General features: G+C 63.7%; 45 protein-coding genes, 3 tRNA genes and 1 pseudogene. 26 read left to right on the top strand and 23 right to left on the bottom strand.

The window, feature by feature from the left end; translation table 11 throughout:
* Positions 1 to 196 precede the first annotated feature (196 nt).
* From QQF40_RS16305 to ffh, 10 genes are all read right to left on the bottom strand, one after another.
* A complete protein-coding gene (locus QQF40_RS16305) occupies positions 197 to 2,002 on the bottom strand; it encodes a single-stranded-DNA-specific exonuclease RecJ (protein ID WP_285461946.1) in 1,806 nt (601 codons plus the stop codon).
* Between the two features lie 159 nt (positions 2,003 to 2,161).
* The gene (thrC, locus tag QQF40_RS16310; protein ID WP_285461947.1) at positions 2,162 to 3,553 is read right to left on the bottom strand and encodes a threonine synthase; all 1,392 of its coding nucleotides are present in this window, start codon (positions 3,551 to 3,553) and stop codon (positions 2,162 to 2,164) included.
* Between the two features lie 115 nt (positions 3,554 to 3,668).
* A complete protein-coding gene (locus QQF40_RS16315) occupies positions 3,669 to 4,985 on the bottom strand; it encodes a homoserine dehydrogenase (protein ID WP_285461948.1) in 1,317 nt (438 codons plus the stop codon).
* A gap of 190 nt (positions 4,986 to 5,175) precedes the next feature.
* A complete protein-coding gene (locus QQF40_RS16320) occupies positions 5,176 to 5,946 on the bottom strand; it encodes a DsbC family protein (protein ID WP_285461949.1) in 771 nt (256 codons plus the stop codon).
* Positions 5,947 to 5,985: 39 nt separating this feature from the next.
* Positions 5,986 to 6,891: a site-specific tyrosine recombinase XerD gene (xerD, locus tag QQF40_RS16325; protein WP_175090737.1), complete on the bottom strand. Its 906-nt coding sequence runs from the start codon at positions 6,889 to 6,891 to the stop codon at positions 5,986 to 5,988.
* Positions 6,892 to 7,158: 267 nt separating this feature from the next.
* A complete protein-coding gene (gene rplS / locus QQF40_RS16330) occupies positions 7,159 to 7,515 on the bottom strand; it encodes a 50S ribosomal protein L19 (RefSeq protein ID WP_175090721.1) in 357 nt (118 codons plus the stop codon).
* Between the two features lie 196 nt (positions 7,516 to 7,711).
* The gene (gene trmD / locus QQF40_RS16335; protein ID WP_285461950.1) at positions 7,712 to 8,464 is read right to left on the bottom strand and encodes a tRNA (guanosine(37)-N1)-methyltransferase TrmD; all 753 of its coding nucleotides are present in this window, start codon (positions 8,462 to 8,464) and stop codon (positions 7,712 to 7,714) included.
* 25 nt (positions 8,465 to 8,489) lie between these two features.
* Positions 8,490 to 9,056, bottom strand: a complete 567-nt coding sequence (gene rimM, locus QQF40_RS16340; RefSeq protein ID WP_175090723.1) for a ribosome maturation factor RimM — start codon at positions 9,054 to 9,056, stop codon at positions 8,490 to 8,492.
* Between the two features lie 7 nt (positions 9,057 to 9,063).
* On the bottom strand, positions 9,064 to 9,315 hold the full coding sequence (rpsP, locus tag QQF40_RS16345) for a 30S ribosomal protein S16 (protein ID WP_175090724.1): 252 nt from the start codon (positions 9,313 to 9,315) through the stop codon (positions 9,064 to 9,066).
* Between the two features lie 223 nt (positions 9,316 to 9,538).
* Complete coding sequence (gene ffh, locus QQF40_RS16350) at positions 9,539 to 10,969, bottom strand: signal recognition particle protein (RefSeq protein WP_285461951.1); 1,431 nt, start codon at positions 10,967 to 10,969, stop codon at positions 9,539 to 9,541.
* A 384-nt stretch (positions 10,970 to 11,353) separates the two neighbouring features.
* Between ffh and QQF40_RS16355 the strand changes: the two genes are divergently transcribed.
* From QQF40_RS16355 to QQF40_RS16365, 3 genes are all read left to right on the top strand, one after another.
* A complete protein-coding gene (locus QQF40_RS16355) occupies positions 11,354 to 12,151 on the top strand; it encodes a cytochrome C assembly family protein (RefSeq protein WP_175090726.1) in 798 nt (265 codons plus the stop codon).
* 99 nt (positions 12,152 to 12,250) lie between these two features.
* The gene (locus QQF40_RS16360) at positions 12,251 to 13,528 is read left to right on the top strand and encodes an HlyC/CorC family transporter (RefSeq protein ID WP_175090727.1); all 1,278 of its coding nucleotides are present in this window, start codon (positions 12,251 to 12,253) and stop codon (positions 13,526 to 13,528) included.
* Between the two features lie 248 nt (positions 13,529 to 13,776).
* Positions 13,777 to 15,033: a multidrug effflux MFS transporter gene (locus QQF40_RS16365; RefSeq protein ID WP_175090728.1), complete on the top strand. Its 1,257-nt coding sequence runs from the start codon at positions 13,777 to 13,779 to the stop codon at positions 15,031 to 15,033.
* A gap of 143 nt (positions 15,034 to 15,176) precedes the next feature.
* Here QQF40_RS16365 and QQF40_RS16370 read toward each other — a convergent pair whose 3' ends face one another.
* Together QQF40_RS16370 and QQF40_RS16375 are read right to left on the bottom strand one after the other, a co-directional pair.
* Complete coding sequence (locus QQF40_RS16370) at positions 15,177 to 17,069, bottom strand: MFS transporter (RefSeq protein ID WP_285461952.1); 1,893 nt, start codon at positions 17,067 to 17,069, stop codon at positions 15,177 to 15,179.
* A complete protein-coding gene (locus QQF40_RS16375; protein WP_285461953.1) occupies positions 17,066 to 17,710 on the bottom strand; it encodes a TetR/AcrR family transcriptional regulator in 645 nt (214 codons plus the stop codon). Before QQF40_RS16375 ends, QQF40_RS16370 begins: the two co-directional genes overlap by 4 nt.
* 295 nt (positions 17,711 to 18,005) lie before the next feature.
* On the opposite strand from QQF40_RS16375, the gene QQF40_RS16380 reads away from it, so the two are divergent.
* Together QQF40_RS16380 and QQF40_RS16385 are read left to right on the top strand one after the other, a co-directional pair.
* A complete protein-coding gene (locus QQF40_RS16380) occupies positions 18,006 to 18,716 on the top strand; it encodes an SOS response-associated peptidase (protein ID WP_285461954.1) in 711 nt (236 codons plus the stop codon).
* A 140-nt stretch (positions 18,717 to 18,856) separates the two neighbouring features.
* Positions 18,857 to 21,841, top strand: a complete 2,985-nt coding sequence (locus QQF40_RS16385) for an insulinase family protein (protein WP_285461955.1) — start codon at positions 18,857 to 18,859, stop codon at positions 21,839 to 21,841.
* A gap of 164 nt (positions 21,842 to 22,005) precedes the next feature.
* Here QQF40_RS16385 and sbcB read toward each other — a convergent pair whose 3' ends face one another.
* From sbcB to minC, 4 genes are all read right to left on the bottom strand, one after another.
* The gene (gene sbcB, locus QQF40_RS16390) at positions 22,006 to 23,481 is read right to left on the bottom strand and encodes an exodeoxyribonuclease I (RefSeq protein WP_285461956.1); all 1,476 of its coding nucleotides are present in this window, start codon (positions 23,479 to 23,481) and stop codon (positions 22,006 to 22,008) included.
* Positions 23,482 to 23,647: 166 nt separating this feature from the next.
* Positions 23,648 to 23,908, bottom strand: coding sequence for a cell division topological specificity factor MinE (minE, locus tag QQF40_RS16395; RefSeq protein ID WP_043336475.1), 261 nt, complete (start codon positions 23,906 to 23,908; stop codon positions 23,648 to 23,650).
* The gene (minD, locus tag QQF40_RS16400) at positions 23,905 to 24,723 is read right to left on the bottom strand and encodes a septum site-determining protein MinD (RefSeq protein ID WP_054557277.1); all 819 of its coding nucleotides are present in this window, start codon (positions 24,721 to 24,723) and stop codon (positions 23,905 to 23,907) included. The genes minE and minD overlap by 4 nt, the downstream gene beginning before the upstream one ends.
* 82 nt (positions 24,724 to 24,805) lie before the next feature.
* Entirely contained in the window at positions 24,806 to 25,564 is a 759-nt protein-coding gene (gene minC, locus QQF40_RS16405; RefSeq protein WP_175090734.1) for a septum site-determining protein MinC, read from the bottom strand.
* A 525-nt stretch (positions 25,565 to 26,089) separates the two neighbouring features.
* On the opposite strand from minC, the gene QQF40_RS16410 reads away from it, so the two are divergent.
* Positions 26,090 to 28,942 (top strand): DUF349 domain-containing protein, encoded by a 2,853-nt coding sequence (locus tag QQF40_RS16410; protein ID WP_285461957.1) that lies wholly within the window; start codon positions 26,090 to 26,092, stop codon positions 28,940 to 28,942.
* Between the two features lie 166 nt (positions 28,943 to 29,108).
* Here the strand turns inward: QQF40_RS16410 and phbB are convergent, their stop codons facing one another.
* Entirely contained in the window at positions 29,109 to 29,855 is a 747-nt protein-coding gene (gene phbB, locus QQF40_RS16415) for an acetoacetyl-CoA reductase (protein ID WP_043336510.1), read from the bottom strand.
* Between the two features lie 370 nt (positions 29,856 to 30,225).
* Between phbB and QQF40_RS16420 the strand changes: the two genes are divergently transcribed.
* From QQF40_RS16420 to QQF40_RS16440, 5 genes are all read left to right on the top strand, one after another.
* Positions 30,226 to 30,302, top strand: a tRNA-Met gene (locus QQF40_RS16420).
* A gap of 53 nt (positions 30,303 to 30,355) precedes the next feature.
* Positions 30,356 to 30,432 (top strand) — tRNA-Met (locus tag QQF40_RS16425).
* A 43-nt stretch (positions 30,433 to 30,475) separates the two neighbouring features.
* A tRNA-Met gene (locus tag QQF40_RS16430) sits at positions 30,476 to 30,552 on the top strand.
* A 157-nt stretch (positions 30,553 to 30,709) separates the two neighbouring features.
* The gene (locus QQF40_RS16435; protein WP_285461959.1) at positions 30,710 to 31,189 is read left to right on the top strand and encodes an EVE domain-containing protein; all 480 of its coding nucleotides are present in this window, start codon (positions 30,710 to 30,712) and stop codon (positions 31,187 to 31,189) included.
* Between the two features lie 134 nt (positions 31,190 to 31,323).
* Positions 31,324 to 32,289, top strand: coding sequence for a tetratricopeptide repeat protein (locus tag QQF40_RS16440; RefSeq protein ID WP_175090753.1), 966 nt, complete (start codon positions 31,324 to 31,326; stop codon positions 32,287 to 32,289).
* 599 nt (positions 32,290 to 32,888) lie between these two features.
* On the opposite strand, the gene QQF40_RS16445 is transcribed toward QQF40_RS16440, so the two are convergent.
* A complete protein-coding gene (locus QQF40_RS16445; protein WP_285461960.1) occupies positions 32,889 to 34,043 on the bottom strand; it encodes a MalY/PatB family protein in 1,155 nt (384 codons plus the stop codon).
* A gap of 120 nt (positions 34,044 to 34,163) precedes the next feature.
* Here QQF40_RS16445 and QQF40_RS16450 point away from each other — a divergent pair, with 120 nt between their 5' ends.
* The 9 genes and pseudogenes from QQF40_RS16450 (at position 34,164) to QQF40_RS16490 (ending at position 41,184) form a co-directional block, all read left to right on the top strand.
* Complete coding sequence (locus QQF40_RS16450) at positions 34,164 to 34,589, top strand: hypothetical protein (protein ID WP_285461961.1); 426 nt, start codon at positions 34,164 to 34,166, stop codon at positions 34,587 to 34,589.
* 567 nt (positions 34,590 to 35,156) lie between these two features.
* Complete coding sequence (locus tag QQF40_RS16455; protein ID WP_285461962.1) at positions 35,157 to 35,594, top strand: universal stress protein; 438 nt, start codon at positions 35,157 to 35,159, stop codon at positions 35,592 to 35,594.
* Positions 35,595 to 35,674: 80 nt separating this feature from the next.
* Complete coding sequence (locus QQF40_RS16460; protein ID WP_285461963.1) at positions 35,675 to 37,216, top strand: alanine/glycine:cation symporter family protein; 1,542 nt, start codon at positions 35,675 to 35,677, stop codon at positions 37,214 to 37,216.
* A 215-nt stretch (positions 37,217 to 37,431) separates the two neighbouring features.
* A complete protein-coding gene (locus tag QQF40_RS16465; RefSeq protein ID WP_217485973.1) occupies positions 37,432 to 38,454 on the top strand; it encodes a zinc-binding dehydrogenase in 1,023 nt (340 codons plus the stop codon).
* Positions 38,451 to 39,272, top strand: a complete 822-nt coding sequence (locus tag QQF40_RS16470; RefSeq protein ID WP_285461964.1) for a hypothetical protein — start codon at positions 38,451 to 38,453, stop codon at positions 39,270 to 39,272. Before QQF40_RS16465 ends, QQF40_RS16470 begins: the two co-directional genes overlap by 4 nt.
* A 46-nt stretch (positions 39,273 to 39,318) precedes the next feature.
* Positions 39,319 to 39,708: pseudogene (locus tag QQF40_RS16475) on the top strand (acyl-CoA thioesterase); the annotation flags it as partial.
* Between the two features lie 95 nt (positions 39,709 to 39,803).
* Positions 39,804 to 40,283, top strand: coding sequence for a Cys-tRNA(Pro) deacylase (gene ybaK / locus QQF40_RS16480; protein WP_175090760.1), 480 nt, complete (start codon positions 39,804 to 39,806; stop codon positions 40,281 to 40,283).
* Between the two features lie 66 nt (positions 40,284 to 40,349).
* Positions 40,350 to 40,679 (top strand): hypothetical protein, encoded by a 330-nt coding sequence (locus tag QQF40_RS16485; protein WP_176678116.1) that lies wholly within the window; start codon positions 40,350 to 40,352, stop codon positions 40,677 to 40,679.
* On the top strand, positions 40,657 to 41,184 hold the full coding sequence (locus QQF40_RS16490) for a DUF501 domain-containing protein (protein ID WP_175090762.1): 528 nt from the start codon (positions 40,657 to 40,659) through the stop codon (positions 41,182 to 41,184). Before QQF40_RS16485 ends, QQF40_RS16490 begins: the two co-directional genes overlap by 23 nt.
* A 97-nt stretch (positions 41,185 to 41,281) precedes the next feature.
* On the opposite strand, the gene QQF40_RS16495 is transcribed toward QQF40_RS16490, so the two are convergent.
* On the bottom strand, positions 41,282 to 42,622 hold the full coding sequence (locus QQF40_RS16495) for a sodium-dependent transporter (protein ID WP_175090763.1): 1,341 nt from the start codon (positions 42,620 to 42,622) through the stop codon (positions 41,282 to 41,284).
* A gap of 318 nt (positions 42,623 to 42,940) precedes the next feature.
* Here QQF40_RS16495 and QQF40_RS16500 point away from each other — a divergent pair, with 318 nt between their 5' ends.
* Positions 42,941 to 43,483 (top strand): LOG family protein, encoded by a 543-nt coding sequence (locus QQF40_RS16500; protein WP_175090764.1) that lies wholly within the window; start codon positions 42,941 to 42,943, stop codon positions 43,481 to 43,483.
* A gap of 123 nt (positions 43,484 to 43,606) precedes the next feature.
* Here the strand turns inward: QQF40_RS16500 and olsF are convergent, their stop codons facing one another.
* On the bottom strand, positions 43,607 to 45,388 hold the full coding sequence (gene olsF / locus QQF40_RS16505) for a bifunctional ornithine lipid synthase OlsF (protein ID WP_285461965.1): 1,782 nt from the start codon (positions 45,386 to 45,388) through the stop codon (positions 43,607 to 43,609).
* Positions 45,389 to 45,600: 212 nt separating this feature from the next.
* On the opposite strand from olsF, the gene QQF40_RS16510 reads away from it, so the two are divergent.
* Positions 45,601 to 46,569, top strand: a complete 969-nt coding sequence (locus tag QQF40_RS16510) for an NAD(P)H-quinone oxidoreductase (protein WP_043336555.1) — start codon at positions 45,601 to 45,603, stop codon at positions 46,567 to 46,569.
* A gap of 207 nt (positions 46,570 to 46,776) precedes the next feature.
* On the opposite strand, the gene QQF40_RS16515 is transcribed toward QQF40_RS16510, so the two are convergent.
* Both QQF40_RS16515 and QQF40_RS16520 read right to left on the bottom strand, forming a co-directional pair.
* A complete protein-coding gene (locus QQF40_RS16515; protein ID WP_043336558.1) occupies positions 46,777 to 47,277 on the bottom strand; it encodes a 3'-5' exonuclease in 501 nt (166 codons plus the stop codon).
* Between the two features lie 266 nt (positions 47,278 to 47,543).
* Entirely contained in the window at positions 47,544 to 48,029 is a 486-nt protein-coding gene (locus QQF40_RS16520; RefSeq protein ID WP_043336560.1) for a tetratricopeptide repeat protein, read from the bottom strand.
* Between the two features lie 317 nt (positions 48,030 to 48,346).
* Here QQF40_RS16520 and QQF40_RS16525 point away from each other — a divergent pair, with 317 nt between their 5' ends.
* From QQF40_RS16525 to yaaA, 3 genes are all read left to right on the top strand, one after another.
* Positions 48,347 to 49,378, top strand: a complete 1,032-nt coding sequence (locus QQF40_RS16525) for an NADP(H)-dependent aldo-keto reductase (protein ID WP_285461966.1) — start codon at positions 48,347 to 48,349, stop codon at positions 49,376 to 49,378.
* A gap of 81 nt (positions 49,379 to 49,459) precedes the next feature.
* Positions 49,460 to 49,912 (top strand): DMT family transporter, encoded by a 453-nt coding sequence (locus tag QQF40_RS16530; RefSeq protein ID WP_175090767.1) that lies wholly within the window; start codon positions 49,460 to 49,462, stop codon positions 49,910 to 49,912.
* 107 nt (positions 49,913 to 50,019) lie between these two features.
* Positions 50,020 to 50,808, top strand: a complete 789-nt coding sequence (gene yaaA / locus QQF40_RS16535) for a peroxide stress protein YaaA (RefSeq protein ID WP_285461967.1) — start codon at positions 50,020 to 50,022, stop codon at positions 50,806 to 50,808.
* Between the two features lie 25 nt (positions 50,809 to 50,833).
* Here yaaA and QQF40_RS16540 read toward each other — a convergent pair whose 3' ends face one another.
* A complete protein-coding gene (locus QQF40_RS16540; RefSeq protein ID WP_285461968.1) occupies positions 50,834 to 51,439 on the bottom strand; it encodes an isochorismatase family protein in 606 nt (201 codons plus the stop codon).
* 74 nt (positions 51,440 to 51,513) lie between these two features.
* On the opposite strand from QQF40_RS16540, the gene QQF40_RS16545 reads away from it, so the two are divergent.
* Complete coding sequence (locus tag QQF40_RS16545) at positions 51,514 to 52,413, top strand: Tim44 domain-containing protein (protein ID WP_285461969.1); 900 nt, start codon at positions 51,514 to 51,516, stop codon at positions 52,411 to 52,413.
* Positions 52,414 to 53,198: the final 785 nt, after the last annotated feature.

The following is a 53,198-nucleotide window of genomic DNA, read 5'->3' on the forward strand; positions in this document are numbered from 1 at the left end:
TCTAGCGAATCGCCCGGGATTGTCAATCGATGATTTTCGAAGCGGGCTTCAAAAACATCAAGCAAAACAATCACCTGCAAATCTCTTTCACCGCTGGTAACGCCATGCGTCCCCGGCAGCGGATGCGTACTTTACGCAGGAATCGGTTTGATGGCAAGGGTTTTTGGGCCTGGAATTTCAATTCATCCAAACAAGCTCATGCAGGCACTGCGTGCTCCAGCATCAACTGCAGTGACTCTCTCCCCCGCCAGCGATTGCGCGACAGCTTGTAAGCACACTTCACAGAGGAACCCACGCCGAATGCCGGCGATTCCCCCGGCGACAGCGCACGGAACCAGATCGCCTTGAGGCGCGTACGCCCGAGCGAGAGTTCCAATGACAGGTGCGTGCCATCGGCGCCTACCGGCCTGAGACTCTCGACCAGGAAGCTGCCCTCGAAGAGAGGCGCCTCGAACTCACGTCCGAAGGGCGCCAGACGCTCGAGCTCATCCAGCGTTTCCAGACTCAGCTGCCCTTCCACCAGCTCACCATCGCTGAGAATCAAGGGATTGAGCGCCCTCTCCCCCAACTGCTCCGCGGCTGCCTGTTGCAGAGCACGAGTGAAGGTATCCTTTTCCGCCAGCGGCAAGCCCACCCCGGCGGCGCCGCGATGTCCACCGAAGCGCGGCAGGCAGTGCGGCGCGAGATCATGGGCGCGCTGCAGCGCATTCCGCAGGTGCAATCCTTCGATGGAGCGCCCGGAGCCCGTCAACATGCCGGGCACTGCGGCTGGTGTCAGCACGACGGTCGGGCGCCCGAACTGCTGCACCAGGCGCGAAGCGACAATGCCCTGCACCCCGGGATGACCATCCTCCAGGTGGACCACGATCACCTGATGACCTTCCCGCAAGGAGGTGAGCGCCAGGGCACGCGCCGACTCCACCATCTCGGCCTCGATCGCCTTGCGTGATTGGTTGTCCTGATCGAGCACTTCCAGTGCACGCTGGGCAGCATCATCTTCACGCGCCAACATGAAATGCAGCGCGGCGTACGGGTCATCCAGACGCGAGCGGGCATTGATACGCGGCCCCATCTGGAAGGCCAGCGTCTCGGCATTGAAGGGCACGCTATCCGCCCCGAGCCGTTCTGCCATCGCGCGCCAGCAGGGTTCCTGCATGCGGTTGATCAGCGTGAGGCCCAGATTGACGACCGCACGATTGATCGCACTCCCCCCCAATGACACACAGTCCGCCACTGTCCCCAGTGCCACATACGACAACCACGGCGACAGCTTGGGGGCGTCGCTCGCCAACCTGCCCTGTTCGATCAAGATGTTGCGCGTCAAGGACATGGTCAGCCAGGCGACCATGCAACCGGCAATGGTCGCGTCGGGGTAGGCGCAGTCATCGCGTGTCGGATTGACGGTCGCGTAGGCGGAAGCCGGCGGCCCTTCCTGAGGCAGTGCATGGTGATCCGTCACCACGACATCTATCCCCGCTTCCTTGAGCAACGCCAGACGCGCCTCATCACTGGAGCCGCAGTCCGCGGTCACGATCAATGACGGGCGCGGCGACAGCGTCATGATGCGCTCGACCAGCGGCAGACTGATCCCATAACCATCATGGATGCGATGGCCGATAAGGCTATGCACGCGGTCGTAAGGCACATCGAACAGCTCGGTCAGCGTGCGCAGCATCACCACATGCGAGGTGATGCCGTCCACGTCATAGTCCGTGAGGATGCCGATATGCTCCCCCTCGGCGACGGCGCGCGCGATGCGCTCTGCCGCGCGCCGGCCATCGGCCAGCCATTCGGGATGCTCGATATGCCGGAGCGCCGGTGTGACCAGCGCCTCCAGGGGGGCCTTGCAGCTCTCCAGCGTCAGGCGCCCTGCCAGCACACGCGCCTGCAATTCACTGAGCCCGGTCGCGATGCCCTGTTGATAGAGACGCTCGTCCCGCACGCGCGGCTGAATGACTCGCGCAATGCTGGCCGCGAGCATGCGCTCATCTGGTCGACTCATGGAATCTTGCGAGAATGGGGGCGACACGGGGGAAGTGACAGACATGAAGAGCTCCTGACAAACGACATGGCCGTCATCTCGGCAGCGGACTGCAGACATGACGGCCATGAAAAGATGACTGCCGATCACCCCGAGCGGGCAAACCGGCAGTTGTTGCAATCACCCGCGGCGATTTTCGCGCACGAAGTCCTGCACTGCCGCCAACTCCGCCGGCAGTACGCTATAGCGCTCCTCGCGCTCCAGCAGGTCATGCAGGTGCGGCGGCAGGTCGACGCCAGCAAAACCGGCACGCGCCACGGCTTCGGCAAACTTGGCCGGATGCGCCGTCGACAGCGTGATCATCGGCGTCGCGCTATCGGTGCGGCAGACCTCAGCCGCACGATAGCCGGTTGCGGTATGCGGATCGAGAATCTCACCGGTGCGATGGTGCGCCTCACGGATGACCTCGAGGATCGTCTCGTCATCGACACTGTGACTGGAGAACAGCTCACGCAGCTTCGCCAGCGGGGTATCCGCCAGTGCTGCCGGTTCACGCGAGAAGTGCTCGAGCAGCTCACGGATCGCCTGACCATCGCGACCATAGGCCTCGAACAGCAGACGCTCGAAGTTGGAGGACACCACGATATCCATCGATGGTGCCAGCGTCGCCTTCAGCTCCTGACGCGAGAAGTCATTGGAGGAGATGGTGCGATGCAGGATGTCGTTGGCGTTGGTGGCGATCACCAGCTGGCGCACCGGCAACCCCATGCGCGAGGCCAGATAACCGGCAAAGATGTTGCCGAAGTTGGCCGACGGCACCGTGAAGCTGACCTGACGCGCCGGAGCGCCCAGCGCCACACCGGCGGCCACGTAGTAGACGGTCTGGGCCATGATGCGCGCCCAGTTGATCGAGTTGACCGCGACCAGGCGCGTGCCATTCAGGAAGTCCTGATCGGCGAAGCTGGCCTTCACCATCGCCTGGGCATCGTCGAAGTTGCCTTCGATGGCGATGTTGAAGACGTTGGGCGCCAGCACGGAAGTCATCTGGCGACGCTGCACTTCGGAGACACGGTTGTGCGGATGCAGAATGAAGATATCCACATGATCGCAGGCACGGCAGCCCTCGATGGCCGCAGAACCGGTATCGCCGGAGGTCGCGCCCATGATCACCGCACGCTCGCCGCGCTTGGCGAGGAAGTGATCCAGCAGGCGACCCAGCAGCTGCAGCGCGACATCCTTGAAGGCCAGTGTCGGGCCGTGGAACAGCTCCAGCAGGTAATGGTTGCTGTCGAGCTGATTGAGCGGCACGACGGCATCATGACTGAAGGTCGCGTAGGTCTCGCGCACGATGTCACGGAAGGTCTCGTCATCGATGGCGCCATCGACGAAGGGCTTCATGACACGGAAGGCGATTTCCGCGTAGGACTCACCGGCCATCGCCGTCAGTTCTTCGGCGCTGAACTGCGGCAGGGCTTCCGGCACGTACAGGCCGCCATCGCTGGCAAGCCCCGTGAGAACCACATCTTCAAAACCGAGCGCCGGCGCCTGGCCGCGCGTGGAGATATAACGCATGTCGTGTCTTCCCGTGGCTCTTGCCACCGTTATGATTCTTGCTCTTCCGGCCTGCGCCGGCTGCCCAGCGGGGTGGTGCCATCAGCGTCGATAGCCCCACCCCGTTTGCCCGCGATCAGGCGTTGTCGTCGAGATCCTCGACACGAATGCGCACCACGGACCCGGCGACATCCACCAGCGCTTCCAGCTGACGAATCGCTTCGTTCATGTGCAGTTCGCGCGCACGGTGCGTGAGCAGAATGATCGGCACCAGCTCCCCTTCGGTGGCTTCCTTCTGGATGATCGCCTCGATGGAGATGCCCTGCTCGGAGAGTATCGACGCGACACGTGCCAACACGCCCGGGCGGTCCACTGCGTGCAGACGCAGATAGCAGGCCGTCTCGATCTCTTCCATCGGCAGGATCGGCAGAGTGTCGCCGTGCTGATTAATCTCGGAGAAGGCCAGATACGGCACGCGGTAGCGGTGGTCGGTGGCGATATCGCGCGCCACGTCGAGCAGGTCCGCGACCACGGCAGAGGCCGTCGGCTCGGCACCGGCGCCAGCGCCGTAATAAAGGGTCGGGCCGACAGCGTCGCCCATCACCTCGATGGCATTCTTGACGCCATGCACATTGGCCAGCAGACGCTCCTTGGGAATCAGCGTCGGATGCACGCGCAGCTCGAGGCCCTTGGCCGTGGCGCGAGTGATGCCCAGATGCTTGATGATGTAGCCCAGGTTATCGGCCTGCTCGATGTCCTCGGCCGTGATGCGCGAGATGCCTTCGGTGTAGGCCTTGTCGAACTGCAGCGGCACGCCGAAGGCGATCGAGGCCAGGATGGTCAGCTTGTGCGCGGCATCGATGCCTTCGACATCGAAGGTCGGATCGGCTTCGGCATAGCCCAGCGCCTGAGCCTCGGCCAGCACGTCCTCGAAGCTGCGACCTTCATCACGCATCGCGCTGAGGATGAAGTTGCCGGTGCCGTTGATGATGCCGGCCAGCCACTGGATGCGGTTGGCACCCAGACCTTCACGCAGCGACTTGATGACGGGAATGCCACCGGCCACTGCGGCTTCGAAGGCTACCATCACGCCTTTCTCGGCCGCGGCACGGAAGATCTCATTGCCGTGGACGGCGATCAGCGCCTTGTTGGCGGTCACGACATGCTTGCCGTTGGCAATGGCTTCCATCACCAGCTCATAGGCGACATCGTAGCCGCCGATCAGCTCGACCAGCACGTCGACCTCGGGATTACGCGCGACCTCGAAGATGTCATGCGTGCGGCTGACGCCGGTGATGTCGCAGTCAGGATTGTCGCGTCGTGCGCCGACCTGTTCGACGATGATCGGGCGTCCAGCACGACGCGCAATCTCATCGGCATTGCGAATCAGCACGTTATAAGTGCCGCCGCCTACGGTCCCTAGACCACAGATTCCTACTTTCACCGGTTTCAACGTCGCTTTCCTCTCTTGTTACGGTATCCAGCCTTGAGGGCCGCGCCACTGTCAGCGACGGCCTTGCCGATCTCACGTCGGTCTATTATCCAGACATCCTGCACGTACGTCTGTCGTGACCACGGTAGCAAGGCAGGACGCCCTGTCAACGCGCAGTCTTGTCGCTTGTGGTTCATGTGATTCGTGTGGCTCAGTCATCGATGCCCAGCATGGTGGCAAGACGCTCCACCGGCAGGTAGCCCGGCACCATCTGGCCATCCGGCATCACGATGGCCGGGGTGCCCTGCACTCCCATGCGCGTGCCCAGCTGATACTGGCTTTGCACCGGCGCATCGCAGCTGGCCGCCTGCTTGGGCACTTCGCCTTCATTCTTGATCTGGTTCATCGCCTCGGTGCGATTCTCGGCGCACCATACCTGCGCCAGTTCACGTGCGCCCTGCGAGCGCATGCCACCGCGCGGGAAGGCCAGATAGCGCACTTCGATGCCACGTGCATTGAGCTCCGGCACTTCCTGGTGCAGCTTGCGGCAATACGGGCAGGTGGTATCGGTGAAGACACTGATCACCGCCTTGACCTCACCCGCCGGGCGGAAGATGACCATATCATCTTCACTGACCTCGGCCAGCAGCTTGAGACGCTCGCCATTGGCCTTCTGCTCGCTGAGATTGACCAGCCCCTTGTCGCCATCATTGCGGTACATCTCACCCACGATCAGATGCTTGCCGTCGATATCGGTAAAGAAGCTCTCGCCACTGGTCAGGCGCACCTCATAGAGGCCATCGATGGGGCTTGAGGCCAGTGATTCGACCGGCAGCGGCTGGCCATTGACGACGAGCTTGTCACGCAGATCATCCAGCGCATCAGCCTGGACCAATGGCGCCACCAGCGTCAGCACGGCGCCGGCACTCAAGAGGCGAATCGCACGGGACAGGGCCTGCGGACGACGGAAAGACTTGCTCATCAAACACTCCTTGGCGTCCGCGCGCAGAGGAAAGGACACTCAGCCACGCGGATGATGTTCGGCATGCAGACGCTCCAGACGCGCCTGGGCCACATGGGTATAGATCTGGGTCGTGGAAAGATCACGATGTCCCAGCAACAGCTGCACGACACGCAGGTTGGCACCGTGATTGAGAAGGTGCGTGGCGAAGGCATGGCGCAGCGTATGCGGTGACAGAGGCTTGCTGATGGCCGCAGTCACGGCGTGACGCCGGATGCGATGCCAGAAGGTCTGTCGCGTCATGGCCTTGTCGTGTCGGCCGGGAAACAGTGCCGGACGCGTCTGGTCGGCCATCATCGCAGGTCGGCCAACGGACAGCCAGCGTGACAACCAGTCACAGGCCTCCTCGCCCAGCGGCACCAGCCGCTCACGATCGCCCTTGCCGGTGACACGCACGACGCCCTGGCGCAGATTGAGCGCATCGACACTCAGGTTGACCAGCTCGCTGATACGCAGCCCCGCCCCATAGAGCACTTCGAGCATGGTGCGGTCACGCAGCCCGATGGGCGTCTCGAGATCCGGCGCCTCCAGCAGGCGCTCGACCTCTTCCTCATCCAGCGTGCCCGGCAGGCTGGGAATCACGCGCGGCAGGCGCACCTCATGCAGCGGGTCCGCCTCGATCATGCCTTCGGCCAGCGCCCAGCGATAGAAGCGCCGCAATGCCGACAGCAGGCGCGCCGTGGAGCGCAGCGCATGCGACTCACGCCGCGAGTCACAGAAGACCTGCACCTTCTGCGGTGCCACGCTCAGCAAGGGCACCGTGTCAGCACCCGCCTCCGCCTGATCGGCCAACCAGCGCCGCCAGGCCGTGAGATCACTGCGATAGGCACCGAGCGTATTGTCACTGGCGCCCCGCTCTAGCCACAACGTATCGAGAAAGGCCTCGACCAACGCATCGTCGTCCATCATTCCCGCTCCCCCATCCTGAATGACGCGCCATCCACGCTCGCGTGGCCGTCATGTACCGCGGCACCGGGCCTGCGTGAGCCTCGATTCTACCGTGATGCCCTGACGATGAAATGAACCCGCTGCAAGTCACACCGGATTTCCCTGGCGCACACACGAAGACCCCGCCATGCGATGCATGGCGGGGTCTTCGTATGGCGGAGGAGCAAGTGGCAATTCGCTCCCCCGCAGTACTGCCGAGTTCTGCAGTCAGGGAATGCGGAGCGCTTAGCCCAGCTTTTCCTTGATGCGTGCAGACTTGCCGCTACGCTCACGGAGGTAGTACAGCTTGGCCTGACGGACGTCACCACGACGCTTGACGTCGATAGCGGCAACCTGCGGGCTGTAAGTCTGGAAGGTACGCTCGACGCCCACACCGTGGGAGATCTTGCGGACGGTGAAGGCGGAGTTCAGACCGCGGTTACGCTTGCCGATCACCACGCCTTCGAAGGCCTGCAGACGCTCACGAGTACCTTCGACAACCTTGACCTGGACGACGATGGTGTCGCCCGGTGCAAAGGCCGGGACTTCCTTGGCCATCTGCTCGTTTTCGATCGCCTGGATCAGTTTATTCTTGCTGCTCATCGCTAGCTCCAAATTCGTTAGCATCAATCCCGAGATTGATGTTCGTCATGACCCCGGCACCGCAAACGGCCTTGAACACGGGGATCGACCTTGTGTGTGACGCGCCACGGAACTCCCGCAAGATGACTCCGGGCCGTGCCGCACCTCCGCCACGGTGGCGGCCTTCTACTGACAGCGAACCTTCGATTCGCAGCGATCAGGCCTTGCCTTTCCGGGCGTGCTGCGCGATGAACTCGTCGAGCAGCTTGCGCTCCTCACGAGTCAACGTGCGACTCTCCAGCAAATCCGGACGCCTGAGCCAGGTACGTCCCAGAGACTGCTGCAACCGCCAGCGCTTGATCAGGGCATGATTGCCACTGAGCAGAACATCCGGCACCCGCTTGCCATCGATGACTTCAGGGCGGGTATAGTGCGGACAATCGAGCAGGCCATCGGTGAAGGAATCCTCCTCCGCGCTGGCTTCATGCCCGAGTACGCCCGGCACCAGGCGCGCAACCGTATCGATCAGGACCATGGCCGGCAGTTCCCCGCCAGACAGGACGTAATCGCCGATCGACCACTCCTCATCGATCTCCTCTTCCACCACGCGTTCGTCAATGCCTTCATAGCGTCCGGCCACCACGATCAGGCGCTCATTCGTCGCCAGTTCACGGGCACCGGCCTGATCCAGCTTGCGGCCTTGCGGGGAGAGATAGATCACGCGGGCGTCGTCACCACCAGCGGCACGGGCGTCACGAATGGCACCTCGCAGGGTCTCGACCTTCATCAACATGCCGGGACCACCGCCGTAGGGACGATCATCGACCGTACGGTGCCTGTCGGTGGCGTAGTCGCGAGGATTCCAGAGATCGACCTCGAGCAGGCCCTTGTCGACCGCTCGGCCGGTCACGCCACTGGCGGTAATCGCCGTGAACATTTCCGGAAACAGGCTCACTACACCAATCCACACAGGCGTCAGCTCTCTGTGCTTAACATCAGAATTCGGGATCCCAGTCGACGCTCATGCGCCCAGAGGTGAGATCCACATCGCGAACCACCTGATCGGGAAGGTACGGCACGAGCCGTTCCTTCTCATCGATGCTGTCGTCGTTCGGCTTTATCACCAGAACGTCGTTGGCACCGGTCTCCATCAGGGTGCTCACTTTCCCGAGGCGCTGGCCATCCAGCGTTACCACCTCGAGACCTTCCAGTTGATGCCAGTAGTACTCACCGACTTCCAGCTGCGGCAGGTGCTGCTTGGGCAGGAGAATCTCCGCCCCGGCCAGCTCCTGTGCTGCTTCGCGACTATCGATACCTTCGAGCTGTGCCACCAGGCCCTTGCCATGGCGACGTGCCTGAGCGAGGCGGGCGGGAATCTGCTTCCCGTCCAGCTTCAGCATCCAGCCAGCGTAATCGAAGATGCCGTCAATCGGGCTGGTGTAGGAATACACCTTGAGCCAGCCTTTGACGCCATAGGGGCTGGTAAGCTTCCCCATTACCACCACATCATCGTCATGCGATGACGCTGCGGTCGGCTGCGGATTGTTCGGTTGAGTAGGCATCCTGGAATCAAGCCTGCTGCTTGCCAGCTTCCTTGATCAGCTGAGCGACACGGTCAGAGACCTGTGCGCCCTGCTGCTGCCAGTGAGCGATGCGCTCGAGATCGACGCGCAGACGCTCTTCCTGGCCGCGAGCGACCGGGTTGAAGAAGCCGACGCGCTCGATGAAGCGGCCATCACGGGCTGTGCGGGAGTCAGCTACAGCCAGGTGGTAGAAGGGACGCTTCTTGGCGCCACCACGTGCCAGACGAATGGTAACCATTGCGTAATCTGTCCTTCGTGTTGAAGTGAAAATCGTGCCACAGAACTCGTCTTCGCATGGAGGGTCCACACGAAGAGGCGACATTCTACGGAAATTGGCAAGCCTTGGAAACCTTTTTCCAAGGCCATACACACGCTCCGCGACACGGGACGTGCCACGGAGCGCAATTCCAGGTGTCAGCGCCCATGTCTCATCAGCGCTGCATCGGGCATCGGGTCAGCAATCAGCGACGCGGGAAGCGTCCGCCACCCATGCCGCCGGGGCCACCCATACCGCCCATGCCCCCCATACCGCCGGGGCCGCCAGGACCACCGCCCATCATGCCGGACATGCCACGCATCATCTTCTGCATGCCACCTTTCTTGCCGGCCTTCTTCATCATCTTGGCCATCTGCTTGTGCTGCTTGAGCAGACGGTTGAGGTCCGGCACCTGAGTACCGGAGCCCATGCAGATGCGGCGCTTGCGCGACCCATTGATGAGGTCTGGGTTGCGGCGCTCCTTGGGCGTCATGGAGTTGATCATCGCCTCCAGCTTGCCCAGCTCCTTCTCGCTGGCCTGGCTCTGGGCGACTTCCGCCAGCTGCCCCATGCCCGGCAGCTTGGACATCAGGCTGCCCATGCCCCCCATGTTCTTGAGCTGCTGCAACTGGTCACGGAAGTCTTCGAGATCGAAGCCTTCGCCTTTCTTGACCTTGCTGGCCAGCTGCTCGGCCTTGCTCTTGTCGACGGTGCGCTCGGCTTCCTCGATCAGCGACAGCATGTCGCCCATGCCGAGGATGCGCGAGGCGATGCGGTCCGGGTGGAAGGGTTCGAGGGCGTCGACCTTCTCCCCCATGCCCATGAACTTGATCGGCTTGCCGGTGATGTGACGCACGGACAGGGCCGCACCGCCACGCGCATCACCGTCGGCCTTGGTCAGCACGACACCGGTCAGTGGCAAGGCTTCATGGAAGGCCTTGGCGGTGTTGGCGGCATCCTGACCGGTCATCGCATCGACGACGAACAGCGTCTCGTCGGGATTGACGCTGCGGTGCAGGGCGGCAATCTCGTCCATCATGTCGTCATCGACATGCAGGCGACCGGCGGTATCGACCAGCACCACGTCGTGGAACTGGATACGCGCGTGCTTCATCGCCGCTTCGGCGATGGCCACCGGCTGCTGGGAGGAGTCGGAGGGGAAGAAATCGACCCCGACTTCCTTGGCCAGCGTTTCCAGCTGGTCGATGGCGGCCGGACGATAGACGTCCGCCGAGACCACCAGCACCTTCTTCTTCTCGCGCTCACGCAGGTAGCGTGCCAGCTTGGCGACGGTGGTGGTCTTGCCCGCGCCCTGCAGGCCTGCCATCAGAATGACGGCCGGACTGCCCTTGAGCGTCAGACCTTCATTGGCTTCGCCCATGATCGCTTCCAGCTCCTGCTGGACGATCTTGACGAACTGCTGGCCCGGCGACAGGCTCTTGGACACTTCCTGACCGACGGCACGTTCGCGCACTCGCTCGATGAAGGCCTTGACCACCGGCAGCGCGACATCGGCTTCAAGCAACGCCTTGCGCACTTCGCGCAGGGTGTCCTTGATGTTGTCTTCCGTCAGCTTGGCCTGGCCGGTAATCGACTTCAGCGTATGCGACAGGCGATCACTCAAACTTTGAAACATGGGCCTCTCCGGCTAGGGACGTCTGGGGTCCGCGCTGCGGGGACGAGGGCGTAAGCCACCTCGTGACCGGCGCACGGCATGACGCCCCAGCGCGTGAATGGTTATCCTGTCGCGCATTATACGCACAGGGCGGCCGTGTCTCCATGCATGCAAGACTTGCAAGTCGCCATCCTGGCGATGCCATGCATGAAGGAAGCAGCGCCGACAATCGTCATGCAATGCGGAGTCTGTCGCCGCGCGGGCCTCATCGCCCGTCAGAGCACGCGACAGGACACCGCGAGTGGATGCAATCCCGGCGGCGCATTCGGTATAGTCTCTGCAGATAGACAGTGTCTCATGCGAGGCCTGATCTCCCGCTACCCTCCGGCACCTGGACAACAGCACATGCAGGCTCTGCCTTTTGCCTTTCTGGCCATCATCTTCTATCTCGGCGCCGGCCTCTGGCAGGGCCTTACCCTGACACGCCGCGTCCCGGCACGCACGCGTCTGGTGCGCAGCCTGGCGCTGATCGCCGTCGCCTGCCATTCCGTCATCGTCTGGGTCACGCTCAACCACGGTGGCGCGCTGCACCTCGGACTGTTCGAGAGCGCTTCGCTGGTCAGCTGGGCCATCTGCCTGCTGCTGGTCATCGCCAGCCTGTTCAAGCCGGTGATCGCCGGGGGCGCGGCGCTGTTCCCGGTCGCCGCTGCCTGCGTGCTCGGCGTGATGAACCTGCCGAGCGCCACCACCGAGAACCCACTATCCCCCGGCCTGGTCGCCCACATCTTCACCTCGGTGGCGGCGTTGGCCTTCTTCAGCATCGCGGCCATGCAGGCCGGGCTGCTGTCACTGCAACAGCATGCGCTCAAGAAGCGACATACCCGCGGTATCGTCCAGGTGCTGCCGGCACTGACCAGCATGGAGCGCGCGCTGTTCGAGCTGATCTGGGCCGGCATGATCCTGCTCAGCGTATCGATCATCAGCGGCACCATCTATCTGGACAACATGTTCGCTCAGCATCTGGCTCACAAGACCGTGCTCAGCCTTGGCGCCTGGATCATCTTCGCCGTACTGCTGTTCGGGCATCACGTGCTGGGCTGGCGCGGCCAGCGTGCCGCACGCTGGACACTGGGCGGCTGCCTGGTACTGGCACTGGCCTTCTTCGGCACCAAGTTCGTGCTGCAAGTGATATTTTCCCACTAAGTCCTGCCATCCCGACAGAGATCGCTCGCTGCGCCTGATGCATTGCAGCGAGCGTGTCAGTATCATGCGCCTAAATCCGCCACCGAGGACCCTTCACTCTTGAGCGACGACACCCCGTTGGGGCTGCTGTTCGGCCTACTGGTCATCCTGATCATCCTGTCTGCCTTCTTCTCGAGTTCCGAGACCGGCATGATGTCGATCAACCGCTACCGTCTCAGTCACCGCGCCAAGGGCGGTGAGCGCGGCGCCAAGCGTGTTACCCGCCTGCTTTCCCGCCCGGACCGCCTGATCGGCGTCATCCTGATCGGCAACAACTTCGTCAACAACCTGGCCGCCTCGCTGGCGACCATCATCGCGATCCATTACTTCGGTGATGTCTCAGGCCCGGCCGTCTCGACCGCCGTGTTGACCATCGTGGTGCTGATCTTTGCCGAAGTGACGCCCAAGACCATGGCCGCCGTGAACCCGGAGCGCATCGCCTATCCGGCCTCTCTGGTGCTGGAGCCGTTGCTCAAGCTGCTCTACCCGCTGGTATGGCTGGTCAATGGCATCTCCAATAGCCTGCTGCGTCTCTTCGGCGTGCGCGATGTCAGCGGCGGCGCCGACAGCCTGACTCGTGACGAGCTGCGCACCGTGGTCCATGAGGCTGGCAGCATGATTCCGCGTCGCCACCAGGGCATGCTGCTGTCGATCCTCGATCTCGAGAACGTCACCGTCGATGACATCATGGTGCCTCGTCAGGAGATCTTCGGCATCGACCTGGACGATGACCTCGACATCATCCTCAGCCATATCCGCGCCAGTCAGCACACGCGGGTGCCGGTCTACAAGGGGGACATCAACAACATCATCGGCATCCTGCACCTGCGCAACGCGGCGCGCTTCCTGTCACTGGACGAGGTCACCAAGGCCTCCATCATCCAGGAAGCCCGCGAGCCCTACTTCATCCCGGAGTCCACGCCGCTGCATACCCAGCTGCTCAACTTCCAGAAGCAGAAACGCCGCATCGGCATCGTGGTCGACGAGTATGGCGATGTGCAGGGGCTGGCGACATTGGAGGACATCCTCGAGGAGATCGTCGGCGAGTTCACCACCGATGTCGCCGGTACGCATCAGGAGATCCACCCGCAGGACAACGGCAGTTACGTGATCGAAGGCACCGCCAACATCCGCGAGATCAACAAGGCCATCGGCTGGCAGCTGCCGACTGACGGCCCCAAGACACTCAACGGCCTGATTCTGGAACACCTGGAATCCTTCCCGGATGCTCCGGCCAGTCTCGCCATCGGCACTACGCGCATCGAGATCCAGCAGGTGAAGGACAACCAGATCACCTCGGCACGCTGCTGGCAGGCAGCCCGCACCACACGCACCTGATGTCGCCATTGCCCCTCGGCATCACGTCGTGATGCCAAAAAGAGCCCGCCACCCGGCGGGCTCTTCACGTTCCAGCTCGTTGCAATGCCGTGTTGCATGCCGTGAAGCGGCCAATGGCGAAGACACGCGTTATCCTCTGCCTGCGCCACGACGAGCACGGTGACATCCGGCCTGTTGACTCACGATCACCGCCACCGAATCCGCCGACCGTCTTTCCGCCACGCCCACCACCTGCACAAAGGGCCGACATGACCTCAGCCTCCCCTTCGAAGATTGCACTGCAGCACCACCCCGCCCGCTTCACGCTGATGCTGGCGTTGATGGTCGCCCTCGCCCCTCTGGCCACTGACGCCTATCTGCCTGCCATGCCGTCCATGGCAGGCGACTTCGGCGTGGACGAGCATCGTATCGGCCTGACCATCACCATGTTCTTCTTCGGCTACGCGATGGGGCAGCTGGGCGGCGGTCCGCTGTCCGACAGCCTGGGGCGTCGCCCGGTGGCCCTGAGCGGCTTCGTGCTGTTTCTCGTCGCCGGTCTGGGCTGCGCACTGACCCGCGACTTTCATTGGCTGCTGTTCTGGCGAGTGCTGCAGGGCATCGCCACCGGCATGACAGGTGGTGTCTCACGCACCGTGGTAAGGGATGTCGCGACCGGCAAGGACGCCGCTCGCCTGATGACCAACGTCACCATGGTGCTGATGACCGCGCCGTTGATCGCCCCGTCCCTCGGGGCCTTGGTGATCTCGCTGAGCCACTGGACGACAATCTTCTTCGCGCTGGGGGTCTACGGACTGCTGGTCGGCCTGATCATCCATCGCTGGCTGCCGGAAACCCACCCGCCCAGCGAGCGCACGCCCTTCAAGCCCCGCAATGTGCTGCGTAGCTATCGTGACATCCTCTCCACGCGCGGTGTACCCGGCCATCTGATGCTGATCCTGTGCGGCCCCGGCATCATGTTCACCTTCATCACCAATGCCAGCTATCTGTATCAGGGGCTGCTCGGGATGACACCGCCTCAGTTCGCGCTGGCTTTCGGTGCCAACGTGGTGGCGATGTTCGTCGGCAATCGTCTCAATCATGTCGGCCTCAAGCACCTGCGCATGCGCACCCTGGTCAAGCTGGCACTGGGTGTCCAGCTGACAGGCATCTGCTGGCTGCTGGGGCTGGGCCTGAGCGGCATGATCAGCGCCGCTACCATGATTCCCGGCATGCTGGTGGTACTTGGCGCAGGCGCCATGATCACCCCCAACGTGATGGCAGACTACCAGTCGCTCTTCGCCCGCGGTCACGGTGTCGCCAATGCCATCTCGGGCACCACGCTCTTCCTGGGCGGCGGGCTCTATGGTGCCATTGCCAGTCTGTGGCTGAACGGCACTGACATGCTGCCGGTGCCCCTGGTGATGCTGACAGCCTGCCTGATCGGCAGCATCGGCTTCTGGATCACGCGCCATACCGCCCCGTCCAATCAGCCCAGTGCCCGCAGTGGCGCCACCACGTCTGCTTGAGTGAGCCCACCGGCCGCCCTGGATGAGGCACACGCAAAAAGACGCCGCCCGTGAGATCACGGGCGGCGTCTTGTCTTCAGGGGCAGGGCTGGCTCTCACCAACCGGGGTGACGGCTGAACACGAGCGAGGCCGCTTCATCCTGTCACCGATTGCCTGCCAGGCGTGTCGCCTTGCGATGCAGATCACGCACCGCTTCTTCGAGCTCCACCGCCTTGGTGCCGACAGGGTCGAAGGTACGTCCTACACACAGCTCTACCCGCCCGCGCAGACGCCGCGGGAACTTGGCGAAAGCAGGCCCGCCGCCGTGGGAGAACCAGGACCCCCACAGTCCGCCCAGCGCCATCGGAATCACCGGCACCGGGTCACGCGCCAGAATCAACTCCAGCCCGCGCCGGAAGCGGCCGACCTCACCATCACGCGTCAGCTTGCCCTCGGGGAAGATCATCACGACTTCTCCCTCGCGCAGCGCCTTGCCGACTTCCTCCAGCGAACGGCGCACCCCTGCCGGGTCCTTGCGTGAGGAATCCACCGGAATCGCCCCAGCAATGCGGAAGAACCACTTGAGCCACGGCGAGTGATAGATCTCGGCATCCATCAGGAAACGCAGCGGACGCGGACTGGCCCCGCCCAGAATCAGCGCATCCATGAAGCTGACGTGATTGCACACCACCAGCGCCGCCCCTTCCGCCGGTATCCGCCAGCGCCCCTTGAGGTGCAGGCGATACATCAGGTGGATGAGGATGAAGATATTGAGGCGCAGGAAGGGGCGCGGGTCACGCAGCATGCAGACCACTGCGATCAGTCCGCTGATCAGGGACAGCAACAGCAGGAAATCCGGAATATCGCGCCCCATCACGCCCAGCACCAGAATGCCGGCACCGGCCGACAGCACCATCAGCAGGGCATTGAGCACGTTGTTGGCGGCGATCATGCGCGCGCGGTGATCTTCAGGACTGCGGATCTGCAACAGGGTATAGAGCGGCACGATATAGAGGCCACCACCGAACCCGATGACGCCGAGATCCAGCCACATGCGCCAGAAACCGGCGATGCCCAGCAGCTCGATCAAGGGCGTGGCCATCTGTGCCTCGGCCAGTGCCGGGCGCAGGGCAAGATCCAGCCCGCCAGCGAAGATGATCAGCGCGCCGAAGGGCACCAGTCCCGTCTCGAGGCGCCCGCGCGAGACACGCTCACAGGCCAGCGACCCCAGCCCGATGCCGATGGCAAAGGCCGCCAGCAAGGCAGAGGTCGCCCCTTCGGCCCCATGCACGATATCGCGCGCATAGGCCGGCAATTGCGTCAGATAGCTGGCGCCGAGGAACCAGAAGGCACTGATGCCCAGCAGCGCCCAGCGTAGCCGGCGGTTGCTCAGCCCTTCACACATCACCGCGATGCTGCCGGAGAGCGGCCGCCACGGCACGGGGCCGGGCGAAGCGGAGGGTGCCGGCGGAATCTTGCCGGCCGCCATCACGCCCAGCAGGGACAAGGAAACCAGCGACGCGGAGAGCGCCCAGCGTGCCAGCTCGCCGCCCAGTGCCATCAAGGCCGCGGCAGCAAGGGTGCCGATCAGGATGGCCAGAAAGGTGCCCAGCTCGACCCAGGCATTGCCGCTGACCAGCTCATCCGGCTTGAGGTGCTGGGGCAGGATGGCGTACTTGACCGGGCCGAAGAGCGCCGACTGGGTGCCCATCATGAACAGCAGCGCCAGCAGCAACTCCCATGCTTCGAAGATCAAGGCGCCGGCCGCCACGCTCATGGTAGCCAGCTCCAGCCACTTGAGTCGCACGATCAGGCGCTGCTTGTCGAGGCGGTCAGCCAACAAGCCGCCCCAGGCGGAGAACAGCAGAAAAGGCAGGATGAAGAGCCCGGCCGCCAGGTTGTTGACGATGCCGGTGTCCCAGCCCCGCTGCTCGATGACCACGAAGGTCATCAGCAGCAGCAAGGCGTTCTTGAACAGATTGTCATTGAAGGCCCCGAGGGCCTGGGTCCAGAAGAAGGGCGCAAAACGGGGTCGCCGGAGCAGTTCTCGACTCATTTGTCAGCTTCCGTGGCATCCCCCGCACACGCAGCCTCGCTGCGTACCTTGAGCCCTGCCAACATGGTGTCCAGCAACTGATCGAGAAGCTCCGTCACTTCCAGTGGCTGCCCCTGCCAGAGCCCCAGACGCTCGTTCATGCCCAGCTGCACCAGACCATGCACGCTACCCCACAGCGTGCGCGCCATGCGCTTGGCCTCGACGGACTCGACGCGTGGGGCGTACTCGACCAAAGCCCCCTCCACACGCTCGAACAGCCCTTCGATCATCGCGTTCTGGCGCTGATCCAGCTCCCCTTCCTGGGCGAGCGGGAAGTCGAACAGCAGCTGCCAGCGATAAGGGTCGCGCTGGGCGAAGCCCCAGTAGGCGCGCGCCAAGGCCTTGAGGCGCTCCGAAGGACTCGGCGTCTCCTGTCCGGCTATCGCATCGCGCAGCCTGTCCAGCGTCGCCAGATTGACGTGCTGGAGCAGGTTGCCGAAGCTGCCATAGAGCTTGAGCAGGGTGCTGGGCGCACAACCGACTTCGCGAGCCAGGTTGCGCAGAGACAGGGCGTGAACGGGCTGCTCTTTGAGCCATTCATCGCAGGTCTCCATTACCCGCGCATGCAGCGCTTCCGGTGCATGCTGACGTGGACGGGCCATCGAATTCCTCTGATGCTTGAGATGCGTTACCGCGTAGCGAGTCTGACGCGGCGTGTGTTCGGACAGCACGGGTGGGCAAAGGGTTGCGACGCCTTGCGGGCACCTCTTGGAGCACCCCGTATCAGTCATTGAATCGAACAGTGTTTCCGTCCAGCATATCGAGACTGAGCACAAACGCAAGCATCACCAAGGTGTGGCATGCTGGCATGCGTGACGTGCAGCGCGATCCACACCCCATCTCAGGCAGCAGCTGCCGCTGCATGTTCCCTTCGCCTCATCGCCTCAAAGGATTCTCGTGGCCGGTCGTCTGTATATCCCCCCCTACCCCGCTGACCTGCCCCCCGACGAACTGTTCGGGTCGCTGGCGACTCCCGCGCTCGAACGCCAGTTGCGCAGCGAACTGCTGGTCAGTGCCAATCGCGCCCCGCGCATGCCCGCCTCGATGCTGCGTCTGGAAGGCCCCAGCCTGCGGCTGGTGCCGGCACTCTGGGGCCTGACACCCAGCTGGCTGGAGATCATGGACCACGCCCCGCACGTGGCGCGTGCAGAGTCGCTGGAAACGCGACGCATGTTCCGCGAGTCGTTCATCAGCCAACGGGCACTGATCCCCGTCGGCGGTGTCTATGTGTGGAAGGAACAACCGCGCATGAAGCAGCCGTTTCTGGTCACGCACCCGACCCGCGCTCCGCTGTTGCTGGCCGCCCTCTGGACGCGCCACTTCAGCGCTCCCCTGATGGAGGGGCTCCCCCCCGAGGGTCGCGACAGCTTCGCGCTGATCAGTGTCGAGTGCGCCGGGATCACGTCACGCCTGACCGATCGCATGCCCGCCGTGATCGCGCCGCATCAGGTACGCGACTGGCTGAATGCCGAGACGCCGCTGGAGACAGCCCGCAGCATGCTGACACCGAACGTCAGCCTGGCCGCCTTTCCGGTCGCACGCCTCGTCAACGACCCCGAGCATCAGGAGTGGAGCGTCGCCCACCCCACCGGCCCGATGCTGACCTGAATCCGCCTGCGTCGACGGCACGTATTGACGATGGTGGCACTGCATCGCTCTATCGCCTCGCGCGCATGTTCGCCCAATGAGAACCATCACCGAGTCAGCGCCACCTGCCCGAGCAGCGGTGGCATGAATCAGGAGAGAAGATGTCACTGCCTTCAGGATTTCGCCCTCTTGCACTGAGCACGGCCATTGCAGCCATCGTCATGGGTGGTCTGGCGCCGGCCATCAGCCATGCCGATACCCGCCCGGCTTCTGCGCCCGCATCGTCACTCGCGCCGGCCGCCAACTCCGCCTCAAGCACGGCGTCCGCCAGGGGCGAGCAGGCCAGTCCGGTCATCAAGAGCGAGAACGACCAGCGACTTTATCGCAGCCTGACCCTCGACAACGGCCTCAAGGTCCTGCTGGTCAGTGATGCCAAGGCCGACAAGGCCGCCGCCGCCGTCGATGTCGAAGTCGGCAGCGCCCAGGACCCCGACGATGTCCCGGGGCTGGCGCACTTCCTGGAGCACATGCTGTTCCTCGGCACCGATCGCTACCCGAAGCCGGACGCCTACCAGGACTTCATCACCAGGCATGGCGGCCAGCACAACGCCTTCACCGCCAGCCAGGACACCAACTACTTCTTCGACATCGACCCGGATGCCTTCGATGAAGCGCTGCCGCGCTTTGCGCGCTTCTTCGTCGCACCGCAGTTCAACGCCGACTACGTGGATCGCGAGCGCCATGCGGTCAATTCCGAGTATCAGGCGCGCCTGCAGGACGATGGCCGGCGCATCTACGAGGCTGTCGAAGCGGCCCTCAATCCAAAACACCCCTTCAACCGCTTCAGCGTCGGCAGTCTCGAGACCCTCAAGGACACCGAGGCCGGTAGCCTGCGCCAGCGTCTGGTCGATTTCTATCAGGCCCACTACGGCGCCAACGTGATGCGCCTGTCATTGGTCGGACCGCAGTCGCTGGAAACGCTCGAGCAGCTGGCCCGTGACAACTTCAGTGATGTGCCAGATCGTGGGTTGTCGCGTCCCGAGATCACCACGCCCCTGGCCAGCGGTGACGAACTGCCGGCACGCCTTGAGGTCAAGTCACTCAAGCAGGAGCGCAAGCTGTCATTCATGTTCCCTATCGACGACCCGATCGCCCACTACCAATCGCAGCCGGTCAGCTACCTGGCCAACCTGATCGGTCATGAAGGTGAAGGCAGTCTGCTGGCGGTGCTCAAGGAAAAGGGCTGGGCTGATGGCCTCTCGGCCGGCGGTGGCCTCAGTGATGGCGAGCATGCCCTGCTCAGCGTCGACATCAGCCTGACCCCGGAAGGCGCGCAGCATCAGGCGGCGATCCGTGCCGCGCTGTTCGACTACCTGGCCCTGATCCGCGATGAGGGCATCAACGACTGGCGCTATACCGAACAGGCACGACTGGGTGAGCAGAGCTTCCGCTTCCAGCAGCGCAGCTCGCCGGTCAATCTGGCCAGCAATCTGGCGATGATGATGACGCGCTACCCGATCGAGGACGTGATGGCGGCGCCCTACCTGATGCAGGACTTCGACCCGGACCTGATCAAGGACACCCTCGCTCGCCTGACACCCGACAACCTGCTGGAGGTCTACTCCGGCCCGCAGGTGGAGGGGGATCAACAGGGCGAGTGGTTCAAGGCGCCCTATACCCTGATGCGCCTGACGGCGGATGCCGCTGCTCAGACAGCCGGCGACGACACCCTGGCCAGCCAGCTGGCGTTGCCCAAGCCCAACCCCTATCTGGCCAAGGACTTCCGCGTACTCGACCTGGCCGACGCCAAGCCGAGCAAGTTGATCGATGAGCCCGGTGCCGAACTCTGGTATCAGGGTGATGCGAGCTTCTGTGTGCCGAAGGCCGAATGGCGTTTTGGTCTGCTCAATCCCGACGTCAGTCGCTCGGTGGATGACCAGGCCATGAGTCAGGTGCTGGCGGCGTGGCTGAATGACAGTCTCAACGCGCGTCTGTATCCGGCGCGTCTGGCAGGGCAGGATGCGCTGGTCTACGCCCATGGGCGTGGCATCACGCTGCAGTTCAGTGGCTGGCGTGATGGTCAGCAGCCGGAAATGCGCGAAGTGCTCGACCAACTGGTGAATGGCGAGATGGCCCCCGCCACCCTGAAGCGCATCACTCAACGCCTGCGTCGCAGCCTGCAGAACCGCGTTCAGGCACCGCTCTACACGCGCCTGGGCCGCAGTCTCAGCGAAACGCTGGTCGGCCTGCCAAGCACCGCCGAGCAACAGCTGGCAGCACTGGACAAGATCGACGCCCAGACACTGGACAACTTCCGCAAGCGCTTCCTTGCCAAGCTGCACGTGCAGGCGATGGTGACCGGCAACCTGACCGCCGACCAGGCCCGCGAGACCGGCCAGCTGGTGATCAACGGGCTTGCCCCGCGTATCACGCGCGAGGCGGTGCCAGACCTGGAAGTGCGTCAGGTCACCCACCACACGGTACTGCGTCCGGACAGCACACGCGGCGATGCCGGTGCCCTGCGCTACCTGCAGGGCAAGGACCGTACGCTGCAGACCCAGGCACGCATCGCGGTGCTGGGCCAGCTGCTCGAAGCCCCCTTCTACAGCCAGCTGCGCACTGAGGAGCAACTCGGCTATATCGTCTCCGCACGCTATTCGCCCATGCTCGATGCGCCGGGGCTGAGCCTGCTGGTGCAGTCGCCGTCCAGGGACAGCAAGACGCTGTTTTCGCGCATGGATGCCTTCCTCACCCGCTTCGACAGCCGCGTGCAGTCATTGGATGAGGCCACGCTTGCCAGCTACCGCGACGCCGTCGTCGACAGCCTGACCCAGAAGCCCCGCAAGCTGTCCGAGCTGGCAGCGCGCAACTGGAGCGAGCTGAGCTTCGGCTGGACAGGCTTCGACCGCCGCCAGCAACTGGTCGCGGCCGTCGAGCAGGTCAGCGCACAGGACATCCGCGCCATCTGGCAGCAGCTGAATGCCTCCAGCGCGCTGGAACTGGCCTTCGACCCCGGCACGCCCAGCGACTTCGACCAGCGCCTTACCGAACTGGACCTGCCGCCGCTGCCCGAGGCGCCGCGCGCCGAGACAGGCGCGACCCTGGCGGCACCCTCAGTCGAGGCCAGCGGCAATGCCCAGCATTGAGTCTCGACGGCCCGCCAGCGGCTTGACGGGCAAACCAGACGCTGCCCCTCACCGGACGAGCGCCTGAAACGACAAGACCCCGACGAGGAGCAGTTCAATGACCGCGTCGGGGTCTTGTTCATTCATGCCTTGCCGGCAAGCACAGCGGACCGGCTAGCCCGTCATCAGCCGAAGGCCTGCGGCGGCATGATGCCTTCCACGTACATCGCCAGTTCTTCGAGAATCTGCACGCGGTCCGGGTCCTGTTCGCTCTGGGCCAGCTGCTGGATCTCGCTGACGAAGCCCTTCACGGTCAGGCTCGCGACCTGCTCATCGTTCATGCGCTCCCAGCGCCACTGCTCCCAGCGTTCGCGCTCGGCGGAGTTGAGCGTGTAGCCGTAGCTGCGCGCACGATAGCGGAACAGCATCTCCTCGAGGCGGCCATCCTGGAAGGCGAACGGCGTATCATCCAGCGCCTCGGGATGGGTGGCACGTACCCGCTCCATCTCCTTGCGGTCCGCGGGCGAGAAGAAGCCGCCGGAATAGAGCATCAAGTCCGGATCAGCCGGCCCAGCCGGCGGCACCTCGGCGAATACCTGCGCCACCTTCACGCCGATACCGGCGTTGTCCTTCAGCCATTTCCAGTGCACGCGACACTGGGCGGGGTCGATCTTGAAGCGCGCCGCGATCTCGCCGTATTCGCCCTCATGCGGCCCGGATACATCCTTGAGCGCATTGGCCGGCAGCAGCACCGGACTCTTGTTGAGATGGATGACCTTGAGCGGAATCCGCTCCTCGCCTTCCGCGAGGTCATCGGCACTGGCGAAGACACGGGCACGTATCTCTTCCGGTGACAGCTCCATCAACGGCGCCGGGTCTACCGAGAGGTCATAGACGATCACGCCATTGGCATTCGAAGGATGCTCCGCCAACGGCACCACCAGCGCGCCACAGGCCCGCGAGGCCGGATAGCGACGCGAGATGTGCAGCATCGGCTTGCGTGCGCCGATATCCAACAGGCTGGCGACATGGCGCTTGTTGCGCAGCTTGAGCAGGTAATCGAACAGTCGCGCATTGCGCGACTTGAGCAGGCGTGCCAGCGCGATGGTGGCGCGCACATCCACCAGCGCGTCATGCGCGCCGGCGTGTTCGATGCCATTGGCCGCCGTCAGATGCTCCAGACGGAAGCTGGGCGCCCCATCTTCACGCTTGGGCCATTCGATGCCCTCCGGGCGCAGGGCATGGAAGGCGCGCACGACATCGATCAGGTCCCAGCGCGAATTGCCGTTCTGCCACTCACGCCCGTAGGGGTCGAGGAAGTTGCGGTAGAACAGATGACGGCTGACTTCATCATCGAAGCGCAGGCTGTTGTAGCCCAGCGTGCAGGTCCCCGGCACGCTCATCTCGTCATTGATGCGCCCGGCGAACTCGGCCTCGGGGATGCCGCGGCGCTCGGCCTGCTGCGGGGTGATGCCGGTGATCAGACACGCCATCGGCTGGGGCAGGAAGTCATCGGCCGGCTTGCAATAGAGGGTCAGCGGCTCGCCGATCTCATTGAAGTCAGCATCGGTACGGATGGCCGCGAACTGCGAAGGACGGTCACGGCGCGGGTCGGCGCCGAAGGTCTCGTAGTCGTGCCACAGGAAGGTGGGCTCTGCCACAGGATGTCTCCACGCGGGCGGTCGAAAAATGAACGTGCCAGAGCACCGTCTCCAGCGAGGCTGGCACGGTGCTCTGGCAGGCAATGGGCATGGGCTGGGTCGGGACGTCGCAGGCGCTGCCCGCTCGGCAACGCCTCAGGTGGCAAGCACCCGACGCCCCGCGAACTCAGGCCTCGCCGGGGCGCGGCAGAGTGACGTTGAGTTCCAGCACCGAGCAGTCGTCTTCGCGGTCCAGCGAGATGTTGATGGCATCCTGGTCGACCTGCACATACTTGCGAATCACCTCGAGCAGCTCACGCTCCAGCATCGGCATGTAATCCGGCTGGTCACGCTGGCTACGCTGGTGCGCGACGATGATCTGCAGCCGCTCCTTGGCGACATTGGCGGTCTTCTTGCGCTCTCGCTTCAGAAAATCCAGTAATTTCACTTGCGCCCCCCTCCAAACATTCTGGCCAGCAGACCGCGCTTCTCGACTTCGTGGAAACGCAACTGCACTTCCTCGCCCAACAGGCGGGACACGCAATCCACGTACGCCTGGCCGGCATCGCTCTTCTGGTCATGCGTGACCGGCACACCCTGGTTGGACGCGCGCAGCACGGCGTCGGACTCCGGAATCAGGCCGATCAGCGGGATCGACAGGATTTCCTGGATATCGGTCAGGTTGAGCATGTCTCCGCCGGTAACGCGTGCCGGATGGTAACGGGTGATCAGCAGGTGTTCACGCACCGGGGTGTCGCCATTCTCGGCACGACGCGTCTTGGAAGACAGCAGGCCGATGATGCGGTCGGAGTCACGTACCGAACTGACTTCCGGGTTGGTCACCACCACGGCCTCGTCAGCGAAGTACATCGCCAGCTGGGCACCGCGCTCGATACCGGCCGGCGAGTCACAGATGACGTAATCGAACTCCTCGCGCAGCGCGTCGAGCACTTTCTCGACGCCTTCCAGCGTCAGCGCATCCTTGTCACGGGTCTGGGAAGCCGGAAGGATGTGCAGATTGTCGATGCGCTTGTCGCGGATCAGAGCCTGCTTGAGATTGGCTTCGCCCTGGATGACGTTGACCAGGTCATAGACCACACGGCGCTCACAGCCCATGATCAGGTCCAGGTTACGCAGGCCCACATCGAAATCGATCACTACGGTCTTGTTGCCGCGCAAAGCCAGTCCGGTGGCAATGGCGGCGGCGCTGGTCGTCTTGCCGACGCCGCCCTTGCCTGACGTCACTACGATAATCTTGGCCAAAGGTATCTTCCTTGCTGAGAGTCCCTCGCCGAGCGAGGATCACCTGTAAATATTGGATATCGTTCAGAACACAGTGCTGAGATCAGCCGAGTCGTGCGATACAGAGTTGATCGTGTTCAAGCACGACTTCGACATTGGCACCCAGCAGGCGATTGTCGATGTCATCGAGCCGCTTGTAGGTTCCGGCCACCGAGAGCAGCTCGGCGTGCAGTTCCTTGCAATAGATGCTGGCGTTGCGATCGCCATGGATACCCGCCAGCGCGCGGCCCCGCAGAGCGCCATAGATATGCACGCTGCCGGCGGCCAGGATCTCGGCACCGGCATTGACCGCGCCGATGATGACCAGATCGCCCTCCGGTGCGCTGACCTGCTGGCCCGAGCGCACCGTGCCGCGATACACCTTGCTGGCGTGGGCCGGCTCCGCTTTCTCGGCCGCGCTGTCCGTGACTGTCTCGGCAGGTTCGGCGATCGGCTCAGCGGCCACCGGCGGCACGGACTCGAGGGAGCGCCCGCGATTCTCCTGCGGCGGGAACCACCCCAGCCCCAGCGCCCAGGCGGACTGGCGCACCGGGTCTCCACCGCCACGCACCGCGACCGGCAACAGCTTGTGGCCACGGCAGACGGCACAGATGCGCTCCAGCGCCAGATGCGGCTCGTCGAGCTTCTCGACGCTCAGCACCACCGGCGTATGTTGAAAGAAGGCCGGCGACTGGCTGAGCTTGCTCGCCAGCTGAGCACGGATCTGCTCCGGATCACCGCTGACCAGCTCCATGACCGTCATCGGCAGCATGCCGCCCTTGAAGGTGAAGGCCTGAGGGGCCCTGTCCGTACTGAGACTCATGACCTGACTCCGGTTGCGTAAGGAGTGTCGAAGCCCTCCGACACTCTTGATGATGCACGTACTGTTCACGGCATCCTCAAGGCGGCCCTCGAATAAAAAGGCCACCTGAATAACATAGCTCGCCGTCGCACACGGCACAGCGACTGCTTGATAGGCGCCGAGCATGAATGACAGACACTGAATGGCATAGCGGTAACGTACAAAACTATGTGAGCGAACACAGTGCTGCAACTGATGATACGGCCAGCAGCAGGCACTGTCAGGTGTCGCGTGCCTACGACGTGGCTCCCTTGCCGACCTGTCACCCGCCGCCGCTCGCCCCGCACGCCGCCGCGCGCATGCAATAAGGCACATCGATCGACATGCGATACCACACAACGGGGGGTTGTGACTGGTAAGATAGCGGGGTGACGAAATTCATGCGCCGTCACTCCGCCCACTCCGTCGTGCCCACCCGATTGCACCCGCCGAGTGTGCGGCCAATTGTTGCGCCCCTCTATTTTTTGCCTGGATAACCGCTCTCACATGACCGGACTGCTCTCCCGCCTCACTGGCCGCCTGTTCACTCCTCGCTGGCAACACGCCAACCCTGCCATTCGCTCCGCTGCCACTGACCAGCTTGATCCGGAGATTCCAGACCAGCGCAAGATCCTGGAGACCCTGATTCTCGAAGATGACGCCCTGGAGGTGCGCCATGCCGCCCTGACGCGCATGCAATCTCCCGAACGTCTGCTGCCGCTGCTCGACCGCGCCGATGGTCTGGTACGCGAGCGCCTGATCGAACTGTTGAGCGGCGGCCAGGATGCGCCCTCACTGTTGAGCCGTGAACAGCTGGTCGCGCGCCTGGACGATCGCGAACTGCTCTCCGCCGTGGCGTCCCGTGGCGACAACCAGCAACTGCGTCTGACCGCACTGAGCCGACTGGAAGATGAAGAGACGCTGATCCATCAGGCCTGCCACAACACCATCGCCGCCGTGCGCCATGCTGCTGCCGCCCGCATTACCAGCCAGGCCGGCCTCGAGCGTCTGGTGCGTGATGCCAAGCGGGACCGTCACGTGCAGCGTCAGGCGCGCGACACCCTCGCCCAGCGCCGTGCCGATGCCCAGCAGGCCGACGCGCTGGCCGCCAGCCGCGACAACCTGCTGCGCCAGATGGAGAAGCTGCCGCGTCAGGCCTGGGAAGACAGCGTGCCCTCGCGCTACCGCTCGCTGCTGCGCGAGTGGGAGCGTCTGCCGGCCGCGGACTACGAGATTCAACAGCGCTTCGAAGAGGCACGCCAGCAGGCGCACAAGGTCATCAGCGACCATGAGGCCCGCGAGGAAGCCATTCGTGCCCATGAACGCCTGAGCGCCAACCTCAACACGCACCTGGAAGAGATTCTCAGCGCCGTGGACCAGGCGCGGGCAGACCTCTACAGCCGCGACTGCGTCAATGATCACGACTTCGCCAGCCTGCAGGCCCAACGCCGACTGCAGGGAGAGCGCTGGCGCGAGCTGACCGACCAGTTCTCGGCCCCGGCCGAACTGCTCGAACGTCAGCAGCGCCTGCAACAGCAGCTGCAGGATGCCCTCGATGCCTGGCATCGCCATCAGCTGTGCCAGGGCGAGTTGGATGCCGCGCTGGTCGACAATGACATCGACCAGCTGCGTCGTCTGGAAAGCGAGGTGGCCTGGCCTGCGGGTCTGCCGCAGACCGCCAGCCTGAGCGCGGTGCGTCAGGCGATCAGCGCGGCGCAGCCGGAAGAACCGGCAGAGGCAGCGCAAGAGCAGGACGCGCTCGATGAAAGCCCTGCACAAGACACAGAGTCAGCTGACGCCTCCCGCGAGGGCGACGGCACTGCGCGCAAGGCGAGCCTGGATCTGGACGCACTGGATGCCGAACTGGCACGCCTGGAAGCGGATCTCGATGCCGGCAAGCTAAAGCCGGCCAGTCGCCTGCATCGCTCACTGCGCGATCGCACCGAAGGCCAGCTCGACAATGCCCGCCAGACACGCCTGCGCCAGCTCGGCGCGCGTGTCGCGGAACTCCGTGACTGGCAGAACTTCGTCGCGGCGCCCAAGCGCGAGCAGCTGCTCGAGGCCATCACCACCCTGAGCGAGCGCGATGACATCAGCGATGAGCAGCGCGACCGCCAGCACCAGCAGCTGATTCAGCAATGGCGCGAGCTAGGTGATGCGGCCGCCAGCCGCGATGCCAGCCAGGCGTTCCGCACCGCCTCTGACGCCATCAAGCTGCGCCTGCGGGATTACCGCGAATCGCGCAAGCAGCTGCGTGAACACAACCTGGCCATGCGCGAAGCGCTCTGCGAGCAGCTTGAATCGCTCAACGGTCACGCCATGGACGATGCCGACCCCGACTCCCTGCGCCAGATTCGCGATCGCGCCCGTGAGGAATGGCGTCGCCACACGCCGGTGCCCGCAGGCCCCGGTCGCCAGCTGTCACACCGCTTCGGCGAGGCGCTGACGGCACTGCAGGGGCTGATCGACAGCCGCGCGGGTCAGATCGCCGCCGCCAAGCAGGCTCTGGTCGAGGCCGTCGAGGCGCTGGCCAATGAGGACACGCCGGCACGTGCCCGCGCCGAACAGGCCAAGGCCCTGCAGAGTCGCTGGCGCGAGATGGGCCGCGCGCCAAAGGGCGAAGAACAACGCCTGTGGGCCGCCTTCCGCGCGGCGTGCGACCGTATCTTCGCCGCACGCGATCAGGACCGCGAAGACCGCGACAGCCGCGAGCAGGCACGCCTGGATCAGTGGCAGGCGTTGATCGAGCGCCTCGACAGCTGGGAGCCGGAGACGCTGGAAGACGCCGCCCTGCTTGATGACGCCCTGAAGGAAGCCGACACCCTCGGCCCGCTACCGCGCGGCAAGCGGGGCGACGGCATGCGTCGTCGCTGGACCGGCATTCTCAAGCGTCGCGAGCAGCGTCTGGACGAACTGCACGCCCTGCAATTGCGCGAGGAATGGCAGCAATGGCGTGACCTGCTCGAACAGCACGCCGTGGCGGATGCCAGCGCGCGTAACGGCGACGTGCAGGATGTCGAGCTGCCGAACACCTCGGCCTTCGACGACAACAGCCGCCAGGCCAATGCGGCTCGCAACCAGATGCGTCAGGCCCTGCCGAGCAACTGCAGCGCCGCCAACGAGCGCCTGGCCGAGCTGCGTGTCCACCTGGCCATTCTGTTCGAAGCCCCGCTGGGCAGCGAAGATGAGTCACGCCGCCTGACCGTGCAGGTCGCGCGCATCAACCAGCAGCTGGGTGAGCGCATGGAGCGTGAAGAAGAGCTGGATGAGGTGCTGGATGCGCTGCTCGCCAACGGGCCGCTGGACTGGGACGCCTGGCAGACCGAACTGCCGCGCTTCGATGCGCTGTTCAATCACTGAGTCAGCACGCCTGAAGCGCTGACGTCTGAACCTGTGATGATGCACTCGCAAGACTGAAACCATGGCAACGGAAAGCCCCCGCCTCTGTCGAGACGGGGGCTTTTTCATTCTCTCGCCAGGCGGAGCCGAGTGCCGACCCTGCACTGGCTCACTCCAGCGCAGAGCATCAGCCCATGAACTGGCCGCCATTGATATCCAGGTTGGCACCGGTGATGAAGCCGGATTTCTCGTCGGCCAGGAAGGCGACCGCACGCGCGATCTCATCCGGCTGACCATAACGCTTGACCGGGATGGTCTCGCGGATTGATTCACGGATCTCTTCGGGGATCTTCATGATCATGTCGGTGGCGATGTAGCCCGGCGACAGGGTGTTGACGGTAATGCCCTTGGTCGCGGTTTCCTGCGCCAGCGCCATGGTCAGACCATGCATGCCCGCCTTGGCGGCCGAGTAGTTGACCTGGCCGAACTGGCCCTTGCGGCCATTGATGGAGGAGATGTTCACGATGCGGCCGTACTTGTGCTCCAGCATGTCATTGATGACGGCACGACAGGTGTTGAAGACGCTGTCGAGGTTGCAGTTGATGACTTCGCGCCACTGCTCATAGCTCATCTTGCGCATGGAGGTATCACGCGTGATGCCAGCGCAGTTGACCAGAACCGCGATCGGACCGAAGCGCTCGCGGATTTCGTTGACGCCTGCCTGACAGGCTTCGAAGTTGTCCAGCTCGATGCCGGACAGTGCGATGTTCTCGAACCCGGCAGCGCGCTGCTCCGATAGCCACCCCTCTGCCTTTTCCTTGTTCCTGTAACCCGCAATTACCTGATACCCCTGGTTCGCCAGCTCGCGGCAGATGGCGGAACCAATGCCACCGGTACCACCGGTAACCCATGCGACGGGTGCTGTTTGTGTCATCTTATTGTGTCTCCCTAATCCTGGAACGTCCTGTGTCCTTGGCTTGGGCACAGCTTGACAAATCTGCGGACACCCCCGCCCTGAGAAAACGAGAATGCCTGCAACGACAACAATGACCCGTGTCTCTAACAGCCTGATGACAATCGTGCACTCTGTGACGCCTGCCATCCGCCTGTGCGAGGCGCGTCACTCTCAGTATGGACAGGATGCAGCGGGAATGTATGTAGCAGATCTCTCACACGAGATGCCGATAATCGCTCGAGATGCGTAGACGGGTTGGTGACGACTCACCGGGCACGAGAAGTTTGCGTCAATTACGGGATAACGGTTGACGCAGCACTGTATATCCTTATACTACGCCCCACGTTGATGCGGGGTGGAGCAGTCTGGTAGCTCGTCGGGCTCATAACCCGAAGGTCATCGGTTCAAATCCGGTCCCCGCTACCACTGACAAGTCGTTGCCTATCAAGGTAATTGCCGGTCAGACACCAACGTGATGTTGCGGGATGGAGCAGTCTGGTAGCTCGTCGGGCTCATAACCCGAAGGTCATCGGTTCAAATCCGGTTCCCGCTACCAACCTCTGATGCGTCAGAGTTGGAGCAAAGGCAGTACCCAGTGTTGCGGGGTGGAGCAGTCTGGTAGCTCGTCGGGCTCATAACCCGAAGGTCATCGGTTCAAATCCGGTCCCCGCTACCAAGAATTCGAAAGGCCTGATGCCATGCATCAGGCCTTTTTCGTATGCGTGAAATTCCTGTGCGAGGATATCGCTGAGGCCAGCGCCCGGACCTCGCCTGTCCCTTTCTCAACGCCCATCGCCTTCACACTCATCACGTAAGCCCCAAGGGAGTGCCGCATGCGCCACTGGCTGGTCAAGACCGAACCCGATGCCTTCTCGCTGGATGACCTGCGCCGCGAATCACCGGCGCTCTGGGATGGCGTTCGCAACTATCAGGCGCGCAACTTCCTGCGCGAGATGCAGCTCGGTGATGTCGTGCTCATCCAGCACTCCAGCTGCAAGGTACCTGCAGTGGTCGGGCTTGCCATCGTCAGCGAACTCGCCCTGCCCGACCCGACGGCCAGTGACCCCGAGCACAAGGGCTTCGACCCACGTCAGGTGGCGGATATCGATGCCGGCAAGCCTCCGCGCTGGGTCGCCCCGCGCCTGAGCTACCTTCGCCCGCTGCGCAACTCCCTGCCCATCGCGCGCCTGAAGGCCCGGCCCGAGCTGGCAGATAGCCACCTGGTGCGCCGCGCACGCCTGTCCGTGATGCCGCTCAGCGAGAGCGAAGCCGCCTGCATCACCAGCCTGGCCGGCGACACCCTGCTGCCGTGAACCGACGCGCCCGAGGCGATCGCGCGAGGAAGTGTCCGGCAGCGCCTTGAACTCCACTGCGACGGGCCGCATCATCAGGCCAACCGGCTCGCGCGCGAGCCTTGAATCGCAGACAGAATTTCGGGGCATGCACCATGATCATCGATCCCAATACCGGCCAGCCACTGACCGGCAATGACACCACCGCCACCCAGCCACAAGGGGTAGTCGGCGGCGGTGCCGCCAGTGCACCGCGCCAGGCAGAAGACGCCAATACCTACATCATCGATGTGGACATGAGCAATCTTCAGCAGGTGCTGGAAGCCTCACAGCAAGTGCCGGTACTGCTGGATTGCTGGTCGCCGCAGAGCGAGCACTGCCTCGTTTTGACGCCGATCCTCGAGAAGCTGGCGCGTGAATATGCGGGCGGCTTCATCCTTGCCAAGCTGAACGCCGAGGAGCAACAGGACATCGCCGCCCAGCTGGGTGTGCGTTCAGTGCCGGATGTCAAGCTGGTCATCCAGGGCGGCCTGGCAGGTAACTTCACCGGCGCACGTCCGGAAGCCGAGATTCGCCAGTTCCTCGAGCAGCACAAGGTCCAGCCGGCGGCCGGGGCAGGCCCCAGCCTCGCGGAGCAGGCGGCCACTGCACTGGAAAACGGCGACCTCGTCACCGCCAAGACGCTGTATCAACAGCTGGCGCAGGAATCTCCCGAGACACCGGAATACCGCATCCATCTCGCCTCGGTGCTGGTTGCCGAGGGCAATGGTGAAGAGGCCCGCCAACTGCTGGACTCCCTCAAGCCGGAAGACCGTGATGGCGCCCAGGCGCGTGGCGTACGTGCGCGCATCGACTTCATCGCCGAGGCGCCGTCTCCCGAAGAGGTGCAGGCCATGATCGAGCGGGACGACAGTGAAGCCCGCTACCAACGCGCCATGCGCGATCTGGCGGATGGCCACTACGAGCTGGCTCTGGATACCCTGATCAGCCTGGTGAAGACCGACCGCCAGTACGGCGATGATCTGGCACGCAAGACGCTGCTGCGCGTCTTCGACGCCCTTGGGGCGACCCATGAGCTGACCGTGCGCTTCCGTCGCCAACTGTTCGCCCTGATGTACTGATCGTGCTGGTGCGCTGATCGTAGCAATGAGTTGAACACGACACGCAGACGACAAGGCCCCGCCTCCGGTCAAGGAAGCGGGGCCTTGTCATTGATGGTCAGCCGTCGCGCCGACTCAAGGACTAACGACGACGGCTCCAGCCCTTGAGAAGCGAGGGACGGGCACGCGATTCGCGCACGCTGGGCGGAAAGTCCACCTCAAGCTCATGGCCCGCGGACATCACGGCGCCTGACGCAGGCGGGGCAGCAGATGACGCCGCGGGAGCACGGCAGCGGGAAGATGGCGGCGACGAACGCGCCAGGCGCAGGCTTCCGCCCTGACAACACCATTCACGACAGGCCGTCGCGCCTGCATCCCTGCTTGCTGGCCGCCCCTGTCGCGGCGTCTCTGCCACCTCATGTCTCATCGTCGCATCTCCTGATGACAAGCCCCTCCCGATGAGCGGCCTAGCTTCAGAGTTGACGATAATGATTCTCAATTCAAGTTTGCAATGAGCGATAGCTGCCAACGAAACGCCGTGGGCTGACCCAGATCAACTCCGGCTCTGTCGACTACCCTTCTTGGCCGCTTCGCTCGCCCCCTCGATCCCTTCGCCAACCTCAGCCTTTCTGCAGGCGCTCATCCATCTGCTGCAGCGCCTTCTCCAGCTGCACACTCGTGGTGCCGTAGTTCAAGCGCACGAAGCCCGGCCAGCCGAAGTCGGCGCCATCCGACAGCGCGACATCGCATTCCTCGAGCAGCGTCTGCTGCGGAGACTCCCCGAGCCCTGCCTTGCGCATATCCAACCAGGCCAGATAGGTGGCTTGCGGGCGCGACATGCTGACGCCGTCCCAGCGTGCCACATGGCTTTCCAGCAGATCGAGATTGTCACGCAGCACGCTCAGCAACTCCTGACGCCACGGCTCACCCTCGCGCCACGCCGCCTCGGTCGCGGCCATGCCCAGCACATTGGTATCGGGCATCAAGCCATTGGCGGCGCCCGTGAAGCGTGCACGCAGCCTGGGGTCGGTGATCACCGCGCAGGCGAACGTCAGCCCAGCGGTGTTGAAGGTCTTGGAGGGCGCCCACAGGGTCACGCAGCGCGCCGCCAGTCGTTCGTTCAGGCTGGCCAGCGGGATATGGCGGGCCGTCGGGTCCACCACCAGATCGGCATGCAGCTCATCGGAGACCACCAGCAGATCGTGACGCTCGACCAGCTCCGCCAGCGCCTCGAGCTCTTCCTCGCGCCAGACGCGGCCGGTAGGATTGTGCGGGTGGCACCATAGCAGCAGCTCGGTCTCGGGCGTGATGGCCGCTTCCAGGGCCTCCAGGTCCAGGCGCCAGGGGCCGCCTTGCGTCTCGGGCTCTGCCAGCGGCGCCATCTGCGCCAGTCGCCCGGTCTTCTGGGCCACCTTGAGGAAGGGCGGGTAGATCGGGGTCGTCGTGACCACGCCCGCGCCGGGAGAGGTCAATGCCAGACTGGCCAGGTGCAAGGCCGGCACCACGCCCGGCAGCCAGACGATGGCGTCACGCGGCACCTCCCAGCCATAATGCTCGCGACTCCAGTCACACAGGCTGTCATCGAGGCTCTCCGACGGCTTGGCATAGCCGTAGACCGGGTGCGCCACTCGCTCGGCCAGCGCTCGTGTCACGGCGGGCGGGGCGCTGAAGTCCATGTCGGCAATCCAGAGGGGCATGACGTCCGAGGCGTAGCGATCCCACTTCTGGGAAGGGTACTGGCGTCGATCGAGCGGGGTGATGAAATCGAATGGCAAGATGGAGTCTCCCTGTGGCGGGCAAATTTGGCAGGCAACGCGAGCAGTGCGCTCGACTCACACCGCCTTCTGGCGGCGAGAAGAATACCTGTGGACCAACTACAGCATAAGGCTTTGTGCATGTCTGAAGACACCTTTTACCCACAGGCCCAGCGCGGGCTGCCCGGTCTGTTGCGCGCCTGGCTGACCCATGGCCGTGGCGACAGCGAGCGCCTCGCCGTGCTGCTGGCTGATACCGCGCGCGTCGCAAGTCTTGGCCAGCCCACCAGCAATCCCGATGGCGAGACACTGGAACAGTGGGCCGTCGAGGGAGGTGCGCCGCTGTGGGCGCCCAAGGCAGCGCTGTTCCTGTTGATGCAGATGCCGGCACGCCCGGTGCCGCAGGGGCCGGATGATGCCTGCGCCTGGGCCTACTGCTGGTTGCGCATGCGCGAACACGACAGTCCCGCGGCCGCCCTGATGGCGCTGCCGCAACACCTGCGTCAGCCGCTGGCCTGGCCCATCGAAGCCGCCTGGCAAGACCTGACGCATCAGCGGCTGATCTAGCCGCGCCGATTGTCGAGCGCCCGCAGCGCTGTTGGTGAGCAGCGCTGCGTTTTTCTCCGTTTTCCTCTCCTTCCTCACCTCTCTCCTCGACCTACCCTCCTCTGCTTACCCGCTCTTGTCCGCTCTATTCTCTTGTCCGCTCTGCTCTATCTCTGTCCGCACCCTCCTTGCCGCTACTTCTTCTTGTGGCTCCCTCTCCTTGCCCCTGCGTCACTCCCGGACCACATCCTCTTCGCTCCCGCTCCCCCTGCCACTGAAAGCGATCTTGATGGGGGGCCTGCTGGCGCCCGATAGGACAGCCCGTCCCGCTCTCGGCATTGCTGACAGCCATGGGTAACAGTTTTCTCAGCGAATATTGTCACCACCGGCTAATGGCGTAGCGGAAACCTGAGCCTCGTCAACGCGTAACTGACGCCATTTCGTTTAATCATCGTTTTGTGAAGCGATACACCCGCAGGGATTTCTTGTGTGAGCGAGGAGTAAAGTTCTTTCAACCGCAACGAAACGGTAATTCAACAAGAATCCGCTGGCGCGACACGACGACCAGCAAGCTTCAGGAGAAGCTCCATGACTACCTCCCTGATTGTCGGACTGGATGGAACCCCGGGCGGCGACAGTGCCATTGCCTATGCCAAGCGCGTCGCCTCTCTGGTGGGCGCGGAAACCAGGATCATTCTCTGCTACGTGGTCGAATGGTCACCCTACAGCTTCAACACGCCGGAGGAGAACGCCCAGCGTGCCAGCCGCCGCGAGAACGAGATCAAGCTGGCCCACGAACGTGTACTGACGCCCGCCATCAGCGAGCTGGAAAAGGAGGGCTATCAGGTCGAGGGGCGTGTCCGCCACGGCGATGCCGCCGAGATTCTCAGCCTGCTGGCGCGTGAGGTGAATGCCGAGCAGATCATCGTCGGCCGCAAGGGGGAAAGCGTCCGCTCACGCATCTTCGGCAGCGTCACTGCCCATCTGATTCAAGAGGCCTCGGTGCCCGTCACCATCGTTCCCTGAGACAGGCGCCTCCCGCACCAGCCGCCTGCAGAGATTTGCACCAGACAATAACGACAATTCGCTTTTCGAGGTTACCTCTCATGAGTCGATTCCGCTCCCTGGCCCCCTGGGCTGCCGCCATGGCAGCCCTCATGGCCGCAAGCTCTGCCCGTGCCGAAGGCATGGACCAGGCCATCAGTGACATCGTCGGACCGATCGTCAACCCGATCGTCTCGACCATCTTCTATTCAGTGCCGGTGGCCGGCACCCAGTTCCCGCTGATCGTCGGCTGGCTGATCATCGCTGCCGTCATCTTCACGCTCTATTTCGGCTTCGTGCAGTTCCGCCTATTCGGCCATGCCATCCGCCTGGTCAAGGGCGACTACACCGACCCGAAGGATGAAGGCGAGGTATCCCACTTCCAGGCACTGGCCACGGCGCTGTCCGGCACGGTCGGCCTGGGCAACATCGCCGGTGTCGCGGTCGCCGTCTCGCTGGGCGGCCCGGGCGCGACCTTCTGGATGATTCTGGCCGGTCTGCTCGGCATGGCCTCCAAGTTCTGTGAATGTACGCTTGGCGTGAAGTACCGCAACGTCAACGCGGATGGTTCCATCTCCGGCGGCCCGATGTACTACCTGTCCAAGGGTTTCGCGGAAAACGGCAAGGCGGGGCTGGGCAAGATTCTGGCAATCTTCTTCGCCATCTGCGCCATCGGTGGTTCCATCGGCGGCGGCAACATGTTCCAGGCCAACCAGTCCTATCAGCAGGCCGTCAACGTCACCGGCGGTGATGCCAGCTTCCTGGTCGGCTACGGCTGGCTGTTCGGTCTGGTGATGGCTGCCATCGTCGGCATGGTCATCATCGGCGGCATCAAGTCCATCGCGCGTGTCACCGAGAAACTGGTGCCGATGATGGCTGTCATCTACGTGATCGCGGCACTCATCATCCTCGGCTTCAACTTCAGTGCGATTCCGGCCGCCTTCGGCGCCATCATCGAAGGTGCCTTCGCACCGGTCGCGGTCGGCGGCGGTATCGTCGGCGTGCTGATCCAGGGCTTCAAGCGTGCTGCCTTCTCCAATGAAGCCGGTATCGGCTCCGCGGCCATCGCCCACTCTGCCGTCAAGACTTCCCAGCCGGCGACCGAAGGGATCGTCGCCCTGCTCGAGCCGTTCATCGATACCGTCGTCATCTGCACCATGACTGCGCTGGTCATCGTCATCACCGGCGCCTACCAGGTCGAAGGCCTCGGCGGCGTCCAGCTGACGTCCTACGCCTTCGAGACCGCCTTCCCGTGGTTCCCGTATGTGCTGGCCCTGGCAGTGTTGATGTTCGCCTTCTCCACCATGCTGTCTTGGTCCTACTACGGCCTGAAGGCCTGGACCTACCTGTTCGGCGAGAGCAAGGGCTCCGAGATCGTCTACAAGCTGATCTTCCTCGCCTTCGTGGTCATCGGTGCCTCCATGAGCCTCGGCCCGGTCATCGACTTCTCCGACGCCATGATCTTCGCCATGTCCATCGCCAACATCATCGGCCTCTACTATCTGATGCCGGTCGTGAAGCGTGAGCTGGCCCAGTACATCGCCAAGTTGAAGTCCGGCGAGATTGCACCGGTGGACAAGAAAGCCAAGCGCCAGAACGCGTGATCCCCATCACGCCCAGGCAGGCCTGACACACCGTCAGCCGCCGCATCACCCCAGGCCCCTGCCCATCGGCAGGGGCTTTTTCGTTGTCGATCATGCAATTCCGTGCATTGGATGGCTGAAACCACCCAAGTCGGATTGCCGCAACGCAGCGCAATGGGTAGGGTGTGGCGCTCACTGGCCACACTGGCCGGAACCCGTATCAACGAGGACGTCTCATGCTCGCTTCCATGCATGCCATGGTGCTGCGCAATCCCGGCCCGGATGCCGACTTCGTGGCGACCGAATGCCCGCTGCCCACTCCCGGCCCCGGCCAGGTGCGCATTCGTGTCGCTGCCTCCAGCGTCAATCCACTGGATCTCAAGCTGGCCAGCGGTCAGGTGCCTCTCCTGCCGCCAGCGCCCTGCGTGCTGCACGGCGACGTGGCCGGTGTGATCGATGCCGTCGGCGATGACGTGCTGGCCTTCTCGCCCGGCGACGAGGTGCTCGGCTTTGCCGGCGGTGTCGCCGCTCATCCGGGTGCGCTGGCGGAATACATGCTCGCCGATGAACGCCTGATCACCCGCAAGCCGCGCCGCCTGAGCTTCATGGAAGCCGCCGCGTTGCCGGCAGTGTTCATCACCGCCTGGCAGGCACTGGTGGAGCGTGGCCGGCTGGAAGCGGGACAACGCGTGCTGATCCACGGCGGCGCCGGTGGCGTCGGCCATGTGGCATTGCAGATCGCCCGTTGCATCGGCGCGGAAGTCGCGACCACGGTGTCCAGCGATGACAAGGCCCGGGCAGCACGCGACTGCGGCGCGGACCACGTCATCCGCTACCGCGAGGAAGCCGTGGCCGATTACGTGGCCCGGTTGACGGGAGGCGAGGGCTTCGACCTGGTCTTCGATTGCGTCGGCGGCGACAACCTGGCCGCCAGCTTCGCCGCCAGCAAGCTGGGCGGGCGCATCGTGACCATCAACGCGCGCACCACGGTGGATCTCTCGCCGCTGCACGCCGGCAGCCGCAGCCTGGAAGTGCTGTCGATCCTGCTGCCGCTGACCGCTGGCATCGGACATGAACAGCAGCGCCAGGCGCTGGGCAAGCTGGTAGAGCTGGTCGAGGAAGGCGAATTCAAGGTGCGCCTCGATGAGCATCAGTTCGACTTCAGCGAGGTCGCCGAGGCTCATCGTCATCAGGCCTCCGGCAAGGCAGTGGGCAAGATCTCGCTGGTGCGTCGTCAGTTCTGGGACGCCGCCCAATGAGCGCAGCACTTCAGGGTGAGCTGGGCCTGCAACTGCTCAAGCTGCTGATCTCGGTGGCGGTGGTGATCGGGCTGTCACTGATCGCGGAGCGCCTCTCGACGCGCATGGCCGGGCTGCTGTCCGGCTACCCGCTGGGTACGGCCATCACGCTGGGCTTCATCGGCGTGGAGATTTCCCCCGAGTTTGCCGGCCAGAGCGCCGTCTATACCCTGGCCGGCTTCTCCTCGACGCTGGCGCTGGGGGTCGGTTACTGGCTATGCGGGCGTGCCCAAGGGCTGCGCGGCGTCATCAACGGCACCCTGGGCGGCCTGCTGGGCTGGCTGATCGCCAGTCTGGCACTGGCGCAGTTCGAGTTCACACGCGTCAGCGGCGTGATCGTGACGCTGATCGCCATCGTGCTGTGCATGCGCCTCTATCGCGGCGTACCGGAAAGCACGGCGCGCAAGTCACCCTTCTCCTGGGTCTCGCTGCTGGCGCGCGCCGGACTGGTCGCCGGCATCGTGTTCGGCATCACCGCGCTGGCCCACCTGCTGCCGCCCTCCTGGGCAGGCCTGGTGGCAGCCTTCCCGGTCACCATGTACCCGCTGCTGGTGATTCTGCATCTCACCCAGGGGCCGGTAGCCGTCGCGACCGTCATCAAGCACTACCCGGCCGGCCTCGGCTCGCTATTGTGCTATGCGCTGGTGGTCTCGCTCAGCTACCCCGGCATGGGGGTCGGCCTGGGCACCCTGCTCGGTTTCATCGTGGCGACGGCGTGGCTGGGCGTGTTCACGCCGTTGCAACGTCGACTAGCCTCACGACGTACAGCCAGCGCCTGAGCTTCCTGATAGGCTGAAATGCCGCATGGATGCCCAGGAGCGACGCATGTACTTCAAGACACTGGAACCGGCCTTCTTCGACACCGATGCCCTCGGGCACATCAACAACACGCGCCTGCCGGCCTGGTTCGAGTGGGCGCGCAATGACCTGTTCCGCGTCTTCGTGCCGGACCTCGATCCGCGCAAGTGGCCGCTGATCATGGCGCGCATCGAGGTCGACTTCCTTGCCGAGCTGCAATACGGCCAGCCGGTGGAGATTCGCACCTGGCTGTCGCGCCTCGGCGGCAGTTCCTTCACCGTGACCCAGGAGGCGTGGCAAAGCGGCGTCTGCGGCGCGCGCGGCCACTGCGTGCTGGTGCAGTTCGATCATCATGCCAAGCAATCCTTGCCCATCGAGGGCGAGCTGCGCGCGACCCTGGTCAGCCATGTGCACGAGCACACCGACAGCGCCGAACTGGATGTCCCGGCCCTGCGCGAGGCCGCCCGGGCTCTCGGGACGCACAGCGCCACCTCCGAGGGGAGCGTGCCGGCATGACACCCGCGCTCAAGCTGCTAAAGGGCAAGCCGCACCGCACACTCGAATATGCCCACGACCCGCGCGCTTCCGCCTACGGGGAAGAGGCCGCCCGCACGCTGGGGCTTGATCCCACCCAGGTCTTCAAGACACTCGTCTGCCAGCTGGAAGGCGGCAATGCACGTCAGCCGCTGGTGGTCGCCGTGGTGCCGGTCAGCGGTACGCTCGACCTCAAGGCACTGGCACGCGCCTGCGGGGCACGCAAGGCGGCGCTGGCAGCGCATGATGCCGCCGAACGTGCCACCGGCTATGTGGTCGGCGGCATCAGTCCGCTGGGGCAGAAGAAGCGCCTGCCACTGTGGGTCGATGACAGCGCCGCGACACAGGCGGAAATCTTCATCAGCGGCGGCCGTCGTGGACTGGAGATAGCGCTCGCCCCCGCGTTACTGTGTGAGCTGGGCAATGGCCAGTTCGCCCCGCTGGCTCGTGACGACTGATGGCCACGGGCGTGGCACACCATGACGAACCCCGCCACCACAGCACCGCGTCAGCGAGGAGGCCCGATGGGCATTCGCTACAGCAAGTGGATCTATCCGGACATGACCGAGCTGCATGCGCAGGTCGAAGCGGCGCTGGAGCAATGGTTCAGTGAGCGCTTCGCCGACTACCCGCACATCAGCTTGCCGGGCCTTGACCCCTACGATTATGATGGCTGGTTCAATCGTCTGGCCCCGGAGCTGATGGCGCGCGGCAGTGACTACTGCGAGCGTGAATGGCATGGCTATGTGCCGAGCCCCCAGCAGCTCAACCAGGCTTTCTTCCGGGCCGTATCCCGGTCCAACAAGTGTGTGCTGGAGCCTGACCGCAAGCATGGTGATCCTGACCAATCATAGTCCCGACGCGCGGGAGCTCGAGATCATCGAGCGCCAGCTCGGGCGCAAGCCGCGCGGCATCCAGGCCGTGGCCGCCACCGATGGCGAGGGCACCCCGCTGGTGCTGCGCATGCATTCGCTGGTGGACGGCAAGCCCTTCCCGACCCTCTATTGGCTGTGCGATGAACGCCTCAAGATCTCACTGTCACGCATCGAGGCCGAAGGCGTCATCAAGGGGCTGGAAGAACGCCTCAAGACCGACGAGGAACTGCTGGCGCGCTACCGTGCCAGCCATGAGGCCTACGTCGCCGAACGCTGGAGCTTCATGAGCGAAGCCGAGCGCAACGCCATCGAGTCCCAGGGCTTCACTGAACTGATGCGTGAACGTGGCGTCGGCGGCATCCGTGACTGGAATCAGGTGCGCTGCCTGCACACCCAGTACGCCCAGCATCTCGCCTACGCCGAGGGCAACGCCATCGGTCACTGGGTCGATGCCCATTACGACGTGCTGTCCGAGCTGCCCTGAGCTCTGGCGACGCTCGCCCCGATGCCGTCGGCTTGAATGCAGAAGACGAAGAAGCCCGCCAATTGGCGGGCTTCTTGCGTCGGGACGAGCGTCAGGTCTACAGCGAGTGCGCGAAGACCAGCGCGATGCACAGCGGGCAGATCAGGCGCACGTACCACGGCCAGATCTTCCAGAACAGGCTGGACTCGATGTCCGGCGCCCCGCTCTGGATCTCCTTGAGCAACGCATGGCGCGACATCGCCCAGCCGACCAGCAGGCACATCACCAGCGCGACCAGCGGCTGGCTGTACTGGGTGGTCAACATGATCACCAGGCCGAACAGTGCCCCGAAGTTGGCGGCGATGGTCAGGCTGATGGCCATGATGGCGGCACCGACGGCCAGAGTGGCGGCACGCCGACCCAGCCAGCCACGCTCGACCACGAAGGATACCGGCACTTCCAGCATCGAGATGGAAGAGGTGATGCCCGCCACGCTCATCAGCGCGAAGAATGCCACCATCAGGACGTCACCTGCGCCGCCCATCTGGCCGAACAGCGCCGGCAGCGTGTCGAACAGCAGAGTATCCGAGCTCTTGAGCAGGCCGTCGGCATCGAAGATCTCGACCCCCAGATGACGCGCGGCATACATGGCCGGAATCACCAGCAGACCGGCGAGGAAGGCGATGCCGACATCGATCAGCGTCACCAGCACGCCCAGACGCGGCAGGTGCTGCTCCGGCCCCAGATAGGAGCCGTAGATCAGCATCGCGCCCACGCCGAGCGACAGCGAGAAGAACGCCTGGCCCATCGCGCTCAGCATCAGGTCGGCATCGAAGATGCGGTCCCACTGCGGCGTCAGGTAGACACTCAGGCCTTCATCGGCACCCGGTAGGGTCAGTACGTAGCCGATCAACCCGACCAGCAGCATCAGCAACAGCGGCATCAGACGCGTGGACCACTTCTCGATCCCGCCGCGCACACCACCGACCACGATCGCCATCGTCAACGCGAGGAAGACTGCCGTCAGCGAGACATTGCGCGTGAAGTCGAAGGTGGTCAGCCAGCTGGCGGCGGAGCTCATGCCCAGCGCCTCGCTGACCGGCGCGGCGGTATAGCCCAGCAGCCAGCCCGCGACGATGGCATAGAAGGCCAGAATCAGGCTGGCGGTCAGCATGCCCGTCCAGCCCGCCAGCGCGCCGAAGCGCTTGGTGATGCCTCGACCGAGACTCATGCTGGTGACGATGTTGGCCTGACCATGGCGGCCGATGACAAGCTCAGCCATCAAGGCCGGCCATGCCAGCAGGAAGGCCAGCACCAGATACATCACCACGAAGGCTCCGCCTCCGTTGTTGGCCGTCTGGGACGGGAAGCCCCACACGTTGCCAAGTCCTACTGCCGAACCAGCGGCGGCCATCAAGAAGCCCAGCCGACTGGCAAAGCGTCCGCGCACCTGCGCCATCTGCCTCTCCTGCCTTGTTGTTCCGCGTCCGTCGAAGACGACGTCGCGATGAGTTGGGGTGCATCCCGGTGCAAGCTCACGGGGCGCCAGCGCCCGCCAGCCGTCGCCTGCGGGGGCGGCAAGGGTAGCAGAGCAGGCCCGCGAATGCAGGCGACAACGCCGAAAGTCAGCACGCGGCCCGCATTGGCCACGGGGCAATGTCGAGTTCCTCATGGGCGTCATAGCGTCGCCGCACAACTCGCGTAGGATAGGAAGGACATGACATCAAGGCACGGCAGCCAGCAGTGAGCGCCGCCGAGAAACATTCAGGAGAGCAACATGCATCGCATCTGTGTCTATCTGGGCTCCCGCGAGGGCGTCTCCCCGCAGCACCGTCAACTGGCCGAGGCTCTGGGCACGGCCATCGCCGAACGCGGCTGGGGACTGGTCTACGGAGGTGCGCGCGCCGGACTGATGGGGGCATTGGCAGATGCCGCGCTGGCAGCAGGCGGTGAGGTGATCGGCGTGATCCCGCAGGTGCTGGTCCGTAACGAGAAGGCGCATACCGGTCTGACGCGCCTGATCGAGGTGGCGGACATGCATGAGCGCAAGGCGCAGATGGCCGCATTGGCAGATGCCTTCGTGACCCTGCCCGGCGGGATTGGCACCCTGGAGGAATTGTTCGAGACCTGGACCTGGCAGTATCTGCGCTTTCACGCCAAGCCGATCGCTGTCCTCGACAGTGACGGCTTCTTCGCGCCCCTGCTCGAGTTTCTGGACCGCACCGTCGAGGCGGGCTTCCTCGATGCGGACACTCGTGCACGCCTGATCAGCGAGCGCGAGATCGCGCCCCTGCTGGAGCGTCTGGCGCCCGAGACGTGAGGCATGAGACGTAAGGCCTGACAGGCTGTCGTGTCACTCCCCATCAAGCGCGTACGCCGCCGCCATGGGGAGTGACGATGCGAGCGGCCGCCTCAGTTCAGCGCGCTCTTTCAGCAGTGCGCCTCAGCTCAGCACCGCCTCGCCAACAACCTCAACGGTATCGTCCGAGGCGGCCTGTTGCTGAACGGGGCTGCCGATATAACGCGCCCGCTTGCTGGCGGTGACCTGCTCGACATCGACCATCACCAGGCCGTCGATGCAGTAACCGAAATCGGCGTCGACACTGAAGTCGAGGAAGCGGGTGCCGCCAGGTTCGGTGACCTCGGCGTACTGCTTGTAGAGCGTCGGCACCGTCACGCCCATCGCATCCAGCTGGGCGCGCAGACGCCGAAAATCCCCCTCAGCGCCCTGACCATCGAACAGACGCTCCGCCTCATGGGCGGCGCTGCCCGGCACACTCTGGGCGACCGGTGCCCGCGCGCGTGCCAGCCCCTCATCATCCCCGTAATAATGACGGTAGTAGCTGACGATCAACGCCCTGGCGGCCTCCGGATAGCTGTTGGAGAGCGTGACCGGGCCGAACAGCCAGCGAATCTCGGGATGACAGCGCAGATAGGCGCCCAGCCCCTGCCACAGGTAATCGAGGCTGCGCCGCCCCCAGTAACGCGGCTGCACGAAGCTGCGCCCCAGCTCCAGACCGTCCTGCATGCGCTCGAACATCTCTGGCGCGAAGCGGAACAGAGTCGGACTGTAGAGTCCCTTCTCGCCATGTGCCGCCATGATCTTGCGTACCTCACCGATGCGGTAGGCGCCGGCGATCTCGAGATCCGCGTCATCCCATAGCACCAGATGCCGGTAGTGGGCGTCATAGCGATCGATATCGCGCCGCTCGCCGGTGCCCTCGCCGACCCGGCGGAAACTGATCTCGCGCAACCGGCCGATCTCGCGCATCACGCTGGAACCGGGGAAGGCGTCGAACAGATAGATCTTCTTGCCATCGCGGGTCTCGCCCAGCAGTTCACAGGGCGTCAGTTCCTCACGCAGCGCCTGGCGCTCCTCCGGATGGCCGATGGCCTTCTCGGTCACGAACAGGCCGCGCTTGCCGCGCCCGATGCGATACAAGTGCTTGCGCAGCAGGCGCGTCTTGGCATTGGTATTGAGGGCATCACTGTCGAGGCGCTCCAGCGGGATCAGCTCGCCAATGCGCAGCTTGAGCTGACGCTCGCGCTGGCGAAACATCTCGTGGGCCAGCAGGGGCGTACCGAAACTGCGGTTGATCGACGACAGCGTATAAAAAAGCGTCGAGTTGCGACCGCTGACGTGGATAGGCAGCACCGGCGCATTGGTCTTGCGCGCGAAATGCAGGAAACCCGACAGCCACTTGCCGTCGCGCGGCCCGGTCGGGCCTGCACGCGAGACCTCGCCGGCCGGAAAGATGATCACGGCCTCTTCATTCATCAGCGCATCGCAGATCTGACCACTGCTCTTGCGATAGCCACGTCGACTGAGGTTGTCCAGTGGCAGCAGCAAGGGTGCCAGCGGCTCGACCTTCATCAGGATGTCGTTGGCGACGATCTTGACGTCGCGGCGCACTTCGCCGACCAGCTTGAGCAACGCGAGTCCATCCAATGACCCCAGCGGATGATTGGCGACGATGACGACACGCCCGTAGGCCGGAATGTTCTCGCGCTCCCGCGAGGACACCGAGTAGCCGAAGGAAAAGTGATCGAGCACGCGGTCAATGAAATCAAAGCCGCGCTGGTCCGAGTTCTCGCCGAGGAAGGCATTGATCTCCCCCTCATGCACCAGGCGTCGCAGCATGGCCAGAGCTGGCCGTCGGATCAGCGGGTGACGTTTGGCAAAGGCAGGATACTTGGCAGCGATGACGCGGGCAGTATCGATCATGCTCTCTCCTTGGCCGCACGGAGTGCGGAGCGCGATGTCTGGATCATGGGGCTTGATATCACGTCAGGTTCGCGCCACTTCATGACAGATGCGTCACAGTCCCCGTACAGTGAGATGACAGTCGCCCACGTGGACCGCGGCCGATGCGCCTCGGCACAGAGATCATCCGCGTACGAACAGGCAGCGCGACTGCCACGCCAAGGAGAGAGCGAATGTTTGCGATAGCCGTCGAGAATGAATCACTGGTCTGGCAGGAAACCGAGGCCCCGCACGGGATTGCCTCGGATGAGGTGCGTATCGAAGTAGCCTGGGCCGGCGTCAATCGCGCCGATCTGATGCAGCGTGCCGGCCAATATCCGCCCCCCGAAGGCGCCAGTCAGATTCTGGGACTGGAAGTCAGCGGCACCATTCGTGAGGTTGGCCGCCACGTCGAGCGCTTCAAGGTCGGTGATCCGGTCTGTGCGCTGCTGTCCGGTGGCGGCTATGCCGAGGAGGTGGTCGTCAATGCCCTGCAGGTGTTGCCAGTGCCGGAGGGCTATAGCCTGAGAGACGCCGCCGCCCTGCCGGAGATGTTCGCCACCGCCTGGCTGAACCTGTTCATCGAGGGCAATCTCAAGCACAAGGAGCGCGTACTGCTGCACGCAGGTGCCAGCGGTATCGGTACTACCGCCATCCAGCTTTGCGGGCTGTTCGGGCATCCGTGCTTCGTGACCGTCGGCAGCCAGGAGAAGCTGGAGACCTGCCTGCGCCTCGGCGCGGATGCCGGCTGGAACCGCCACGATGGCAGCTTCGTCGAGGCCGTGAACGACTGGGGCGGTGCCGACATGATTCTCGACCCGGTAGGCGGCGGTTATCTGGCCGACAATCAGCAGGTGCTGAAGCAGGACGGCCGCATGGTGTTGATCGGCCTGATGGGCGGGCGCATGGATGAGCTGGATCTGGGCCGCATGCTGATGAAGCGTCAGCGCCTGATCGGCTCGACCCTGCGTTCGCGCTCTCCCGATGGCAAGGGCATGGTGCTGGATGCGCTCTACGTGCATGTGTGGCCACGCCTGGCGCGGGGTGAGCTGCGCCCGCATATCGACAAGAGCTGGCCGATCCAGGAAGCCGATGCCGCGCATGCCTATGTGCAGGACAACGCCAGCACCGGCAAGGTGCTGCTGGCGGTGACAGGCGCCTGAGCCTCATCATGGCGCTGATGACATCCGCAGCATGAAAAAACGGCAGTATAAAAAAGCGGCAACCCGTTGGGCTGCCGCTTTTTTGGCTTTATTGGCACGATCTCGTGCTTGCAGCTCCGCCTGACAACTTCTGACCTGACAACACCCGGCTTGACTGCAGTGTCGCTAATGCCGCCAGGCGTAGACCCCGAGGCGCCTCGCGCAGGCTTATTCGCTGCGCCCGATCGACTGGGCCTTCTGCCAGGTAAGTTGCAACAGGCGGGCGTCGTCTCCGGCGCGATGGCGCTGGATGCCACCCTCGGCGATCACCGCTTCCTTGAGCTCCGCCCAGCAATTCAGCTGCTCCTCATCGAGCAGCCGTCTGAGCGCCTCGAGACGGAAGCGCGGCAACATGCCGGCATGATAGAACAACAGCGAGAGCCAGGTATTGTCGTAGCCCCAGCTGTCGCTGTAGGCGATTCCGGCCTCACCCAGCTCATCATTGACCCACTGCGCCACCTCGCGCACTGGCCGCCCTTCGCGTGCCAGCCGTGCCCGTGAGATGCCGTGCAACAGCTCCGCCTTGGGGTCCCAATGCACCCACTCATCAAGAGGCTGTATCAGGAAGGCGCAACTGCTGCCGTCGGCACGCGCCAGCCCGATCTCGATCGGATAGCTACCACGGCCAAAGCCGGAGGCTTCAATATCGAGCAGAATAGGCAGCGTCACACGAATCTCCCAAGGTATCTCAGGCAGACAGGGCCCGGGCGAGAAGAGGTTGAATGTCCTCAGGTTACGGGAATTGCCCCCTGCTTGGCGAGTCCTGAACACGACGCTGTCAACGCAGACATCAGGTCGATCTGCTCCATCACGCAGGCATAACGTTCAAGAGACGCGCCCGGGAAGGCCAGAGACGACAACGCCCTCACGAAGAGGGCGTTGTCAGTGGCAGCGAGGGCAGTACAGCAGCTGGTGCATCCGATCAGTACATCAGCTCAGTGCAGGTCTGCCTCACCACCCGTGCGGGCGTGGGCTTCCCACTGCTCGGCCTTGTGCGGGCAGACCGCCAGGCCAAGGGAACCTTCACGATAGGCTCGCGCCAGGCGCTGGGCCGCGAGAGCATGGCGGCACTCGGCCGCACGCGCGTACCAGGTCACGGCCTTGGCCGGATCGCTCTGATACTGGGCACAGCCATACTCATAGATACGCGCCGCCTGATACTGGGCATGCACGTCACCGGCCTGCGCGGCCTTGATGACGAAACGCGCGCCCTTGGCCTTTTCCTGAGCGGAGTTGCCGCGCTGGAACAGCATGTGCCCGTACAATGACAACGCACCGGTGTGACCGGCGTTGGCGCAGTGATTGAACAGACGCATGGTCAGACGATGCTTCTGCTGAGAGCCGGACAGCCAGGAGGCGTGGAACAGACGCTCCGCCAGGCGGTATTTCAGTCCAGTCATCAGGGTTGGGGCCTGCGGCATGACGAGTAACCTTGATACAGAATAAGAGGGGTGACGCCGTGTCCTGGCCCGATCCTGAGCCCGCGACGCTATTCTCCTTGCCAACACTGTCAGTTTGCCCTTGCGGGCGGCCTAGAAAGACTGCTCCCCTGACAGCGGGGCGCCAAGCATACTCGCGCAATCGGGGGGACTCAAGCCCGCCTTGTGGGTTTTTGTTACGCTGCTAATATGTGCGCCATCCTTGGGATAAAGTACGCGCGCGAACCACGCGCCACGCGCGTGCTGGAAGCACTCGTCCTGCCCGCTACATTGACACCTACCCGATAGGGGAATCCTGCATGCAACGTAGAGCTCTTGGCCGTACTGGCATCGACGTCAGTCTGCTATGCCTTGGCACCATGACCTTCGGCGAGCAGAACAGCAAAGCCGATGCCCACCAGCAGCTGGACCGCGCGCTCGACGCTGGCATCGACTTCATCGATACCGCCGAGATGTACCCGGTGCCCCCGAATGGCGAGACCCAGGGCCGTACCGAGGAATACATCGGCAGCTGGCTGGCGGCACGCGGCAATCGTGATCAGGTCAAGATCGCCACCAAGGTCACCGGCCCGGGCATGGATTACCTGCGCGGTGGTTCACGCCTGACGCGTGAGCAGATCATCGCCGCCTGTGACGACAACCTGCGTCGTCTGGGCACCGATTACATCGATCTCTATCAGCTGCATTGGCCGGACCGCAAGACCAACTTCTTCGGCAAGCTGGGCTACCAGCCGACCGAAGATGAAGACATGACGCCGCTGGAGGAAAGCCTGTCAGCCCTCGGCGAGCTGGTCACCGCCGGCAAGATCCGCGCCGTGGGCCTGTCCAACGAGACGCCGTGGGGCGTGATGCAGTGCCTGAACCTGGCCGAGCGTCTGAATCTGCCGCGCGTGGCCAGCGTCCAGAACCCGTACAACCTGGTCAACCGCAGCTTCGAAGTGGGCCTGGCCGAGTTTGCGCACCGTGAAGATGTCGGCCTGCTGGCCTACTCGCCGCTGGCCTTCGGCACCCTGTCCGGCAAGTATCTGGACGGTGCCCGTCCACAAGGCGCTCGCCTGACGCTGTTCGAGCGTTTCCAGCGCTACAACGCCGAGCCGGCTCAGCACGTCATCGCCTGCTACGTGGACATCGCCCGCCGTCACGGCCTGAATCCGGCCCAGATGGCCCTTGCCTTCGTCAACACTCGTCCGTTCCTGACCAGCAACATCATCGGTGCCACGACGATGACCCAGCTGGAAAGCAACATCAAAAGCCTCGAGGTGGAGCTGAGCGAAGAAGTGCTGGCCGAGATCGAGATGATCCACAACACCGCGCCCAACCCGTGTCCCTGAATCACCTCTGACCCGTAGCGGATACACACCCCCCGACAGGCCGGCCATCATGACCGGCCTGCTCGTGACCAAGGACCCCTCATGAATCTCGCTGAATTGAGCATGATCCTCATGGCTGTCGCCGCCGGTGCCATGATGCCGATTCAAGCTGGCGTCAACTCCACACTGGCCCTGCAGACTCACAGCTCGCTCATGGCTGCCATGGTCAGCTTCGTGGTCGGCTCGATCGCGCTCGTCGTCATCGTGCTGGCCATGCGCCTGCCCATGCCGGGCGTCGGCGCCCTCAAGGCGGCCCCCTGGTGGAGCTGGACCGGCGGTCTGTTGGGTGCCTTCTTCGTCGCGGCCAGCGTGATACTGGTCCCCAAGCTGGGCGCTGCCACCATGATGGCCACCTTCCTGGCGGGGCAGCTGACGGCCTCGGTAGTGCTGGACCACTTCGGCTGGGCGACCTTCCCGCAGCATGATCTTTCGCTGGGGCGCGTGGCAGGCGTCCTGCTGCTGTTCGCGGGGGTCTTCCTGATCCGCCGCTATTGATGCCTCTGGCGTCACGCAGTGCAATCTATGGCCCCGATAGTCCTGACGGACTCGGGGCCATCTTGTCTGCCTGATATACTGAGACCTTTCCCTGCCTGGAGGTCTACATGCTGAGTGTGATTTCGCCCGCCAAATCGCTGGATTTCGACAGCGCCCCCGTGACCTCCCGTCATAGCCAACCCGATTTTCTCGAGCAGGCTCAACCACTGATCGACATCCTGCGCGAGCAGTCGCCGCAGGACATCGCAAGCCTGATGAAGCTCTCCGACAAGCTGGCCGGCCTCAATGCCGCTCGCTTCCAGGAATGGCAGCCGCCCTTCACGCCGGAGAATGCCAAGCAGGCAGTACTGGCCTTCCAGGGGGATGTCTATCAGGGCATGGCGGCAGAGACGTTCAGCGAGGAAGACTTCGAACGCGCACAACACAAGCTGCGCATTCTCTCCGGCCTCTATGGACTGCTGCGCCCGCTGGATCTTATCCAGCCATACCGCCTCGAGATGGGGACGCGTCTGAGCAATCCAGCCGGCAAGGATCTGTATGCCTACTGGCGCAAGACACTGACACCGGCACTGGAACAGGCCGTCGAAGAGAGTGGCACACCGATACTGGTCAACCTGGCCTCCAATGAATACTTCAAGGCCATCGATGCCAAGGCGTTCCGCCATCGCATCGTGACGCCGGTCTTCAAGGACGAGAAGAATGGCCAGTCCAAGATCATCAGCTTCTACGCCAAGCGTGCACGCGGCCTGATGAGCGCCTGGATGCTCAAGCACGATATCGAGACAGCCGAAGACCTCAAGGACTTCGACGTAGCCGGTTACCGCTTCTCCAATGCCGCCTCCGAGGTCGATACGCTGGTCTTCACGCGCAGTGAGGCCGACGCGGCACGCGCCTGATACGTGATGGCAGGCACTTCACGCCTCACCCCCCCAGCCCCGGGAAAGTCAGGTGTTCCGCGGCGCGCGGTTTGAAGTAACGGCGATGAATATCGCCGAACAGGACGTGGTCTGCACACCCAAGCCATTCATACGCCACCATCTCGGCACTGACGATACTGGCGCCCGCGGCCTCGCAGCGGGCCACTCCCAGCGCCGCCTCCCGCGGGCGGCGACTGGCGATCCCATCGGCGACCAACGCCACTCGATAGCCTGCGCCGCATAGGGACAGCACGGTCTGCATCACACAGACATGCGCCTCGGCACCACACACCACCAACTGGTCACAGCCACTCTGCTCCAATGCCTTGCAAAAGTCCTGCGCATCCAGCGCACTGAAACTGCGCTTGGTGAAGCAGCGTGTGCGTTCGCTCAACAGGTGCGCCATCGGGGCACTTGCGCCTAGCTTGTCGGGGCAATGCTCGGTCAGCCAGACGGGAATTTCCAGCGCCTGGGCGATTCCGCCCAGCCAGATGGCACTGTTGATGGCTTCGGTTCCGCCATTCAGAACCGGCATCAGGCGAGCCTGGAAATCGATCAGCAACAACAATGATCGCCTCGCCATCAGATGTTGAGACTTTTCGTCGTCCATTGGTCCTCCCACGACGATTCTAAGGCTAGAATGGAGCTTCCACTTACACGCTAGCGCATCCAAGGAGATCCCACATGCGCCATCTGTTCATCATGCTGATGGTCGGCTTGCTCGGCTTCGGTCTGAGCGTCGAACACGCAGAGGCCAAGCGCCTCGGCGGCGGCAAGAGTTTCGGTAGCTACTCACGCTCCGCTGACAGCGGAAAATCCTCCAGCTCACTGTTCGGCAGCAACAAGGCCACCAACAGCAGCACTGCAGCGAAGTCCAAGCCCTCCAGCGGCTTGTCCAAGTTTGCCGGGCCTATGGCAGGCCTGCTGGCAGGCGGTTTGCTGGCATCGCTGTTCTTCGGCGGCGCCTTCGATGGTCTGCGCATGACAGACTTCCTGATCATCGCGGTGATCGCCTTCATTGCCTTCAAGTTCCTCAGCGCGCGCAAGAAGGCCGCCATGGCGAGCGGCGGGCCGGCAGGTAGCGGTGGTGGTACCTCTACACGCCACGATGACCAGCCCCGCAATGTGCAGGCGCGTGAAGCGCATCAACCGCAAGGCGAGTCGCTGGCTCCTGCCGGTGGTATCGGGGCAGGCCTGACAGGCGGCGCCCCGATCAGCGAACCGGCCTGGTTCGACAAGGAGCAGTTCCTCGGCGGTGCTAAGGAACACTTCATGACCCTGCAGCGCGCCTGGGACAACAATGACCTGCCGCGCATTCAGGAGTACGTCACGCCAGAGCTCTACAATCTGCTGCGTGAAGAGCGCGCTCAGCAACCGGCCAACAACCGTACCGAGATCGTGCGTCTGTTTGCTGAACTGGGCAGCGTGCAGGAGATTGGCAAGCAGGCGGAAGCAACGGTCCTGTTCCACGGCGTGCTGGATGAAAATGGCGAGCAGAACGAGTTCAACGAGACTTGGCACCTGGTCCGTGAGCTGCGCGATGGCGCCGACTGGCACATCCAGGGCATCGAGCAGAACAGCTAAGACGCTCCTCTCACTGACATGACCTTCATTCCGTGAGGGCCACATCAGATGCCAAGGCGGCCGGATGATCACTCATCCGGCCGCTTTTTTTGTGTCTCGCTGCAGAAGATCACCGGAGGCTTCGCAACAGTTCGCCGAAGACCACAAAGGCACCGCCCCGAATGGCAGGCATAAAAAAACCGGCCACTGGGGAAGTGACCGGCGGATAGGCTGCTCGACTGCAAGGCAGGAGCGCCAGATCGCAAAAAGTCTGCTGATGGGATAGCACAGACAAGTTTCTAAGCAAGGGAACGTCGAAACTCACATACTCAGAGTCGCCAATAGCGCTTTAGTTCAGCCTGATCGCATAAAACATGCGCAACACTGAGGTGCAGAACCCGCGACGCCTGATCAGCTCCCACCATCAGCCAGCTGTACCCAGGATTCCAGCAAGAGTTGCCTGCCCCTGGAAACTCTTCATGCTCGACAAGCCCTTGTGGGTAATTCAGGTGCCACTCCCATGTTCCGGTTGTCCACAGGCGGATCCCTGCGCGCTTCCCTTCATCAGCAGGACTGGTTGCGCTTCTACGCTCTGTCACATACTGAACCGCCCCTGCAGCAAGGCGGCAGGGTCGGTGTGGGACAAGTACCTGAGAAGCTTTTCATGACTGCCCCTGGTACGGGCTTCTCATGAGGTGGCCATCCATGGGCTTCCTGCGCGCCACTTTTCCTGAGCACAAAGAGAACCGCCCCTGCAGCAAGGCTACAGGGGCGGTTCAGTATAAGTGCCTGACGATGACCTACTC

The sequence above is a fragment of the Cobetia sp. LC6 genome, assembly GCF_030264805.1.
Classification (GTDB): domain Bacteria; phylum Pseudomonadota; class Gammaproteobacteria; order Pseudomonadales; family Halomonadaceae; genus Cobetia.

What these genes read in the sequence shown, in the direction of transcription:
- thrC (WP_285461947.1), bottom strand. Translation starts at nt 3,553, where the DNA reads ATGCGTTATATCTCCACGCGCGGCCAGGCGCCGGCGCTCGGTTTTGAA.
- QQF40_RS16490 (WP_175090762.1), top strand. Translation starts at nt 40,657, where the DNA reads ATGGTGATCCTGACCAATCATAGTCCCGACGCGCGGGAGCTCGAGATC.
- QQF40_RS16545 (WP_285461969.1), top strand. Translation starts at nt 51,514, where the DNA reads ATGCGCCATCTGTTCATCATGCTGATGGTCGGCTTGCTCGGCTTCGGT.
- QQF40_RS16385 (WP_285461955.1), top strand. Translation starts at nt 18,857, where the DNA reads ATGTCACTGCCTTCAGGATTTCGCCCTCTTGCACTGAGCACGGCCATT.
- QQF40_RS16495 (WP_175090763.1), bottom strand. Translation starts at nt 42,622, where the DNA reads ATGGCGCAGGTGCGCGGACGCTTTGCCAGTCGGCTGGGCTTCTTGATG.
- QQF40_RS16500 (WP_175090764.1), top strand. Translation starts at nt 42,941, where the DNA reads ATGCATCGCATCTGTGTCTATCTGGGCTCCCGCGAGGGCGTCTCCCCG.
- QQF40_RS16465 (WP_217485973.1), top strand. Translation starts at nt 37,432, where the DNA reads ATGCTCGCTTCCATGCATGCCATGGTGCTGCGCAATCCCGGCCCGGAT.
- QQF40_RS16440 (WP_175090753.1), top strand. Translation starts at nt 31,324, where the DNA reads ATGATCATCGATCCCAATACCGGCCAGCCACTGACCGGCAATGACACC.
- QQF40_RS16510 (WP_043336555.1), top strand. Translation starts at nt 45,601, where the DNA reads ATGTTTGCGATAGCCGTCGAGAATGAATCACTGGTCTGGCAGGAAACC.
- QQF40_RS16435 (WP_285461959.1), top strand. Translation starts at nt 30,710, where the DNA reads ATGCGCCACTGGCTGGTCAAGACCGAACCCGATGCCTTCTCGCTGGAT.
- ffh (WP_285461951.1), bottom strand. Translation starts at nt 10,969, where the DNA reads ATGTTTCAAAGTTTGAGTGATCGCCTGTCGCATACGCTGAAGTCGATT.
- QQF40_RS16485 (WP_176678116.1), top strand. Translation starts at nt 40,350, where the DNA reads ATGGGCATTCGCTACAGCAAGTGGATCTATCCGGACATGACCGAGCTG.
- QQF40_RS16470 (WP_285461964.1), top strand. Translation starts at nt 38,451, where the DNA reads ATGAGCGCAGCACTTCAGGGTGAGCTGGGCCTGCAACTGCTCAAGCTG.
- QQF40_RS16355 (WP_175090726.1), top strand. Translation starts at nt 11,354, where the DNA reads ATGCAGGCTCTGCCTTTTGCCTTTCTGGCCATCATCTTCTATCTCGGC.
- rimM (WP_175090723.1), bottom strand. Translation starts at nt 9,056, where the DNA reads ATGCCTACTCAACCGAACAATCCGCAGCCGACCGCAGCGTCATCGCAT.
- QQF40_RS16530 (WP_175090767.1), top strand. Translation starts at nt 49,460, where the DNA reads ATGAATCTCGCTGAATTGAGCATGATCCTCATGGCTGTCGCCGCCGGT.
- QQF40_RS16410 (WP_285461957.1), top strand. Translation starts at nt 26,090, where the DNA reads ATGACCGGACTGCTCTCCCGCCTCACTGGCCGCCTGTTCACTCCTCGC.
- QQF40_RS16460 (WP_285461963.1), top strand. Translation starts at nt 35,675, where the DNA reads ATGAGTCGATTCCGCTCCCTGGCCCCCTGGGCTGCCGCCATGGCAGCC.
- olsF (WP_285461965.1), bottom strand. Translation starts at nt 45,388, where the DNA reads ATGATCGATACTGCCCGCGTCATCGCTGCCAAGTATCCTGCCTTTGCC.
- QQF40_RS16525 (WP_285461966.1), top strand. Translation starts at nt 48,347, where the DNA reads ATGCAACGTAGAGCTCTTGGCCGTACTGGCATCGACGTCAGTCTGCTA.
- QQF40_RS16370 (WP_285461952.1), bottom strand. Translation starts at nt 17,069, where the DNA reads ATGAGTCGAGAACTGCTCCGGCGACCCCGTTTTGCGCCCTTCTTCTGG.
- QQF40_RS16305 (WP_285461946.1), bottom strand. Translation starts at nt 2,002, where the DNA reads ATGAGTCGACCAGATGAGCGCATGCTCGCGGCCAGCATTGCGCGAGTC.
- minC (WP_175090734.1), bottom strand. Translation starts at nt 25,564, where the DNA reads ATGAGTCTCAGTACGGACAGGGCCCCTCAGGCCTTCACCTTCAAGGGC.
- ybaK (WP_175090760.1), top strand. Translation starts at nt 39,804, where the DNA reads ATGACACCCGCGCTCAAGCTGCTAAAGGGCAAGCCGCACCGCACACTC.
- QQF40_RS16455 (WP_285461962.1), top strand. Translation starts at nt 35,157, where the DNA reads ATGACTACCTCCCTGATTGTCGGACTGGATGGAACCCCGGGCGGCGAC.
- QQF40_RS16540 (WP_285461968.1), bottom strand. Translation starts at nt 51,439, where the DNA reads ATGGACGACGAAAAGTCTCAACATCTGATGGCGAGGCGATCATTGTTG.
- QQF40_RS16375 (WP_285461953.1), bottom strand. Translation starts at nt 17,710, where the DNA reads ATGGCCCGTCCACGTCAGCATGCACCGGAAGCGCTGCATGCGCGGGTA.
- yaaA (WP_285461967.1), top strand. Translation starts at nt 50,020, where the DNA reads ATGCTGAGTGTGATTTCGCCCGCCAAATCGCTGGATTTCGACAGCGCC.
- QQF40_RS16450 (WP_285461961.1), top strand. Translation starts at nt 34,164, where the DNA reads ATGTCTGAAGACACCTTTTACCCACAGGCCCAGCGCGGGCTGCCCGGT.
- phbB (WP_043336510.1), bottom strand. Translation starts at nt 29,855, where the DNA reads ATGACACAAACAGCACCCGTCGCATGGGTTACCGGTGGTACCGGTGGC.
- QQF40_RS16320 (WP_285461949.1), bottom strand. Translation starts at nt 5,946, where the DNA reads ATGAGCAAGTCTTTCCGTCGTCCGCAGGCCCTGTCCCGTGCGATTCGC.
- xerD (WP_175090737.1), bottom strand. Translation starts at nt 6,891, where the DNA reads ATGGACGACGATGCGTTGGTCGAGGCCTTTCTCGATACGTTGTGGCTA.
- QQF40_RS16520 (WP_043336560.1), bottom strand. Translation starts at nt 48,029, where the DNA reads ATGCCGCAGGCCCCAACCCTGATGACTGGACTGAAATACCGCCTGGCG.
- rpsP (WP_175090724.1), bottom strand. Translation starts at nt 9,315, where the DNA reads ATGGTTACCATTCGTCTGGCACGTGGTGGCGCCAAGAAGCGTCCCTTC.
- QQF40_RS16365 (WP_175090728.1), top strand. Translation starts at nt 13,777, where the DNA reads ATGACCTCAGCCTCCCCTTCGAAGATTGCACTGCAGCACCACCCCGCC.
- rplS (WP_175090721.1), bottom strand. Translation starts at nt 7,515, where the DNA reads ATGAGCAGCAAGAATAAACTGATCCAGGCGATCGAAAACGAGCAGATG.